At 53.7% G+C, this 57,671-nt stretch carries 47 protein-coding genes (1 of these 47 running past the window's edge); 25 read left to right on the forward strand and 22 right to left on the reverse strand.

The window, feature by feature from the left end; all coding sequences use genetic code 11:
• The 3 genes from FB556_RS10390 to FB556_RS10405 form a co-directional block, all read right to left on the reverse strand.
• Positions 1–378 carry the 5' portion of an MFS transporter gene (locus FB556_RS10390; RefSeq protein WP_246057384.1) on the reverse strand. The gene continues 1,095 nt to the left of window position 1, outside the view, so the window shows 378 of its 1,473 coding nt (coding positions 1–378); it begins with the start codon at positions 376–378; its stop codon lies off the left edge, out of view.
• 299 nt (positions 379–677) lie between these two features.
• Entirely contained in the window at positions 678–1,178 is a 501-nt protein-coding gene (locus tag FB556_RS10395; protein ID WP_141867380.1) for a helix-turn-helix transcriptional regulator, read from the reverse strand.
• A gap of 566 nt (positions 1,179–1,744) precedes the next feature.
• On the reverse strand, positions 1,745–3,277 hold the full coding sequence (locus tag FB556_RS10405) for a phytoene desaturase family protein (protein ID WP_246057386.1): 1,533 nt from the start codon (positions 3,275–3,277) through the stop codon (positions 1,745–1,747).
• A 148-nt stretch (positions 3,278–3,425) separates the two neighbouring features.
• Between FB556_RS10405 and FB556_RS10410 the strand changes: the two genes are divergently transcribed.
• The 3 genes from FB556_RS10410 to FB556_RS10420 all read left to right on the forward strand — a co-directional run bounded on the left by FB556_RS10410 (position 3,426) and on the right by FB556_RS10420 (position 6,977).
• Complete coding sequence (locus FB556_RS10410; protein WP_141867386.1) at positions 3,426–4,748, forward strand: amidase family protein; 1,323 nt, start codon at positions 3,426–3,428, stop codon at positions 4,746–4,748.
• Between the two features lie 34 nt (positions 4,749–4,782).
• Positions 4,783–5,034, forward strand: a complete 252-nt coding sequence (locus FB556_RS10415) for a DUF421 domain-containing protein (RefSeq protein WP_211344025.1) — start codon at positions 4,783–4,785, stop codon at positions 5,032–5,034.
• Positions 5,035–5,903: 869 nt separating this feature from the next.
• Positions 5,904–6,977 (forward strand): GIY-YIG nuclease family protein, encoded by a 1,074-nt coding sequence (locus FB556_RS10420; RefSeq protein WP_141867388.1) that lies wholly within the window; start codon positions 5,904–5,906, stop codon positions 6,975–6,977.
• Here the strand turns inward: FB556_RS10420 and FB556_RS10425 are convergent.
• From FB556_RS10425 to FB556_RS10440, 4 genes are all read right to left on the reverse strand, one after another.
• Positions 6,974–8,188 carry a hypothetical protein gene (locus tag FB556_RS10425; RefSeq protein WP_141867390.1) on the reverse strand — a complete coding sequence of 405 codons (1,215 nt, stop codon included), beginning with the start codon at positions 8,186–8,188 and terminating at the stop codon, positions 6,974–6,976. The genes FB556_RS10420 and FB556_RS10425 overlap by 4 nt on opposite strands.
• A gap of 443 nt (positions 8,189–8,631) precedes the next feature.
• The gene (locus tag FB556_RS10430; RefSeq protein ID WP_141867392.1) at positions 8,632–8,847 is read right to left on the reverse strand and encodes a DUF6458 family protein; all 216 of its coding nucleotides are present in this window, start codon (positions 8,845–8,847) and stop codon (positions 8,632–8,634) included.
• A gap of 117 nt (positions 8,848–8,964) precedes the next feature.
• Positions 8,965–9,453 carry a DUF3995 domain-containing protein gene (locus tag FB556_RS10435; RefSeq protein ID WP_211344026.1) on the reverse strand — a complete coding sequence of 163 codons (489 nt, stop codon included), beginning with the start codon at positions 9,451–9,453 and terminating at the stop codon, positions 8,965–8,967.
• Between the two features lie 156 nt (positions 9,454–9,609).
• Entirely contained in the window at positions 9,610–10,227 is a 618-nt protein-coding gene (locus tag FB556_RS10440; protein WP_141867394.1) for a TetR/AcrR family transcriptional regulator, read from the reverse strand.
• A gap of 303 nt (positions 10,228–10,530) precedes the next feature.
• On the opposite strand from FB556_RS10440, the gene FB556_RS10445 reads away from it, so the two are divergent.
• From FB556_RS10445 to FB556_RS13885, 12 genes are all read left to right on the forward strand, one after another.
• Positions 10,531–10,755, forward strand: coding sequence for a Flp family type IVb pilin (locus FB556_RS10445; RefSeq protein ID WP_141867396.1), 225 nt, complete (start codon positions 10,531–10,533; stop codon positions 10,753–10,755).
• Between the two features lie 102 nt (positions 10,756–10,857).
• The gene (locus FB556_RS10450; protein WP_141867398.1) at positions 10,858–11,262 is read left to right on the forward strand and encodes a TadE/TadG family type IV pilus assembly protein; all 405 of its coding nucleotides are present in this window, start codon (positions 10,858–10,860) and stop codon (positions 11,260–11,262) included.
• Complete coding sequence (locus tag FB556_RS10455; RefSeq protein ID WP_141867400.1) at positions 11,250–12,140, forward strand: pilus assembly protein TadG-related protein; 891 nt, start codon at positions 11,250–11,252, stop codon at positions 12,138–12,140. The genes FB556_RS10450 and FB556_RS10455 overlap by 13 nt, the downstream gene beginning before the upstream one ends.
• Before the next feature lie 11 nt (positions 12,141–12,151).
• A complete protein-coding gene (gene cpaB / locus FB556_RS10460; protein WP_141867402.1) occupies positions 12,152–12,850 on the forward strand; it encodes a Flp pilus assembly protein CpaB in 699 nt (232 codons plus the stop codon).
• Positions 12,847–14,037: a CpaE/TadZ family protein gene (locus FB556_RS10465; protein WP_141867404.1), complete on the forward strand. Its 1,191-nt coding sequence runs from the start codon at positions 12,847–12,849 to the stop codon at positions 14,035–14,037. The genes cpaB and FB556_RS10465 overlap by 4 nt, the downstream gene beginning before the upstream one ends.
• Positions 14,034–15,491, forward strand: coding sequence for a TadA family conjugal transfer-associated ATPase (locus FB556_RS10470; RefSeq protein WP_141867406.1), 1,458 nt, complete (start codon positions 14,034–14,036; stop codon positions 15,489–15,491). The genes FB556_RS10465 and FB556_RS10470 overlap by 4 nt, the downstream gene beginning before the upstream one ends.
• Positions 15,488–16,438, forward strand: a complete 951-nt coding sequence (locus tag FB556_RS10475) for a type II secretion system F family protein (RefSeq protein WP_141867408.1) — start codon at positions 15,488–15,490, stop codon at positions 16,436–16,438. Before FB556_RS10470 ends, FB556_RS10475 begins: the two co-directional genes overlap by 4 nt.
• The gene (locus tag FB556_RS10480; protein WP_246057387.1) at positions 16,438–17,331 is read left to right on the forward strand and encodes a type II secretion system F family protein; all 894 of its coding nucleotides are present in this window, start codon (positions 16,438–16,440) and stop codon (positions 17,329–17,331) included. Before FB556_RS10475 ends, FB556_RS10480 begins: the two co-directional genes overlap by 1 nt.
• Positions 17,328–17,951: a prepilin peptidase gene (locus FB556_RS10485; RefSeq protein WP_211344027.1), complete on the forward strand. Its 624-nt coding sequence runs from the start codon at positions 17,328–17,330 to the stop codon at positions 17,949–17,951. The genes FB556_RS10480 and FB556_RS10485 overlap by 4 nt, the downstream gene beginning before the upstream one ends.
• Before the next feature lie 115 nt (positions 17,952–18,066).
• Entirely contained in the window at positions 18,067–18,759 is a 693-nt protein-coding gene (locus tag FB556_RS10490; protein ID WP_246057389.1) for an ion transporter, read from the forward strand.
• Between the two features lie 117 nt (positions 18,760–18,876).
• Entirely contained in the window at positions 18,877–20,499 is a 1,623-nt protein-coding gene (locus FB556_RS10495) for a thiamine pyrophosphate-binding protein (protein ID WP_211344028.1), read from the forward strand.
• Complete coding sequence (locus tag FB556_RS13885) at positions 20,382–20,678, forward strand: thiamine pyrophosphate-dependent enzyme (RefSeq protein ID WP_211344029.1); 297 nt, start codon at positions 20,382–20,384, stop codon at positions 20,676–20,678. The genes FB556_RS10495 and FB556_RS13885 overlap by 118 nt, the downstream gene beginning before the upstream one ends.
• 218 nt (positions 20,679–20,896) lie before the next feature.
• On the opposite strand, the gene FB556_RS10500 is transcribed toward FB556_RS13885, so the two are convergent.
• Positions 20,897–22,285, reverse strand: coding sequence for an MFS transporter (locus FB556_RS10500; protein ID WP_141867412.1), 1,389 nt, complete (start codon positions 22,283–22,285; stop codon positions 20,897–20,899).
• A gap of 612 nt (positions 22,286–22,897) precedes the next feature.
• On the opposite strand from FB556_RS10500, the gene FB556_RS10505 reads away from it, so the two are divergent.
• Complete coding sequence (locus tag FB556_RS10505; protein WP_141867414.1) at positions 22,898–23,953, forward strand: acyltransferase family protein; 1,056 nt, start codon at positions 22,898–22,900, stop codon at positions 23,951–23,953.
• 48 nt (positions 23,954–24,001) lie between these two features.
• On the opposite strand, the gene FB556_RS10510 is transcribed toward FB556_RS10505, so the two are convergent.
• On the reverse strand, positions 24,002–24,625 hold the full coding sequence (locus tag FB556_RS10510; RefSeq protein ID WP_141867416.1) for a YdcF family protein: 624 nt from the start codon (positions 24,623–24,625) through the stop codon (positions 24,002–24,004).
• Between the two features lie 284 nt (positions 24,626–24,909).
• Here FB556_RS10510 and FB556_RS10515 point away from each other — a divergent pair, with 284 nt between their 5' ends.
• Positions 24,910–25,485: a hypothetical protein gene (locus FB556_RS10515; RefSeq protein ID WP_246057391.1), complete on the forward strand. Its 576-nt coding sequence runs from the start codon at positions 24,910–24,912 to the stop codon at positions 25,483–25,485.
• A gap of 32 nt (positions 25,486–25,517) precedes the next feature.
• On the opposite strand, the gene FB556_RS10520 is transcribed toward FB556_RS10515, so the two are convergent.
• The 5 genes from FB556_RS10520 to FB556_RS10540 all read right to left on the reverse strand — a co-directional run bounded on the left by FB556_RS10520 (position 25,518) and on the right by FB556_RS10540 (position 34,460).
• Positions 25,518–25,730: a beta-lactamase family protein gene (locus tag FB556_RS10520; RefSeq protein WP_141867421.1), complete on the reverse strand. Its 213-nt coding sequence runs from the start codon at positions 25,728–25,730 to the stop codon at positions 25,518–25,520.
• A gap of 369 nt (positions 25,731–26,099) precedes the next feature.
• Positions 26,100–28,310, reverse strand: a complete 2,211-nt coding sequence (locus tag FB556_RS10525; protein WP_170200442.1) for an AAA family ATPase — start codon at positions 28,308–28,310, stop codon at positions 26,100–26,102.
• A 395-nt stretch (positions 28,311–28,705) separates the two neighbouring features.
• Positions 28,706–31,351 (reverse strand): immunoglobulin-like domain-containing protein, encoded by a 2,646-nt coding sequence (locus tag FB556_RS10530; protein ID WP_141867425.1) that lies wholly within the window; start codon positions 31,349–31,351, stop codon positions 28,706–28,708.
• A gap of 87 nt (positions 31,352–31,438) precedes the next feature.
• Positions 31,439–32,155 carry a LamG-like jellyroll fold domain-containing protein gene (locus FB556_RS10535; RefSeq protein WP_141867427.1) on the reverse strand — a complete coding sequence of 239 codons (717 nt, stop codon included), beginning with the start codon at positions 32,153–32,155 and terminating at the stop codon, positions 31,439–31,441.
• A 550-nt stretch (positions 32,156–32,705) separates the two neighbouring features.
• Complete coding sequence (locus tag FB556_RS10540) at positions 32,706–34,460, reverse strand: ATP-dependent nuclease (protein WP_170200443.1); 1,755 nt, start codon at positions 34,458–34,460, stop codon at positions 32,706–32,708.
• Between the two features lie 426 nt (positions 34,461–34,886).
• Here FB556_RS10540 and FB556_RS10545 point away from each other — a divergent pair, with 426 nt between their 5' ends.
• The 4 genes from FB556_RS10545 to FB556_RS10560 all read left to right on the forward strand — a co-directional run bounded on the left by FB556_RS10545 (position 34,887) and on the right by FB556_RS10560 (position 38,014).
• The gene (locus FB556_RS10545; RefSeq protein WP_141867431.1) at positions 34,887–35,243 is read left to right on the forward strand and encodes a hypothetical protein; all 357 of its coding nucleotides are present in this window, start codon (positions 34,887–34,889) and stop codon (positions 35,241–35,243) included.
• A 667-nt stretch (positions 35,244–35,910) separates the two neighbouring features.
• On the forward strand, positions 35,911–36,921 hold the full coding sequence (locus FB556_RS10550) for an ABC transporter permease (protein WP_141867433.1): 1,011 nt from the start codon (positions 35,911–35,913) through the stop codon (positions 36,919–36,921).
• Entirely contained in the window at positions 36,908–37,726 is an 819-nt protein-coding gene (locus tag FB556_RS10555; RefSeq protein WP_246057393.1) for an ABC transporter ATP-binding protein, read from the forward strand. The genes FB556_RS10550 and FB556_RS10555 overlap by 14 nt, the downstream gene beginning before the upstream one ends.
• Before the next feature lie 108 nt (positions 37,727–37,834).
• Positions 37,835–38,014 (forward strand): transposase, encoded by a 180-nt coding sequence (locus tag FB556_RS10560; RefSeq protein WP_141867435.1) that lies wholly within the window; start codon positions 37,835–37,837, stop codon positions 38,012–38,014.
• A gap of 287 nt (positions 38,015–38,301) precedes the next feature.
• Here FB556_RS10560 and FB556_RS10565 read toward each other — a convergent pair whose 3' ends face one another.
• Positions 38,302–38,514 carry a hypothetical protein gene (locus FB556_RS10565; protein WP_141867437.1) on the reverse strand — a complete coding sequence of 71 codons (213 nt, stop codon included), beginning with the start codon at positions 38,512–38,514 and terminating at the stop codon, positions 38,302–38,304.
• Here FB556_RS10565 and FB556_RS10570 point away from each other — a divergent pair.
• The gene (locus FB556_RS10570; RefSeq protein ID WP_141867439.1) at positions 38,513–39,466 is read left to right on the forward strand and encodes an IS30 family transposase; all 954 of its coding nucleotides are present in this window, start codon (positions 38,513–38,515) and stop codon (positions 39,464–39,466) included. The genes FB556_RS10565 and FB556_RS10570 overlap by 2 nt on opposite strands.
• A gap of 122 nt (positions 39,467–39,588) precedes the next feature.
• On the opposite strand, the gene FB556_RS10575 is transcribed toward FB556_RS10570, so the two are convergent.
• Positions 39,589–41,013: a hypothetical protein gene (locus FB556_RS10575; protein WP_141867441.1), complete on the reverse strand. Its 1,425-nt coding sequence runs from the start codon at positions 41,011–41,013 to the stop codon at positions 39,589–39,591.
• Between the two features lie 578 nt (positions 41,014–41,591).
• Here FB556_RS10575 and FB556_RS10580 point away from each other — a divergent pair.
• Positions 41,592–41,921: an alpha/beta fold hydrolase gene (locus tag FB556_RS10580; protein ID WP_141867444.1), complete on the forward strand. Its 330-nt coding sequence runs from the start codon at positions 41,592–41,594 to the stop codon at positions 41,919–41,921.
• Positions 41,922–42,401: 480 nt separating this feature from the next.
• Here the strand turns inward: FB556_RS10580 and FB556_RS10585 are convergent, their stop codons facing one another.
• Positions 42,402–44,846: a glycosyltransferase gene (locus tag FB556_RS10585; RefSeq protein ID WP_170200444.1), complete on the reverse strand. Its 2,445-nt coding sequence runs from the start codon at positions 44,844–44,846 to the stop codon at positions 42,402–42,404.
• 381 nt (positions 44,847–45,227) lie between these two features.
• Between FB556_RS10585 and FB556_RS10590 the strand changes: the two genes are divergently transcribed.
• Entirely contained in the window at positions 45,228–46,649 is a 1,422-nt protein-coding gene (locus tag FB556_RS10590; protein WP_141867448.1) for an O-methyltransferase, read from the forward strand.
• 978 nt (positions 46,650–47,627) lie between these two features.
• Here the strand turns inward: FB556_RS10590 and FB556_RS10595 are convergent.
• From FB556_RS10595 to FB556_RS10615, 5 genes are all read right to left on the reverse strand, one after another.
• Positions 47,628–48,653 (reverse strand): hypothetical protein, encoded by a 1,026-nt coding sequence (locus tag FB556_RS10595; protein WP_141867450.1) that lies wholly within the window; start codon positions 48,651–48,653, stop codon positions 47,628–47,630.
• Positions 48,654–49,461: 808 nt separating this feature from the next.
• Positions 49,462–51,723: a glycosyltransferase gene (locus FB556_RS10600; RefSeq protein ID WP_170200445.1), complete on the reverse strand. Its 2,262-nt coding sequence runs from the start codon at positions 51,721–51,723 to the stop codon at positions 49,462–49,464.
• Between the two features lie 360 nt (positions 51,724–52,083).
• Positions 52,084–52,965: a hypothetical protein gene (locus tag FB556_RS10605; RefSeq protein WP_141867455.1), complete on the reverse strand. Its 882-nt coding sequence runs from the start codon at positions 52,963–52,965 to the stop codon at positions 52,084–52,086.
• Positions 52,966–53,027: 62 nt separating this feature from the next.
• The gene (locus FB556_RS10610; protein ID WP_141867458.1) at positions 53,028–54,284 is read right to left on the reverse strand and encodes a nucleotide sugar dehydrogenase; all 1,257 of its coding nucleotides are present in this window, start codon (positions 54,282–54,284) and stop codon (positions 53,028–53,030) included.
• Positions 54,285–54,372: 88 nt separating this feature from the next.
• A complete protein-coding gene (locus tag FB556_RS10615; RefSeq protein WP_141867460.1) occupies positions 54,373–56,268 on the reverse strand; it encodes a glycosyltransferase family protein in 1,896 nt (631 codons plus the stop codon).
• 287 nt (positions 56,269–56,555) lie between these two features.
• Here FB556_RS10615 and FB556_RS10620 point away from each other — a divergent pair, with 287 nt between their 5' ends.
• A complete protein-coding gene (locus FB556_RS10620) occupies positions 56,556–57,578 on the forward strand; it encodes an LCP family protein (RefSeq protein ID WP_141867462.1) in 1,023 nt (340 codons plus the stop codon).
• Positions 57,579–57,671 lie beyond the last annotated feature (93 nt).

Below are 57,671 nucleotides of genomic sequence, written 5' to 3' on the forward strand. Positions count from 1 at the left end.
GAGGATAAAGAACATCCATGCTTCAGTGGTCAAACCGGTCAATGCAGTAGCCGTCAAGTAGAGCACCAGGGTGATGATGAAAAGTCTCTTGCGGCCCCATCGATCCGTAAGGTGCCCAAAGAAGAGTGCTCCCAGGCAGGCGCCTAAAACGTAGAGCGCTGCAGCAGTGCCAGCGACCTGCACGTCCGTAATGCTGATGCCACTTCCGGGTTCTGATAACCGTGCGGTGATGTTTCCGACGATGGTGACTTCCAGACCGTCTAAAATCCAGACGGTACCGAGACCGATAAGCACTCGGATATGCCACTTTGACCAGGGTAGGCGATCCAAACGCGCAGGAATATCGGTTTCAATCGTCTTGTATTGTGTGCGAGTCACAGCCACTCCTCGATATACCTCGGGACGGTTCATGCCGCATGGAGTTAGATACGTTGAGCCTAAATCAGCGAAAATAGATAAAACATAGCCTGGGCGGCGGCCGGTGCCAATCGGCTACTCAAGCCAACACCTAACCCAATATTCGGCTACACACATCTCCGAGCGGTTCAAGCGCTACTTGTTGAACATCAGCCACATATCGACGACACCGAAATACGACCCGCTATGAATCGAAGCACATGAGTTGTGCAATTCTCCCCAGCGTCGGTCCGCCACTTCAACGAAACGGGGCGCGGCTTCTATGCCGTCTTAGTTTGTGTGACAAAAGGACCTGCGGACTGGCGTGACTCCAACCAACGCTCAACCGCATGAACGCTATATAATGGCCCTTGCGCTGTTCGGATTACAGCACGCGGAAAGTTTTTCTTCTCAGCAAGCTGGCGAACACGCTGGCGCGAGACTCCGGCCATTTTTGCGATTTCGGCATACCCAACAACCTGTGGGTAGACCGGTTCGTGAAGCTCATCTTGGAATGCTTGTTCACTCTGAATAGTTATCGTTGTAACGGATGCGTCTATTTCGTGCGATTGTAATGTACCCTCAACCGCTATGCGAGCTTCTTCGAGAGCCTCCGTCCAACTCTCTGCGTCGATGGTAAGCGCGACCGTCCCTGCATTGAGGTCTTGAGTAACGCTCAGGACGGCTGCAAGATGTTCAAGTTCTGCGCCGATATCGAAAACCGCATCTTCAGCGAAAGATGCACTGGCATTGAATCCGACGTTTACGTGCCACGTATTCATGATGAAAGCTCCTCTCCCCGACGAATCTCTGGTATTAGCTGCACCCCTTTACCTGCACCTAAGATTCACGTCATTTGAGATTGAATCCAGACCGCTTCAGCTGTGCAAGCATATTTTCCCATGATCGAGCGCCTCTTGCCGTGCCGTGTATCGCTACCATCGGCTTCGACTTATCTGGCGGAACGGCCATCCACCCTTTCTTGGATTCTTTAATAACCCACCCCTGGGCCTGTAGCTCCTGGAAAAGGACTTTTAGTTTCTTATCCATGGGCTTCGACACCCGGGCTTGTCATCGACAAGAGTAGCGCCCAAACCAAGGTCTTGTCAACGACAATCACCTCATGCCAGCCCCGCTTACTCATCGATCACCGCCTGATTTGCAATTTCGCCCGCTTGTGAAGAGCTTTTCTAGGGTCAATTGCACCAGAAATCAGCTGACTCGAGTGTGGATCAGCCAAGACTGTGGATAAGTCAACAAGAAAGCCTCATCGCAACCGCGTACTGGGTCAGCGGTCACACAATTAAACGCCACGAGAAATGACGGTTTTGAAGTCGTTCGAGCAGATTCAGTAACGCTGGTCTGCAATCACAGCATGCGCGGCCCATGCGCCAGGCATCCCGTGGACACCTGCGCCGGGCGGGGTGGCCGCCGAGCAAATATACAAACCATCCACGCCCATCCGATATGGCTCCAGCGTTAGACCCCCGCGCAGCAACGATTGCAGCCCAGTCATCGCGCCACCAGCAATATCGCCGCCGACCAGATTGGGGTTCCACTCTTCAAGCGCGGCAGGATCCCAGACTTTCTTGGCGCGTATTTTACTTCCAAAGCCCGGTGCGTACCGTTCAATCTGCGCTTGGATTACATCGGCCACGTAGTCTCGATCTTTGGTAGCCGGTTTATAGCCGTGCGGTACATGCGTGTAGGTCCACAAAATGTGACTGCCTTCTGGCGCCCTGGACGGGTCGGCAACCTGCGGTTGAACCACCATCACAAACGGACGATCCGGAATCCGCCCGGCATTCACCTGGGCCTCGGCTAGTCGGATCTCAGCAGCCCGTCCGCCCACATGCACGGTCGTGGCATGACTAACCCGGCTATCCGCCCACGGCACCGGGCCATCCAGCTGCCAGTCGACCTTGTATACGCCCGGGCCATAGCGCCATCGCTGAAAACGCTGCACCGTATGTTCCGGGAGCTCCCGCAATTGCTTGCCACGCATAACTAATGCCTGAGACGGAGTAATGTCCAGGACGGTGGCACGGGCCGGTGGCAGCGCATCGAGATCAGTGACCTCATGGTTGGTGAAAACCTCACCATCATACTCGCGGATCACTTCAGTCAGAGCGTTGACTAATGCTCCAGTACCACCCTTGATGACCGGCCACCCGCGAGTCATCCCAAGTGCAGAGAACAACACCCCAAAGGTCGAAGTAAACGGATGCCCTAGAGGAGTATTGGCATGCGCTGCAGAACCGGTAAATAACGCGCGAGCAGCCTCTTCACGAAATGCCGTCCGCACAAACCATGACGAGGGGGCTGAACCCAACATGCCAAACTGGGCCATTTTTACCGGCCGGTTCGGAAAGCGCAGCAATGGCCGCATGATCTGTTCGAGGTAATCGTCAATGGAGTTGACCACTCCCCTATGGATCAACCGCCATGCTGTGGAATCGATGCCCAGTGACCGGGCAGTCTTACGAATATCGCGTTGCAGGATCGCTGCTGGACCATCCTCAAACGGATGTGCCATCGGGTACTCGGAGTGCAACCATTCCAGCCCGCGCTCTTCTAGACCTAAATGACGGAATACTGGGGAAGCTACACCGAAGGGGTGGGCAGCGGCGCCCATGTCCACGATCGACCCGTCACCGAATACATCAGCTGAAGCAGCAGCCCCACCGACGGCGTCGTTGCGTTCATACACTCGCACATGCCACCCAGCGCGGGCCAGCATCGCAGCCGCGGTAAGTCCGTTCGGGCCCGAGCCCACAATATTGGCGTGTGGTCTCGCCGTGACTGACATGGTAATTCTCCGCTTGGTACCGGTGCCGATGAGCTGCGTTTTGCTGGTACTAATGTACCCTAACGCCAGCATATTACGCAGCCGAACCTAGTCGATAGGATCGCACGTCAGTACAATGAAGCCGAGTCGCTCACAGCGTGCCCCTGGCTACGGAATTGAGCGAGAACATGCTTCGTGACGCGAGCGTCCAGCTCGACGCAGCGCAGACCAAGGAGACATCATGCAACACGGTACGAGTGCCTTTGAGCGCGCAGTTCAACAAGCCAAAGATGACCCGCTCGATGCATTTACCGCGGTCGTGGACCCCACAAGCTCGCAAGCCCAGCATGCTTCTGGCCCGCTTGCCGGCATTCCGTACGCCGTCAAAGACAATATCGATACGGCGGACCTGCCGACCAGTGCCAACACTCCGGCACTCGTCGGATCACGCCGTGAACATGACCATGCGGTCGTGACCCGCCTGCACGATGCTGGAGCGCTACTGGTGGGCAAAACCAATCTGCACGAACTGGCATTCGGCATTACCACCGGTGCGGCGGCACACCCCGCAACCCGAAACCCTTTCGATCCGGCACGCAGTCCGGGAGGGTCCTCCGGCGGTTCCGGCGCAGCAGTGGGATCGGGGATGGTGCCCTTCGCGCTTGCCACTGATACCGGCGGCTCGGTCTCTATCCCGGCTGCCTGGTGTGGTGTCTATGGTTACCGTCCCTCGATCGGTCGCTGGCCGAGTGATGGCCGCGCAGCACCGCTGTCCAAGAGTCGGGACGCCATCGGAACTATCGCCGAATCATTAGACCTTGTGCAACGGGTAGATGCAGTCGTCCGCGACCACCACACGCAAACCACACCGCCCACCAGATTCCGTGTCGGCGTGCCGCGCAAAGATTCCACATATCTGAATCCACTCGCCGACGATGTGCAACAACGCTGGGATCATATGCTCCAGACACTGGAACAGACCGACACCATCGAACTCGTAGAAGTCGAAACCGACAAGCTTCATGAGCTCGACGCAGCATGTGGCATCAGCATCGTACTGTATGAAACCGCCAGGGACCTCAGCGCTTACCTCGCGGCTCTTCCAGACCCGCTAACCTTCGAACAAGTAAGAGACCAAGCCGGAGCAGATGATGTTCGCGAACTTCTGACCCTGGCGTGGAAACAACGCGAGCATCACGAGGCCTACCGTGAAGCTATGAACCTCCGAGAACAGTTACGCACCGAATGGGACCGGCTCTTCGCCGACTATGACATCACCGGGTTGCTGCGCCCCACAACACCTATTAGCCCAACGCCAATCGGAGACGAAGTCCTCACCACCGCGTTTGGCCAAGAAGTACCCACCTTCGGCACGGTCATTCGCAATACCGGTCCGGGCTCTCTCGCCGCTCAACCAGCCGTCACGATCCCCATTGGTGTGGGAACCGCCGGGCTACCAATCGGTGTCACCATTGACGGCGCTCGAGACCAAGACGACACACTATTTACTCTCGCCGCCGAGCTCGATAGCTATATCGGAGTGCGATCGCCGTTACTGCACTGACGCCGTCAATACGCTCGCGAGCCTAATACGAAGCATGAACGCAGTCAGTGCGACCAAAGAACAACTCATCGAGACTCTCGGAATTGAACTCTGGCGCATACCCACCGTGATCATTTCAGCGATCGCGATCTACCTGGTGTTTCTCCTGCTCGTTGGCATCTTCTGCGCACGGGTACTCTCTGGGCTCACAGGGTTCGACATCGTCGTGGGAGTCATACTCGGCGCCGTCGCCGGACGTGTCATTATTGGCCACCCACCGACGCTTGCCGTCGTGTCATCGGTTTAGTCACCCTGCTATGTTGTGAGGCAGCATTCGGGCTGGTCCGAAACAACATCCGCCTGCATCGAGCCATCGATTTCTCACAGCGCCGCCGGTAGGACACTTTCACCATCGATGCCCTGAAATCGCTCATACCAGCGGCTACGGAAAACAGCGAACTGGGAGCAGCACTACAAAACTTGGGGAACCATGAAACACTCCTTGAGCACCCTCGCTGCGGTCGCACTGATCACACTGACCGGATGTAGCAGCGATGACACCGAAGCCATATCAGCAACACCCCCGCCGGCTCCCATCGAAGCTGCCAATCAACCATCCAATGCGCTGCAGCCAAATCCAGACGGCTACGAAATGCGCGTGATGTACCAGTGGATACCGGAGTTACCCAGCATTAAGCCCGCTGAGGTTAGGCTGAAGATCCAGATACAGGACCAGGCCCATGGAACCCGAGAATTGTACATCACGCCAGCATCCTCTCACGAGCAAATGCCATCGATAGACTCGGGACAATATCTCATAAAAGACTTCCAGGTCCCAGCCGGTGGAACATTCACGGCTCAAGGATCGGTCAGCAACCCACCCAACGAAGGTCGGCTCACATGTCTCGTCGTTGAGCTGGAGCAACAGGTGGTGCTGGATTATCAGGAGACAAGCGCCGGTTCCAATGAATCTTTATCTTGCATAGGGTTCACCCATGATGAGCATGACTATAAGACTGGCCCAGCTAGGCCGCTATCAGTAAGTCCACCTCATACGAACTAGCTTTTTGTCGCTTCGCTACGGCAGACGATCTCATATAGCAAGACGGCACTACTACACATAGAGTAGATAACGCTAAGGATACCTCTATCGCTACCCTATAAAGGCACTACTCTATGTCCCCTGTTTTCTCTGAAAAATCTTTCGATAGCTACGACGTCCGCGCCCGTAGGAGCTTCGCGCCTTTTGTACAAGGACGGAGCTCCGGGATCTATATTTTCGAGTTCGATAATGGACAGCGCTACGTCGGACAGACAGTAAATTTCGTCGGAAGATTTAACTCTCATATCCGCGGGAGTGACCACCATGAAGCTTGGGAAGACATCAGCCGGTTAATGGTCATGGATGCCAAACCCGAAGAACTGAATGAACTCGAGTTCCAGATCATCGCGTGGCAAAAAGAACAAGGTTATTCACTACGTAACAAAGTCTTCAATTTTGGATTTGAAGGCCCCAGCCAACTGGACAGTGACATTCCGATCATCGACCAGTTGCACTGGGCTAACGGAGACTCAGACTATGACATCTCAGATATTCGTGACGCAGCGGACCGTCCTCTCGAAGGGCGAACCAAATTACATCGAAGCCCAGAGGGACGACAGCCGTGGATGAATGAACATGCGGATGACGATTCGTGGCCTACCGTCGCTAACGCCGTGTGCGCGGATCTCGGTGCTGTCATCTCCCGGGCTATCCCAGAAGCGGTCGAGCTCGAAAGCATTTATTGGACAGTATCGGATTATCCCAATACTGTAGGAGGCCGACTTGCGACCCTCAACGTAGGTAGGGTCGAAGTTTTATATATCCCGAGAGAACCTGTTGATCTCATCCGAGGTGGGAGTGAACCAGTAAAGATACACTGCAGTTTCCTCAACATGGCTGCGGGAACTGTGACCGATGACGGCGAGCTCCAATCACGCTGGCAGAATACTCCACTATTTATCTCTAGCATGACTCGTCAACCAACATACGGCATCGGAGCGGTTGATAATGTCACAATCCCTACGGGGCTCGTGGGGCAAGCGCTCGATCATCCAGATATTCTGCAAGGCGTTAGGGAATTCTGCCTTAATCTCATGCGGTCTGGGCAGTCAGGCATATTTCGCCGGTGGCACTCGCGCGAACTAGCCCGTAGAGCCTATGAGGAACACATTAGAGTGACTGAGCAGGACGGGAGCTATCAACTTTAGGATAGTTGTACTTGATCAGTGACAAACGAGTGCGTTCCAGCTTCGTCTTTCCAATAGACTAGGGTCGCCTCGTTCTGTGAAGTTGCTTGAGGAGCGTCGAGTTCTTTCCGGGTCTTTTCTGCAGACTCGATAAGCGAATGAAAACCTTTCATGATCTTAAGTTCGCTTTCCATCGTCACTGTGTACGCCGATTTTAGCTGTTCGAGGGCGGTGCCCGTCGAGGTGCTTCGGTTACTGATGAACTTCGTAAAGCGCTCGGCGACGTTCCTATCCTCGAGGTTAGCTTCCAACTCCTGGATACGTGTCTTCAACAACTGCGAGCGCTCCAACAGTTGCGTCCAAAAGGCTGTGCTGTCATCAATTTTTGCCTTCAGCATCTCGACCGTGGAGTTCACTGACTTCGGGTTCTCTTGCATATCAACACACACTCGCAGATAAGCGATGCGCAAATCCAGGAAAGAAGACAGCATCGCGCTGTGTGCATCGTAGTTTGCCTGCTCTACTTCAGCCGGTTCCTCTACGTTCATATCCCGGTGTGCTTCGACAAGGTGACGGAATCGCACAGCCAGAGCTCGGACATCGCGCTCTGCCAAGCTTATGCGGATGAGCATATCTTGCGAGAATTGCCCTTCCAGCTCGTACTGGCGGTAGACCTCGTCAACTACAGCCGAAGCGGCGAGCAGTTCTCCTGCGTGGGTGGCCTCTGCTCTAGCGATGACGGTGTCCAAGGTGTGTTTAATGGCGTCGAGCTTACGGTCAACTTGTTGGAACTGCTGCATCATCATGGCCGTGTTCAGGGTCTGCAGTGCGGCAAGGGGCAACACTGTGGGCAACGAACTTGCGACAGGGATGAAAGGAGCATGACGAATAATGCCATTACTGCCTATTACAGCTGTACCGACGCCATCCTTAATCTTCATAAGAGTCGACGGGTTAGCGGTAGCCATGAATAACGAGGACGAAAACTGAGCGGATAGACCGGTTCCCGCAACTGCCGAACCGGCAAAGGCGGCAGCCATCGCGCCTTGCGGTGCCACAGCTCGCGCACCTGAGGCGTAATTTCCTGTGGTCAAGTAAGCTTCATGCATACTCGAGACCATCAAGTCACGAAGCTGGCCTTGAAATTCAAAAACTGCAAGTTCTGAGCCTTTCTCACCAAGATTTCGAACATGAACTTCTTGAGGCAGGATCTCATTATCTGTCTTGACCATGATGGACAGCCTAGTTGACTGGCCGGGCCAGGCCCAGACCTGCCTTCAGCTGGTTCGAATATGTCATCGTCTGCCCAAAAAGTGCACGCCATCATGCCCTGTTACAAGAGCAGCCGTTCATCCTTAAAGACACCGATCTACCTGAGAAAATACTGTTACCCGATAAGTTCTCAGTGGTCATCGACATGCATATCCCTAAGGCAGCGAACCACACCGGTTCGACTCTTAAGGCTCCGACAACCTACACGGCCCAGCCCGTAAAATACTTCTGCCACTCAGTTCCGACACTGGGCAAATATAGACGGTGTCGCACCTGGCGTTTGAGCGGACTCTCCGGGTTGTGCACCTGATCGTAAAAGTGAGTGGCAGGGGTCTCGGTCAGTAATCGTTGTTCCACCTGCGTTGGGATGACCGGGTCGCCGGCGGATAATACTGCGGCAGGGCTACTCTTCGATAATCTCGCGGCGTTCTTCCACCGGGACAACGCGGCGACGTCGAGTGGTAGCGCCAACAATCAGGTTGATGACCAACCAGATAGCTCCGGCAGTCATGAGGATGAGCCCGATGAGACTGATATCGACTGCTTGCACTTCCACGTTGACCGCAAAGTAGAGGATGGCTCCGATAACCATCAGGGCGATTGCTCCGCCGTATCTCATGACCATTCTCCTTGTGTTAGAAACCTAGAACCTGTAATTGCTTCAAGACTAAACCGGGGAATTGGGTTCAAGAAAGGTTTCAGCACGTGTTGGGGCGTTCAGCAGCCTCTTACCTAATCATTGTTTCTTATAGGTTCTGCGACGCGTCAAGATCAGTGACATCACGAGGGACAGGCCCCAGAAGAAGAACAGCGGATCCCATAGCAGCGCGTGCCCAAGCATGACTGGCCCATCGTAGGCAGCGCCCGGAGCCACCACTCCAATGAGAACCAGCCAAGCAGTCGCAGCATAGATGCCACCGTAGAGGACAAGCTCGATGCCACCTACCCAGCTGACCAGGCGCCAAAACCGCCGGCCACCGAGCCTGCCGTATTCCACGGCGACGGGGATGACCGCTGCCGAAGTTTTCAGTAGGCCGATACCCAGCAGCACAAGAAAGGCTTGGAGGGGTTGTTGAAGTTGGCTCACCACAGCCCATTGGCCGACGGTATCTAACATCCACGTGCCACCAAATGCCCAGTAATAACTCCAAAAAGCGTGGACCAGTCCGAAGACCATGGCGGTCCAGAGGAATCGTCTCCCCACTCGCATCGATCGTGGCTGCATGGCCTCTTCGCTACTATCCTTCATTGCTTACGCAGTTGCCGCACCATCTTACGGGCAGCATGCTTTGGGATGAGCTGATCGAATGCGAATCACCGGCGGCTAAGGCTAGCTTCCGAGGGCGACAAAGTGATGGTTTCGCACGACGTTGCCCATGTTTTACTCATCGTCGCGATCGCGGCGATATCCGTTAATGGCAATGTTGAATGATTCATCGACAAGCTGCGGCAGGCAGTCTTGTGCGCAGCCACATTTCGACCACATCCTCATGGATGTGGTGATAGCCGATACTACCGCTGCTGCTGCAAGAGCGGGGTAGGGATCGCTGCCTGAGTCAATACCGTATCGGGCTGCGATCAGCTCGCTGAGGCTTGTACTGAGCTCTGATTCCTGAGCTACTCGGAAAGGCTTCAAAGTAGGGTTCTGCTGTTCAAGCTCAACGAGTTCAGCCACCATCCGCAGATGCTCAGGATGTTCTTGCGCGTACTTGGAGAAAATCTTTCGCAGCTCTTCAACCGGATGACCCGTTGCAGTGCTGTCGCGATATTCACACAGCATGGCGTCAAAACCAGTGCGGCCGGCGGTTAAGACGGCGTCTTCTTTTGCAGGGAAATAATTTGAGACTGTCCGGGGAGATACGAACGCTTCTTGGGCGATATCGTCAATGGTCACCCGGCTTAGTCCTTTTTCTTTTGTTAATTTCAGTGCGGCTGTAGCAATTGCTTCACGGGTTAGCTGCTTCTTGCGCTCCCGCAAACTCGGTCGTTCTGTAGTCATGCGATCAGTCTATCGCAAACATACGAAACTTTAGTTTTGCCGAATCTGCACTTTTATTACGACACGACCCTCAGGCTGTGCTCAACCTCACAACGCAATTACTGGTCGGTAATATAGCGCGGGACTTTCGCTGCAAATATCTTGAAAAGACGCAGAAGTGCCCCTAAAAAACGAAAAAGAGCCCCAGCAAGTTTGCAAGGTTGGCAAAGTTTTGGAAAACTAAAAGTGATCCCAAGTTGGACGTGACTAGGGATTACAGCAATAGGGTTTCGGCCCTTGGACTCACATAAGAAGGAAGTTTCCATGATCCGCATTTACACTCTCATCGCCACACTTCAGTCATTCGTCAACGACCGGTTCGAAGATCGCAAAGATCGAGGCGCCACCGCCGTCGAGTACGGACTACTCGTCGGTCTCATTGCCGTCGCTATTATTGCAGCCGTTCTCACCCTCGGCGGTGACCTCAAAGGACTATTTGAAAAAGTATCGAAGTCGCTTCAAAGCATTGGTGGTACCGGCACCAACTAAGACCGTCGATATCGCTTGTCGTTGCCGAAGGCGCTGTGGGAATAGTCCTCGGCAACGACAAGCAGGATTACACCATCTGAAGTAACGAGCGAAAGGAAGCCCATGGTAAATAACAACCGCGATCACGGCGCATCCGCCGTGGAGTTCGCACTGGTCGCTCCACTTCTGATCGCTCTACTCCTGGGCATCTTGGCTTTCGGCCACGCATTTCATGTGCAGTCGGTGCTGTCGAATGCGGCGCGAGATGCAGTACGGGTCGTGTCCTTGGCAAATGCCACACACGAGACAGATGCCCACAGCGCTGCACGACAAACCGCGATCACGTCGGCACAGCCGTCCGTCAGCCTGAAGAATGACCACATCAATATCACACCTGATGCTTGTGGGGCCGCAGACAACCTCACGTCTGAAACCGCAACCGTCACCATCACTTACCCGCTGGAACTACTCGGCGGCATTGGCAATATCACGCTAACCGGGAAAGGGACGATGCGGTGCAACGGCTAAAGAATAACGATCGCGGCCAATCAGGCACCATCGTGGCTATTCTGATGGTTCCTCTCATGGCGATGCTGGCATTGGCCATTGATGTCGGGGCCATGCATTTGGATAAACAACAACTCCAGACCGGAGCCGACGCGGCAGCTCTGGCTATCGCTCAAGATTGCGCTCACTCAGACTGTTCAACCGCCAACAGCACCGCTGATGCCATGGCCAACGCAAATTTTCACGGTGACGGCGCGTCCGGCACCGTCACGGCGCTCAATGTTTCAGAGCGTACGGTCACGGTTCAAACCGACACGATCCGGGAGCACTGGTTCGCTCCGGTCTTGGGCATCCATTCGACACCAATTCAGGCAACCGCTAGCGCCCGTTGGGAACACTCGGCCAGCATTGCCGGGACCCTTCCCTTAGCGTTTTCCTGGTGTGCCCTGGATGCTGTGGAAGACTCAGGAACAGCACAAGTTTTGTATTCCACGAACAACGGCTGCCAAGGTCTCAGGCACAACGCTATTCCAGGGGGTTTCGGTTGGCTCACGCCCGGTGACAGCACCTGTAAAACGCTGACGTGGGTGAAAGACGGCTGGGCAAAGTCTGACCCAGGAAATAACCCGTCCTGCAAAGATGTGCACCTCCGTTCATACATTGGCCAACCAGTGTTCGTGCCGATCTTCGACGCCGCAGAAGGCAGCGGCACCAATGCCAGCTACCGAATCATTGGTTATGCGTCTTTCAGGCTGTCAGGCTACTACTTCTCTGGTACAAGCTATCGCCCACCATGCGGTGGTAGCGACCGGTGTATGAGCGGCACCTTCGAACGCTTCGTCCCCCTGTCCGAATCTTCTGATCCCGCCGGCACAGCCGTCGTCACACTCACGGAATAAGGTCTTCTCCCATGTCACGCCGCCTACTGGCCATCATTAGTTCTGCCATTTTGGCAATCATTGCTGGAATCTTGGTGTTCAACTACGTCAATCAGGCCGACACTCGGGCCATCTCGGAACTCTCGCCGAAGGAAGTCCTGGTGGTCACCGAGCAGGTGCCAGCAGGTACCCCAGCCGAAGAGCTATCAGGCTACGTCTCACTTGAGCAACGTCCTGCTTCGACCATTACACCGGAAGCCATCCAAACGCTTGACGCAGTGGCAGGACTCATCACCGTGTCCGAGCTATATCCCGGAGAACAAGTCCTGAGCACACGCTTCGACTCCCCCAATGCGGACAGGTCACCTGACGTACCGGCCGACCACCACGAAATCACCATCGAACTCCCAGCAGCCCGGGTCATCGGAGGTCACCTCGCCGCAGGCGATACCGTCGGACTCTTTGTCAGTTCCGAGGAAGAGACTCGACTGCTCCTGCACAAAGTACTCGTCACCAACGTAGAGGGTGGTGCGGTGCTGGAAACAACCGATGATGGCGCAGATACCGCCCAACCCGCAGCCGAGTCAGTGTTCGTCACACTCGCCGTTCCGGCCCCCGATGCGCCACTGGTAGTCAACGCCGCAGAATTTCATGGCGTGTGGCTGTCACGGGAACCGGCAGATGCACCAGATAACTCCACCACCATCGATCGAGAGGACCTCTTCGGATGACACACATAACCCTAGCGACTTCCGGTGAAGATCTCGAAGCACGATTTACTCAAGCAACGGGAACGGCACACGCCATCGTGCCTCTGCCAACCCTGGAGGAGGTTAACGAATTCCACGACTGGTATGCCAGCACCCTGCCCGATGTCTTAGTGTTAGACGCTCGGCACGACCCGGTCCTGAGCCTCGAATTGGCAACAGATCTGACCGCTCAGCACGTCCATCGACAGGTCCTATTGATCGTTGACCAGCCCGAAGCCATCAGCCTGCCAGCGATGCGAGCCGGAGTGTCAGATCTCATCCCGGCTAACGCCGAGCCGGGAGAAATCCAACAGCGTCTCAGCCACGCTGTCCAGCGAGTGCAATCGGTAGCTACCGAAGAGCTTCCTATTATTGGTCAGCGACCGACAGGCCGGGTAATCAGCTCGGTGTCTGCCGCAGGTGGTGTTGGCAAAACTCTGCTTGCCACCAACCTGGCTGTTGCATTGGCCCAGGCGCAGCCACACTCTACGGTGCTGGTCGATTTGGATCTGCAATTCGGCGACGTGGCCACAACACTTGGCCTCGATCCGAAATATCGAGTGGACGATGTCTTACCCAACGTCGCCCACGGTGACACGATCGCATTGAAAAGTCGCTTGACCCTGCATGAATCAGGGCTACTGGTGCTGCCCGCTCCCGATAACCCCGCGACGGCCGACACGATCTCGACGACACACATCAGTCAACTGCTCAACACACTTCTTGCAGAGTTTGCCTTCGTAGTCATCGATACGGCCACCGGACTCTCTGATGCCACACTAGTTGCCCTGGACCACACTACCGACCCGTTATTGCTGACGACGTTGAGTGTGCCCTCGATTCACGGGATCCGCAAAGTCCTCGACACGTTGTCGCTGCTGCAAATGTTTAGCGACGCCACCCAGGTCGTAGTGAACTTGGCTGACACCAAAGATGGCGTTACCCCGCAGGACGTTGCCCAGACCCTGGGCACCGCCGATATCACGCGCCTTCCTACCTCTAGGCGCGCGTTGGGCTCGATTAACACGGGTATTCCGCTAGCCCACTCGCGACCGCGTGACCCGTTCGTTAAAGCACTGCGCCCGATCGTCGACTCGCTCATCGCAGACGAGATGGACATCGTTGAGACCGACACGCATCGCGCCCGTAAAAAGGATTTCCGCTCATGAGTTTGTCACGCCGCCTCAACCGTATTCAGCAACGGCCCGGTCCTTTTGTACAAGAGCCGCTCGAAGACCATAAGGACACCGCGTCACAACCGTCGCGACTCAGTGCTGCCGCACAACACCAGCCAACTATCCGCGAGCGCCGGGCCGGGACATCGACTGCGGATCCCGAAAATGCGTTTCGCGAGCTCAAGGGTGAAGCAGCTAAGAAACTCTATGCGCGCATCGGATCCCGGCTCAATGATCCAACGTTGACCGAAGATCAACTGCATAGCATCGTGCGTGCTGAACTCAACCGGGTCGTTGAAGAAGCCTCGATCCCTTTATCTGCCGAAGAGCGTCAGCGCCTCAATGAGTCGGTTCGGGATGATCTATTAGGCTACGGTCCGCTGCAACCGCTACTCGAAGACGATTCGATCACGGAAGTGATGGTCAACGGACCAGATGTTATCTACATAGAGCGCTACGGGCACCTGGAACCATCCGATGCCCGGTTTTCTTCCGAACAGCATCTACGGTTGATTATCGAACGCATCGTGTCCCGGATGGGACGGCGCATTGATGAGTCCACCCCGATGGTCGATGCCCGACTACCCGATGGTTCCCGCGTCAATGCCATCATCCCGCCCTTGGCATTTAATGGTTCATCGTTGACCATTCGCAAGTTCGGGAAAAACCCTCACACGGTCGAAGACTTGCTCCGCTTCGGTACACTGACGCCCGAGATGACCGCACTACTCGAAGCGTGTGTCAACGCGAATCTCAACATCATAGTTTCGGGTGGAACCGGCACCGGGAAGACCACCTTGTTGAATGTGTTGTCCTCGTTCATTCCCAATACCGAGCGCATCATCACGATTGAAGATTCCGTCGAGTTGCAGCTCCAACAGGAACACGTGGTACGCCTGGAGTCGCGTCCGCCCAATGTCGAGGGCAAAGGTGGCGTGGCGATCCGCGATCTGTTGCGCAACTCACTGCGCATGCGCCCGGACCGCATTGTCGTGGGTGAAGTTCGCGGTGGCGAAAGCTTGGACATGCTTCAAGCCATGAACACCGGCCACGATGGGTCTATGTCGACCGTGCACGCCAACTCGCCACGCGATGCGATCTCCCGGTTAGAAACCTTAGTGTTAATGGCGGGCATGGATCTGCCCTTGCGCCCGATTCGAGAACAAATCGCCTCGGCAGTGGATGTCATCATCCAGCTGACCCGGCTGCGCGACGGCACCCGACGCGTCACGGCCGTCACCGAAGTCCAAGGCATGGAAGCTGACACCGTCACGCTGCAAGACGTGTTCCTGTTTGATTACTCAGCCAGTGTCGATGCCAACGGCCGGTTCCTCGGGCAACCTGTCTCAACGGGTATTCGGCCACGCTTCACCGAACGCTTCGAGGACTTGGGGATCACCGTATCGCCCGGGATCTTCGCGGTCCCGGAAGGAGCCACGACCTTATGACTTCAACACTTAGTACCGTCATGGTGGTGGGTGCCGCGTTCACCGCCGCGCTGGCCGTTGCTGGCCTCGCCTATGTGCTGATCATGCCATGGCCCGTCCGGGTACCAATGCAGCGCCGCCGCCCCGGCGTTGCCCCAAAGCCTCACCCACTGCACCGTGCCTTTATTGCGGTCACAAATCTTGCCGAGCGACGGATTCGCGACCGCAGTACCCCAGCGGGCAGCCAGCTGCTGGAGCTTGCAGGCATCAAACTCAGGCCCGAACAGTTCATGCTGCGTATCTTGATCGCTGCGGGTGTCGCGGGCCTAGTCGGTGTGATATTCGGCAATATTTTCATTGGGTTGCTCCTGATGCTCACCGTGTTGCTCGTTCACCGCTTATTCATCGGGTTACGTGTGTCCAAACGCCAACATCATTTTGCCGACCAGCTCGAAGACTCCCTACTGCTCATCGCCTCGAGCCTACGTGCCGGTCACAGTTTGCCCCAGGCGCTAGCTTCCCTGGCGGAAGAAGCCGAGAGTCCCACCGCAGAAGAATTTACGCGCGTTGTCAATGAGACCCGCGTTGGCCGTGACCTTGGCGAAGCCCTGGAAACAACTGCGGAGCGGATGGACAGCGAAGACTTCACCTGGGTTACCCAGGCCATCGAAATTAATCGCGAGGTCGGCGGCAACCTCGCCGAAGTGCTCGACGGTGTGGCCGGCACAATCCGGCAGCGCAACGAAGTCCGCCGCCAAGTCGCCACGCTGAGTGCCGAGGGCCGATTGTCCGCTGTCATTTTGATGGTGCTGCCCTTCGGGGTGGGCGGGTTCCTGCTGTTGACCAACCCAAGTTACCTAGCACCCTTTGTCGAATCGCCAATCGGCTATATGTTACTGGTGATCAGTGCATTGTTGCTGGTGGTCGGCGGACTGTGGTTACGAAAAACCGTTGAGGTGAAATTCTGATGCTCGGAATGATTGCGGCTGCCCTGACTATCGCAGTCGCCGTGGGGGTCATGTTGTGGAACGTCTGGCAAGCATTTGACCCAACGCGACGCCTGACACAAGCCAATCTGGCACGCATCGGTACCACCGAGCTGATAGAAGATGCCAACGACGCTGTCGCGACCCGCGAACCATTAGAAGAACTCGCGTATAAACTCACACCTGATCTGGTGGTGCGGGTTTTGGATCGGCAGCTCACGCTGGCTGGTCGGCCCCTGGCGTGGCCAATAGCAAAACTGTTGCAACTCAAACTGCTGTGGGCCGCCATCGCGCTGGTGGGCACTACGATCGTATCGCTCACGGGCCCGCCGCCGCTTGTTGTCCTGCTCTTCGTAGTTGTGACGGTCGTTGGCTATTTTCTGCCCGAACTACTGGCACACAATGCCGCTCAGAAACGCAGTGAACGTATCGGCCTAGAGCTGGCTGATACGCTCGACCAAATGACCATCGCAGTAGAAGCCGGTCTCGGTTTCGACGGCGCTATGGCCCGTGCCGGCCAAAACGGCCGCGGACCGTTAGCCGAAGAGCTGGTGCGCACACAGCAAGATATTGCGATGGGTAGCTCGCGCAAGGACGCGTTCCGCGCGCTAACCGAACGCACCGATGTGACTGATCTGCGACGCTTTGTCCGGGCAGTCATCCAGGCTGATACGTACGGAATATCAGTGGCAGGAATCCTGCACACTCAAGCCGATGAAATGCGATTGAAGCGCCGCCAGCGTGCCGAAGAACAAGCCCAAAAAGTCCCGGTCAAAGTCCTCGCCCCGCTCATGTTATGCATTCTGCCAGTCCTATTCATCGTGGTCATGGGGCCAGCGGTGCTGAACATGATGGAAGTACTTGGTGGCATGTGAGCATCGCAATCGGCGTTCTGAGTGCCCTAGTCGCCGCCGGTGCCGCGTGGCTGCTCACCCGTGTGATGACAGCATATGTACCCGGTGACTCGCCCTGGGTGACATCTAGGCTCCATATTCTCCTGGCGGCAATCGGTGGTCTCGGGGCGGCACGACTCACCGATCACCCGGCGGTATTGGTCGCTCTAGTCGCGGCAACCGTGGGGTGCTCATTGTTAGTGGTGATTGATCTTGCGGTACACCGGTTACCCGATAAGCCGGTTGCCTTGACGTTCGGTGCCATGCTTGTGGCCCTGGGCATCGCTGCAGCAACCGGGATCGGCTGGATGCCATTGGGTCGGGCCCTGTTGGCTGCGCTGGTACTGGTTTCAGCCTATTTTGTGCTCGCGTTCATAGCGCCAGATGGGCTGGGTCTTGGAGACGTGAAATTTGCGGCCGTCATCGGGCTTGTGCTGGGATGGTTCGACTGGTCACAGGTAGCGATCGGAACACTGCTGGCATTTCTGCTCAACGGGCTCGTCGCACTGATCGTGGTGATTCGGCACGGCAAGATCAAAGGCTCCGAAGTGCCGTTCGGGCCGTCAATGGTGCTTGGAGCCGTGCTGGCGCTTATCATTTAGTGGCACGTAGCGTTAAAACACCCGCCCGAGTAGAGTCGGCGTATTTCGTGTCATGCTCGAAAGGTAATCATTGAGCGGGTTTCTCAGCTCAGCATTTCGACGAAGGGAGAGATTCGTGGCTGAAGACGAACAGCGGCTTGACGCAGCAGAATCTCTGGCACGGCGGCTTGATCGTCCGATGGGCCTCTTAGGCATCATCTTTTTGCTAGTCGTGCTCGCACAGTTGCTGGTCACGGACCCGACAGGTCAAGTCGTGCTCTCGATCATCAATTGGGTCTTCTGGGGCATATTCGTCGCCGAGTTCTTACTGCGTGCTTATATTGCGCGGTTCCAAGCCAGGTTCTGGCGCAAAAACTGGTGGCAGATTATTTTCCTGGCGCTGCCCTTCCTACGCTTCTTCCGAGCGCTACGGGCACTGCGGATCTTACGCGTCACAAGATTCGGCAGGGTGCTCTCGGCGGGAGTCCGCGGTACACGATCCGCAGAAAAACTCCTTTCGAACCGGGTCGCCTGGCTGCTCGCGGTGACCGCGATTGTCATTCTGGCGGCCAGCCAACTGCTCTACCTATTCGCTGATTACTCGAGTTATTTGGATGCCCTCTACGAGGCGGCCATAGCAACAATCACCGGCTCCGGCTTCAGTGCAGACACGATCTTTGTCCGCATGCTTCATGTCGTACTGGCCACTTTCTCAGTGGTCGTGTTCGCGACGCTCGCCGGCACGCTCGGTGCCTACTTTCTGCGTCGTGAGCCAGAGCCGGAAGAAACTTCCGTAGCTGACGAGGCCCCTGCCTCCAAACAACTCTGAACATTCTGTGGTTCTCGATAGCAGCGCCACTACGCTAGCTCTCACCGCTCTTGTCAGCACACCAGGAAAGTGGTCGGATTAACGTGTCACCCGATTCGAGGCGCAAAGGTGAGTGCCATGACAACTTCAGTCAGCGACTTTATTATTGATCGGATCATCCAGTGGGGTCTCCACCATTGGTATGGCTATCCGGGTGATGGCATTGGTGGCTTCGACGGCGCGATGGGGCGCGCGCAAGACCAGGGCAAAGACTTCACGTATGTGCGCCCCACGCATGAAGAAGAGGCGGCGTTTATGGCCACCGCGCACGCCAAATTTACCGGCGAAGTCGGGGTCTGTGTGGCCACCTCGGGTCCGGGCGCGTTGCATTTGATCAACGGGCTCTACGATGCCAAGGGTGATAATACCCCGGTGGTGGCGATAGTTGGTCAACAAGCACGCGTTGCCTTCGGTACCGAATTCCAACAGGAAATCAACCTGGAACGGGCCTTTAGTGACGTGGCGGTCTTTGTGCAAACGGTCACCACCGCCATGCACGCACAATTCGTGATTGATAAAGCCGTCCGGATGGCCAAAACTTATCGCGGTCCGGCCGTGGTCATTCTTCCCGCCGATGTCCAAACACTCGAGTTCGAAGAACCAACCGCCGAGCATTTCGTTTCCCGCACCGGAGTCGGTTACGTTGAAGAACGCGTCTGCCCTGATGACACCGCGCTGGCCCAAGCCGCCGCCGTGCTCAATGCCGGTGAAAAAGTGGCCATGATGGTCGGACAGGGCGCCATTGGCGCAACCGATGAGGTGCTGGCGGTTGCCGAACGTCTCGGTGCCGGAGTTTGCACCGCGCTGTTGGGTAAGCAAGTGGTCCCGGGTGACGTCGCCTATCACACCCAACAACTGGGCCTGCTGGGTTCCCGGCCGAGCTATGACATGATGCAAGACTGTGACACTTTGCTCATGGTCGGAACAAACTTCCCCTACGGCGAGTTCTTACCACCCACCGGCAACGCCCGCGCTGTGCAGATTGACCTGTCGCCCCGACACCTCGGGGCTCGCTACCCGACCGAAGTCAATCTTTGGGGTGATGCCAAGACAACCCTGGCCGCGCTGCTGCCTCGCCTCGAACAACACGACCTGGCCTGGCAAAACTCGATCGCCGAACAGATGCGCGACTGGGATGAAGAAAACGACCGGATCGCCATGGTGGACAGCAAACCGGTCAACGCGCGACGCGTGTTCACCTCACTAAATGAACGCCTCCCGGAAAATGCGATCATCACGTGTGACGCCGGCAGCACCGCCGATTGGTACGGCTTCCATATCAAACTGGGCCGCAACCAGATGGGCAACCTCTCCGGCCGCATGGCGTCCATGTTGGCGGCCATGCCATATGCAATAGCAGGCAAGTTCGCACACCCGCAGCGCCCGGTGGTCTGCACCATTGGCGACGGTGCCTTCCAGATGCTGGGCATGAATGGACTCATTACCGTCAAGCGCCACTGGCAACAGTGGGACAACCCGACGTTTGTTGTCATGGTGTTAGATAACGGCGACCTTAACCAAGTGTCCTGGGAAATGCGCATCACCGGAGACCCGCGCTGGGATACCGCCAACTCGTGGAACCGATGGATTATGCAGGCTACGCCGAACTCCTTGGCCTCAAGGGCATCCGAGTCGAGGATCCAGCAGATATTGATGCGGCCTGGGACCAAGCCTTCGCCGCAGACCGACCGGTGGTCTTGAGCGTAAAGACCGATCCGAATACCCCTCCCCTGCCGGCACACATCACGCTCGACCAAGCCAGTGGATTAGCCAAGTCGTTGCTAACGGGCGACCCCGCGACCGCACGGGTAATCAGCCAGAGCGCGCAAGCCGGTGCTGCCCGATTGTTCGAGCGGATGCGCTCAAAGTTCACAGACTAATCACGAGAACATCCACCAAGTTTTCGTCGATATGTACAAAAATCCGCATATTTTGTACATATCTGAAAAACGTGTACAACGCTTCTACATGTCCACTTCTGAGCTCTTCTCCCCGAGATGCTCGAGCTTATTCGGCGGGCAACCGCTCGACTGGCAAGACACAATTAATGTTCCCCTGAGTCAGGGCCACTGCCACCTGGAGAACAGCTCGAACCCGTTTACAACATCGCTGTTTTCTGGTGTTCAGCGTTGGACACGAGGTTCGGCTGCTCATTCTGAGCTGCCTCTTGCTCTGGAGTCAGCGGGGTGCCACGTGGTTCTTTGATGGTCAGCACGGCAATGCCAGAAACGACCGCCATGATGGCCAAATACACGCCAACCGAACCAATCCAGCCGGTCGAACCCACCAGAGATTGGGCGATGGTCGGGGCAAATGCTCCACCGAGGATCGCGCCGAGGGCATAGGAGATCGAGACGCCGGACAAGCGAGTGCGCGAGGGGAACATTTCCGAATACATTGCTGACTGGGGTCCGTAGGTGAGCCCGATCGGCAGCGTGAAGACTAATACGGCGAAGATGATGAGAAACATGTTGCCCGTGCCGATCATCAAGAACATTGGGATGGCCCAGACCAGTTGGAAACCAAAACCAATCAGGTAGGTTGGACGTCGTCCGATGCGGTCGGAAAGGACGCCACCAAACAGCGTGCTAACAATCCAACAGGCTGCAGCGACCGAGACCAGCGTCAACATGCTGGTTTGGGAAACACCGTGCGTGGTGGTGACATAGCCGAGCACGAAGCCACCGGTCACCATATATCCGGCTGCATTGTTTCCGGCGAAGGAGAGGGCTGCCTTGATGATAGTTTTCCAGTCGTCTTGGAACAGCTGGCGCAACGGGGTCTTGGATTGAGCAGCGTTGGCGCGCAACTCTTGGAAGACCGGGGTTTCAGCAACTTTGCGACGGATGTAGTAGCCCACGAAGATCAGCACGAACGAGACCAGAAACGGTACGCGCCAACCCCATGCTTGGAATTGCTCTGGTGTCAGGATCAACGAAAACAGGCCAAGGATGGCCGAGGCTAATAGCATGCCAAGCGGCACACCGATCTGCGGGTAGGCGCCGAACAGTCCACGGCGTGGCGTGGGAGCGTGTTCAACTGCCATTAGGGCTGCGCCACCCCATTCGCCACCTGCCGAAACACCCTGCAGGATGCGCAGCACAATGAGCATGACCGGAGCCCAGACGCCAATCGTCGCATACGTTGGTAGGAAACCGATCAGCGTGGTGGCGACACCCATCAGGCCCAGCGTGACCATGAGGACCATACGGCGTCCGTATTTATCGCCGATCCAACCGGCCAGTACGGCACCAAGCGGGCGGAAGAGGAATGAAATTCCCACCGAAGCATACGCCAACAGTTGGGCGAGCTGCGGGTTTTCTTCACCGACCGGTGCGAAGTATTGGCTCGCGAAAATGATGGCTGCGGCGTTGGCGTAGATAAAGAAGTCGTACCATTCAACGGTGGTACCAACCAGAGTTGCCCCGAGGACGCGCCTTTGGTCTCGAGTTAATGGTCGCTTTGCAGGATTACTCAGGGTTGTCATGTCATAGTCCTCAATGGTGGTCTAAAGGGTGACGGCGATACTCAAACTCGAGCCACTACATAGCCAGATATGTGTCGCCCTTCACAACCTCTACTGTGACGCAGGCAATAGATCAGCGCAACTGAGGGCAATGTTGTTATATGCGCAGACAAACTGCGTTAGCGAGGGCGCGAACACCTGGCATAGCACGAGCCTTCCCGGCGGACATGCTGCAATTCAGGAGATCAGCCCAAGTGACGGCACCTAGTCTCGCAGCGCCCGACAAGAATCAGACAAATCCGCTCTGTGTTCAGTCGCGTCGCAAGGACAAACTCGTTAATGTCCCTGCACGTCACAGCAGGTATTCAACGATGAGTGGACCCTTCAAGTAAACCCGACCGCTCAAGTCATTGCGTAACCCAGAATGAGCTACATAAACTAACTGGGAACGGTAAAGACCGCCCGGCCAGCCACCCCGCAAGGGGTCGACCAATGAGCGATCTCTATCCGCCCGGTCCCGGGCGAGTGTTTCGAGACGACGGCTGCTACACAGGCCGCTGGCTACCGCACTTCGACACGGTGACCCAAAACCGCCAAACTCCTACCACACCGTCAAAAGAGAAGTGATCACCCGTGTCGCAAAACCGTTTAGATTGGGTCGATACCGCAAAAGCTATATCGATCATCCTTGTCGTGGTGGTCCATATACGGGATCAATTCGAACAATTCTCACTGCAGTCCGCACAGCTAGATTTTTTCACGGAAGTGTCGGCCAACCTGCGCATGCCGATGTTCTTCGCGGTGGCTGGTCTGTTCGCCAGCAAGTGGCTGACCAAATCCTGGCGCGAACTTGCCCAAGGGAAACTGGCCTTACTGGTATGGGTATTTCTGATCTGGCAACCCGTGGTGCTTGCCTACCGGCTACTCAACCACTGGGTGCTGGAGGGTCCGAGCTGGCAATTCGTCGTCGAACAGGTTTTACGGCTGGGAGCATCCCCACTGCGCCCAAACGGCGAACTCTGGTTTTTATGGACCCTGGCCCTCTTCTTCGTTCTCGCCCGGTTGACCGCGAAGTTTCATGCGAAAGCTCAGGTTCTCGCCGCGGCCGCGATTTCCTTTATCTGGATGTCGCTGGTCGAACCAGCCCTACCGGAATTCGTGTTCGACGCTATCGGTAGCGGATGGCACGGTATCTTCCGCTATTACTTCTTATTTATCGGCTTTGCCCTGTTTTCCAAGCACATCAGAGCAGCAGTATCCCGTCTCAAGTGGCACACATCTGCGCTACTCTTTTGCGTGTGGTTGGGCGAAGCTCTGATTGCCGCATACTACGCAATCCCGCCAGGCGTTTCGTTATTTATTCTATCGCTGCTCGGAGTAGTCGGTGGCATCGGACTGGCCAACCTGTTGGGCAAGCTAGCACTCCTTCGCTATCTCGGCGGCCAGACCCTGCCCATCTACCTAGGGCACAGTGCCATCATTGCAATCTTCCTGTCTGAAATAACCGCCTTCGAGCTGACGCCTGCGCTGACTACCAATCTGTACCTCGCAGTGCTAGTTCTGACCTGCCTCGTCATAGCGTGCTCGCTGGGGCTTTCGAAACTCAAACCCTTGGCCTACATGTATCAGCGCCCAGCCTTCCCGTCAGAGCGTGCAGTACCAGCGCCGAAACAGAAGAGCGTTGCCTAAACGTAGGCATCCTTAGTAACAGGGAGAAAAACTACGCCATGGGGGTCGCTAACACCGAGTGCTGGTCTGCCATAACGCTTTGAAGAACGCTGCGTTCTCGTAGACGATATGCGAGACCCACTGACCGATGCTCAAATTGGCATCAGCGTGCACGAGGTTGACCTCAACATCGTCGCCAACGCATTGCTCAAAGATGTAATGCGCGCGGAAGGCATGTTCCCGAGTTGTCACCACGGTGAGGTTGTCCCATGACTCCTGGGTGGCCAGCTCCCGCACGGCGAATGCTTCCCCTATGGTCGCATCTTCAGACGGGGTAAAGCAGGTGACACCGTTATCCGCGTGTTCCTGGCAGTAGTCCGTCACCGAGATCTGCCGCGTCGATTCTCCGGTCTCGCGTTTAGCTATCTGGCCGGCGAAATGGGAAATGACCAGCGTATCGATGTGGCCGTTCTCCACGAGTTGTGTCGCGGTATACAGGCGATGCTCCTGCGGCGCCAGGCTCACGATGGCATCGCTTTGGCCCTCGGTTTCGCCCTGCGGTGGGAAGACCACTCCCCCTGAGAGGAACAGAAACCACACAGCGATCAAGGTGATAATCGCTAGACTGACATGCTTCAGCGCAACCTTTGTCGTGCCAATGCGTGTTGCCTGGTCACTGCGGGGAGTAGTCATCACTGCTCGTTTCGTTTCGCGGCGCGCAGGCACGTTTGAAGGAGGAATATCGCCGATTTCTTGGGAGTCGCGCGCCGAAGTTAGTGTATTTCACCAGTGACACCTAGGCCAAAACGCTGTACTACAAACAGACTCGACTAGGGGCATCCAACCGTGAGGCGGCGTCATGGCAAATACCGTAGTTTGGTGGTGACGACGAAGAGCGGCTCATCGATGCAGAATCCCTCGCACAACGCCTTGACCGCCCATTGGGCGTCTTAGGCATCATATTTCTGCTGGTCGTATTGGCACAGCTGCTTATCACAGACCCGACTGGCGAACTTGTACTATCGGTGAGCAGTTGGATCCTGTGGGCTGTGTTCGTTGCCGAGTTCCTGTTGCGAGCGTATGTTGCGCGCTTTCAAGGGCACTTTTGGCGCAAGAACTGGTGGCAGGTTATTTTTCTGCTGGTGCCATTTTTACGCTTCTTCCGCGCGTTACAGTCCCTACGGCTCTTGCGCGTCGCACGATTTGGCTCAGTGCTCTCTGCGGGAGTTCGTGGTTCACGATCCGCAGGGAAGTTGCTGTCGAATCGAGTTGCCTGGCTGCTCGCGGTGACCGCGATAGTCATTCTGGCATCAAGTCAGCTGCTGTATCTGTTCGCTGAGTACCCGAGCTATCTTGATGCCCTCTACGAGGCCGCGCTGGCAACGGTTACCGGATCCGGCTTCAGCGTAGACACCGTCTTCGCCCGCATTCTCCATGTCGTGCTAGCTATTTTCTCCGTGGTGGTATTTGCGACCCTCGCAGGAACACTCGGCGCTTTCTTTCTGCGTCGTGAACCAGTGGCGGAAGAAGAGTCTTCAGACCGTAGCTATTGAGTGCCTCAAGCGTGAACTGCTGCGAGGGATCCTCAATCAACGTGTGAACGAATGACGACGACGGACTTCGTCACGCTTCGCAGCGGCCAAACCATGTCGGGTTCAAGGAGCTCTTGAGATTCCAGATCGGTGACGCCCTTCTGTGTTGGCCAGGTCCAGTCGGGAGTAGTCGCCATCGCCGCGGCATTGAGGGCCTCATATCTCTCCATCCAAGAAACCAGGGCGTCTTCTAGTGATTCCTGCATCGTCTCGGGAAGCGGACTCGTAAGCTGCGCCGACGACTGGATGCTGATTTAAGACGGCGTTACGGTCGATTCGGAGACCGGGTAATTCCGCACAGCATCCAGAACCTCAGAATGCTTGATCCGGGAATACCGAAGTCGCGCTGCGCTGCCGGGAGCTCAATATATCCCAGCTAGCAACTCAAGCCTTTGACGCTGATGGCACCCACGTGACGCTGCTGATACAGCAATAATCGCCGTTTTGACGGTAACTGTGGTCTCGGCAGCCTTGCCACGAACGAAGCTAGTGCTGTTCTCTAAGATAAGACCCAGTTCGACAGAACTTGCTAACCGAGATCAGCTCCTCGAGCGCTAATCAATTGGCTAAGGAGCTCAGCTCGCACTCATCATAAAATTATAGTGCTGCTCCTGGTTGTTATATTTGAATAACTTTTCAAACACCTCATAGTAGGTAGCATTGTCGAATTGAGTCGGCGAAAAGTCGGGGTCCCATGGAATGTTATGAGATCCATCATGTAGCCATGAAACGAGGCTTAGGCACACTGAATACTCCGCCGGGCTAAGTTCAGGACGGAGGTGATCTATCTTTACGCCCCCATGCGAATGAAAATAGGTTTCGATAATACGACGCATCGAATTCTGGACCGAGGTGGTGACCTCATGACCGTTCGATATACCCGCCTTAACTTCATCCCACAATCGGGAATATTGAGATTGAATCGGGTTAGTCGCAGTTCGGGAAATTGATGTTGCTTCCTGCATTTTCTTCCTAAGAATGTAATAGGCAAGATCCCATTTTTTACCGGAATCAAGCCGATTGGTAACTTCCTTATGAAAGTAGGCATTGTGCGTGAGCAAAAAGATTTGTTGCAAGCGAGATGGAGCGAACCCCGGCCGTGGAGCTTGCCTATTCTTCCGATAATCACACCGACCAATGAGATTCTTCATTAGTATGGCGATAAGAAATAACGTGTCTGAGTCCAGGCTAGAAACAGGGTCATCAATGATCGCGACTAAAGACGTACCGTGGTCTACTGTGCCGGCTTTTTGTATCGTGCTTGCATAAAAATAGAGAAATGCTATGAAAGTCTTCTCACCTTCGCTTAGAGTTGCAGCAGCATCAGAACCATCTTCACGAACTAATCTATAAGTGTCATCTCCGTCCTGAGGGATAAGAGAAAAGCTAAAAAACCCGATCGATCTCAGCATATTGTTGATTTGTGCAACGGTCTCTTTGCTATCGCTCAGTTGCGAATATAATCGCGAGTATTCCTCAGATAACGCATTCAACTGATTCTTCGCTGACGGGATTTCTGAATTCAATCTAGCAATTTCTCCCAACGGGTGGGCCGTAGCCGAGACGTAGGCTGCGAAGAGATCTTCAGCTTCAATCGAAACGAAGTAGTTCCACAACCCATCGCGCAATCGCTCTTCAGTCTCTTTTCGATTCATGGCAAGTTCGATTCGCGAGCGTATCGTTGAGTTAATCCTGTCGACTTCTACTTGCACATCATTCTGAAGCTTTTGAGTATTGGCCACCTGTAGTAGCTTCTCCGGAGAGAGAAGCTTAGTTCCTAACGTCTCCACGTTAGTTTCCCAGGACTTACTCAGCGCTAGCAGTAGAGTAGTTAGCGTCTCCTCAATAAAAGGATGCGATGAAATACTGGCCCGATACGTGTCGAGAACGGACAGATTAGAGCGGCATTTATCACGACTGGCTTTTAGGGTCTGTTGTGCTTCAGTGTATGCCGCATCAACAAGATTTTTCAGATCGGTCAACTTCGGCTGCGGTATGCGTTCACGACAGAAGGGGCAGCCCGGATCTGACTGGTCCAAGTAATCAAGTCCTTGGAGAACCCACTCAGTATTTCCTAGTTGATCAAATACACTCTTCAATTCAGAGTCACTACTGGAAGTCAATTTCGAAGACAGAAGGCTAGCTTCTTTTTGCGTCAGTAGACTAAGCGTTGGCAAATCAGGTAACTCAGTAAATAGCTGATACTCTTGCTCTTCGAGACTATCGAAATCAGTTCGAATATCGTCAAGAGAACGACATTCCTGAGCTGTTGCACGAAGCTTTTGGCAGTCATCAAGGAACTTTTTCTTGGTCCCTGGTCGTGGAGTAAATGCGAAAGAGAAAAGGTCAGAGTCCTGAGATTCAGAACTGATCAATAGACGTTGTCTGTCCCACAGATTATCCCGTAGCTTCTCTATCTCAGAATCAACTACTTGCTGGTTATCTTCGAGTTCTTTTTGTAATCGCGTAACGCGAGTCTCAGCCTCTGGGATCAGCCCATCTTCAGTATTACTCAGCTCTTGGAGCCTAAGTTGGACGTCTTCTGTCCCGTCTCGAATTGTAAATACTCCTGGAAGGTCAGTTGTTTCCAAGATTCGAGATATATATTCTTCTGAGAAGTGCACAACTTCGCATGTACTTGTTGCTGTTTCTACGATGCGTCGTGCGATTGAGCTTTTACCCGAGCCATTAGGCCCATAAAAGATCCCCACTCTTGGAAGATCCGTTATCGATCTGTCTCCGCCCTCAAAACACGGGATATCAACCAGGGAAATCTCATCGATCAAATCAATACTCCACCGTATTACACAATCTACAAACCACTTTATCTATACGCGACGTTTTTTGTACTTTCAAGTTTCAGCCAGCTTATGACTCCGTATATGAACAGTTGAAGAACACCTGCTAAAGACGTGCGAACCGAGCGGCAAATAAATATATATTCACGCAAACCTCGGAATCGATCTCCTGGCCGAAAGCCCGCTATGCTGGGGCACGCATTAATTATGGGGGCCATATTCAGTCAGCTAGGACAATGGAACGTTGACCTGACCGCTGGCTTTCACCATGTCTCCGCCTACGATTCAGCTAATCCAAAACCTCGGAGGCGCCGCCGGCGTCCCTTTCGAGCTGACTCGATGGGACTACCGGCGGCCGTCTTCATGCTGTTACAAGGCACTAATTAGTCGATCGACTTACTGCGGAGGGAAACCCACCAGGCGGTCAGACCAGCACCAACGCTCAGCAGACCGCCAAGGGTCAGCAACAGTGCGCGCTGGGCACCGGTGTTCGCTAGAGTTCCGGTGTTCTCCACGTCATCGTTGACGCTCGAGCCGGTTCCATCGACCGCATCATCAGAGCCACCGGTTCCGGCGTCGTCCGAATCGTTTGAGGTTCCGGAGCCGCCTTGGGCGTCGTCGTTCTGGGCGTTGGCATCGTCGTCCTGGGTGCCACCGGTCTGCTGTCCGCCGGCAACTTCGGTCACGGTGATGGCGCGGGTGGCAGAAGCCTGGTTGCCGTTGGAATCTTCGACGACGTAGGTCAGCACGTAGGTGCCGGGGGTGTCGACGTCGATGGCGCCGATGACCTGCACGGCGTCGGTCAGGTCGCCGTCGGTGTTATCGGTTGCGCTGACACCGGCCATTGGGTCGAAGGCCTCACCGGTCGTGATGGTTGCGGCTTCTGGGATGGTCAGCTCGGGGGCGACGTCGTCGGTCCCGGCTGCGGTTGCGGTGAACACACCCATCTGGTGGACCTCACCGGGAGCTAGATCATCGCCGGATTCGGCGTCGCGGCTGACCACGTACCAGGCGTAGGTTTCGCCTTCGGTCAGCCCGGACCAGGTGACTTCGGCGGGCCAGCCGGAGTCAGCGGTGGCTTCACCGATGACCTCGTCGGTTGGGGTGGTGACCAGCACCTGCTCGGTGGTGAATGAGGTCTGCCGGCGGGTCTCGAGCTGGATGGGCAGTCGGGTGTCGTCTTCGGTGCCGTTGTAGCGTTCGCGGTCGTCGTACTCGGTCGCGCCGAAGTTGTCGAGCATTGGCGAGTAGGTGTCGATGGCCATTTCGGAGGCATCGACGTCGATTTGCAGCATGCGGAAGAAGCTGGCCCCGAAGCGCAGCATGTCATCGGGGTTGCGATCGTCGATGCCAGCCAGGCCCAGTTCTTCGGCGGAGACTTCGTAGAACTGGTAGTCGGCCAGCAGTTCGACGATGTTGTTGCCGTAGGTGCCAACATCCTTGCGGACCTCGATGTTCACGCCGTGTTCGTGACCGGATAGCACCAGGAACACGTTGTCGTGTTGCTGCAGCACGGACTGGTCGATCTCAGCGCCGTCGTGGGAGAAGGAGCCGCCGCGGCCATCGGCGTTGTTGCTCGGTGCGCGGTGGGCGTGGGTCATGACCATCGCGTTGCGGTCCGAGTATTGGTCGAGCACATCGGAGGCCCAGTCGAGTTCTTCTTGGGTTACGTCGTAGCCTAAGTGGACGGCGATGAAGTCCAGGCCACCGGCGGTGAACAGGTCGTAGTGGTTTTCGTTGTCGCCCTCGCGCCACGGGGTGCAGGAGGCTTGGGCGTCTTGCCAGCCGGCGGTTTGTTCCAGTGCTTCGTAGCGTTCGGGACCGAAGTAGTCGTTGTAGAGGCTCTCAGCGCCGACGTCGTTACCGGAGCGGTTGTCGTGGTTGCCCGGCAGCACGCCGTTGACGATCTCGGCATCATCCAGGGTCTGCTGCGCGGAGGAGGCGAATTCGAATTCCTCGACCGCGATCTCACGGTAGCCCGCTTCGTCATCGACGGGGCCACCGGTGTGCCAGTTTTCGATGATGTCACCGGTATGGGCCACGTAGTCAATCTTGCGCTCATCAGCGTTTTCGACAATCCAGTCGATCGTGTCGGTGTAGGACTGCGCCCAGATGGCCTGTTGTTCTTCCGAATACGCATCCTCTGCGGCACCCTCGGCCAGGTACTGGGTGTCGGTCAGGTGCGCAATCGCAAAGTCATAGTCCTCAGTGTCCTCAAAGGAATCGGCCACCTCATTGGCCAGGTCATCTGAGAACGGATCCTCAGCCACCACCAGCACCGAGACAGCACCATCGGCATTCAGATGCTCGGCAACCAGTTCACCCGATAACACCAGTTCACCCTCGGTCAGCCCGCGACCTGCGGCCACGGCATCCCAGGACTCGGCCGCGGTGTTCCACACCATCAGGGTCACTTCACGACTCGGATCCACCGAGCCAGCCCAGCGGACGGTCTGCCCCTCGACGGCGTCGCCGACGGCCACATCAAAGCGCTGGAACGCGACCTGATCCTGCGCAGCCGACAAGCTCTCACCGGAACCGTCAATCTCAGCACCATCGTCGTAGTCGAACTCCAGGGTCGTCGGGACTTCATGCGTCAGGCCCTGGAAGCCTTCTTGAGCGATGTCAGTCTCACCGGCGTAGAAAGTCGAGGTGACGTCTCCCCCATCAGGGTTGGTCGCCCGCGCCGACAGCGTCACGGTCCCCTGACCCTGTGCCGTATCGGTACCCCCGGTTTCTGGAATCGATCCGGAGGTAAACGTAATCTCCTCAGCAATCGGCTGCCCGAAGACCGTCTTGCCTTCGACGCCGATCACATGCTCACCGCTGGTCAGGCCAACACCAAATTCATCACCAATTGCAATCAGCTCTCCATCCAGCGTGTAGGACGTATCCTGAGCAACCAGAGCCGGTTCTTCCCACTGGACATCAAATACGGTGTTGCCGGTAATGTGCTCACCGGCAGCAGGTGTCGATGACGCAATCTCGGTCGTTTGATCCTGCAGACCAGCAAAGGTTTCATCATTCATCGCCGCCACCTGGTCGGCGGTTAGCGCGTCACTAAACACCCGAGCCGAAGCCAGAGTTGAAGTCGAATAGAACTGTGCACCGTTCGTTTAAGAGTCTGCGCCAAGTGTCATATTGTGCGCGCCAGTATTTGCGGGCCAGGTCATCTCGCTGCCAACGGTCTCCACCTCAGCGGCGAGTTCACCATTCACATACAGTCTGGCCGTTTGGTCTGCACCATCGAAGGTCGCCACCGCGTGGTACCACTGGTTCGGTTCGATCTGAACACCGATGTTCTGATAGCTCCCGGTGTGCAACTCAAAGGTCAGGCGGTCGGCAAACATCGCCACGGCAAAACCACCGGCCTCTTTATTGGCACACAGGTTGGTCTGGCCCGACGACGGCAGATCACCGTTATACCGGAACACACATTCCACCGAAAACGAGTCGGTCATCTGTTCGTACTGGTCACCGAATGGGTACTGCAGCGCAGATTCACCATCGAAAGTTACGGCGTTGCGGTCCAGTGCCGGATCCAGCTCTATCTGCGGATTCCCGTGTTCAGTGATCGGCAGATTCTGTGCGGTATCGGCAGCGGTGCCCTCGGCGAAGTCCACGTCGAGAATATCGGCCGCAGGAACTTCTGCTGGTGCCGGTTGTTGGACGGCAGCCGGAACGACAGCTGTGGTTTGATCGGCCATTGCCGAAACCGGCATGACGGCGCTAGTAAAGGCCATGCCGACGGTCAGTGGCACAGACACTGCAAGCGGAAGCTTCTTGGGCGACTTGGAGGGTTGAGCAGAGCCAGACTGATGTGTGGCGTTCATGTTCTCTCTTTCAATGCACGAAAACTCGACGCTGTGATGGCGACGTGGTAAAGCGGACACGTCATCATAGACACTCGTTTGTCACGGGTGAGGCAAGGAGAAAAGAACGCTCCGACAAGAGAAGATGAATATTAAACTAATTGGCGAGCGCGTCATGACATCGAGCATTGGCCACTCTCGATAATGCCAATGACGACGGCGCTAGTGCACCGATTTACTGCAACCCCGCTCATACAATTCCGCATGAGCACTTGACCTCAGCATAGGATGTCTGCATTTCGCAATTACTGAAGTCCACTTCCTTAAATGAACTTGGGATGCTTCGTTACTTCGAGCAGACTGTCTCTGGGCTCAAAACTCTCGAAGAAACCTCACGGCAAGCGGGTATTTTATTACGACAACTTCTCTCAACTTTTAATGGCTCTGCGACAGCACATATGTTCCCGCCCATTTATAATTATCGATGAAGATCTGCCCAACAAGATTCGACTGATCGAGCTATAGCCAGGGGCCATCCCGCGGAGAGGAATCTTCCCACCTTAGACGCCATCTACTGACGCGCAGAAATTAGCCTAGCTGATTCCAAGATGCGCAATGCATGTGCTCGCGCTTCGAACCCCTGATGCGAGCCATTTTGAAGTGCTGCAGAAAGCCAGCCAGGTCCTTTAGAAACCCCAATCCCTGGTGCTAATCGTTCAAGTTCACCCTCGCGGACACAACAGATGCCTAAAGAATCGAGATTCTCCATGAGCCTTTCGGCATGTTGTTCAGCTTGTCCTGTGAAAGTGCGCATGCCATATCGTTTTAACTTCTGAAAACCTGATTCGCTTGTACGAGTAATGGGCTTGAGTAAACTCCTCACGTTCGTGTCCCAGGGTTGACTAGCAACAGGCTCAAGTACCTGTTTGATCGAGTTGAGAACGTGTCCATTGGTCCATTGCACGTCAGTGGGCCTCAGCTGGTGGACGGCCATCGTGTAATCATTTTCAAATTCCGCCCAATTGCCTCCGAACGCAGCGACGAGCGCTCGGAGCTTTGTTGCACTATCTAGAATATCTAGATCGACACACGCGACAACGGGAACATTAGCAGCGCGGAGGGCGGTAACAACCTTTGAAATCCCATCCTTACCACCAGCAGGAATGAATAAAATTTCACTTGGCGAGATGGCAAGAGAATCTGTCTCATCGACTGCATCGATCGCAGCCTCATAGAACTTACAATCCTGATCTGCTTCTGCCACAACAACCACGCGATGAAATAGGCCTTCGAGGACATTAGAATAGCGCATGACAGGATCAGTCCACAGAGATTCAACCTCTGGCGCAGATAATTGGTCTGCGGTAGTTACATCTTCATTGCGGTCTAATCTGACGACAGACATCGTAGTTTCGGAAGACAACAATCCTGCCATCAGATTGCGGTCATGGGTCGCCAATATAATTTGAACCTCGCGTTTTAAAGCTATGTCCCCGAGGACTTTGCCAAGTTCGAAAGCCTGCGGTGGATGCAGAAATGCCTCTGGTTCATCGATCAAAATAATCGGATAACTGGCTGTTATTACAGGAAGCAACAGACCGATCAAACTTTTCATCCCATCACCTTGAGTCGCAAGGCCTGGCAAGTTGCTCAGTGCTTTCCTATATTCGCTAGTCACAGCATCAACCGGTGGCGCTTCCATCTGAGTCGCGCCTACCCGCAGCTGGGTATGACCGGATAGTCGATCAAGGGTCAAGTCTTTCCGAAATACCCTTCTGGACACCTGTCGGATTTCGCGTAGAACATCTTCGCGGTCCTCAAGAATATGCACTGGGTGCTTTGGCGGATCGCTTATATCCGGGCGCTGCGAAATAGGTTTCACCAGCTCAAAACGATCCGTCGCAGTGGAGTGATGGACAAAGAAAGAAGCGAGCTGCCCTAGCGTCTCCCGTTCCCATAAGCTCTCTAATTCATTCAGAGGCAAGGGACGAGTAGTTTTTTGACTCACAAAACCCGAGCTTGGTGCCTCAACGAAGCTTGCATGACTTTCCAGCCAGGTGGATAACGATCCTCGATCACCTTGTCGTTCGAGGTCTACGTCAGTTACAACTAGGCCGTCGCTCGTAGCATCACGTGCATAAGGACTGCGAGCTATCCATGAATTGATCTCATTGAGCAGAGTAGATTTTCCCACATTGTTTCCACCGACTATGGCAACGACGCCCGCGTGAGGAAACTGTATGGTCTTTTGATTAATAGTAACGGAGTCGATTTTGATGGTCAGGGGGTCATCTTGGAAATCGTCCTTGTTCGCAGTGATTGTCATGCCACACATTATGACATCGATATTCAACGCTTATTTAAGATCTCTCTAACTGCTCGCTCAAGAAAATAGCCGCCCGAATCGAAGCGATAATCCCAAAAATTCATCAGGCCACCTGGTACCGGACCCGAAGTGTTAACCTCAACGACCGATGCATTGGAGCCTTCGGAACTAAGGACGCGTGCCCGCTCCCCGAGCGGCGGTCATTTGGGCGTTCCAAAGTCAACATCGGGTCCTTAGCGCGGTTCAGAAAAGTGAAGCGGTCTCTTCGTAATCGTCTGCAAGCTTTGTGGATGTGCCATAAATTCAAACAGGCCTTCTGAATCTCTCTAACTCCAGTTCCTTCTTTCAAGACGACGTGTAGGCTTACCAAATATTTCAGGAATCACTGTCGGATTAACATTCACAGCCTGCGGCAGTCCTGAACCAATGAATAATTCTGATGTTTCTGTCTCACACATCAGCGAGGCTGGTTCACATCAAACGCTCGACGAATTAGTAGGTACTTGGGAACGCATCACCGAACGTTCTTGCGAAGCATCTTTAACCAGTGCAGATTATTATCAGGCCCAGAGAGTAAGCTGCACGACTGACTCAGTTCTCTCTACATATGACTCAGCTGCAGCTATTAAACAGAATCTTGATTTACTGGATGAACTTGAGCGTGAGCTTGAAAGTAAGAGCCGCTGGCTTGTAGGCCAAAACTGGACTGTGAACGTACCTGAAGAACTCCTTGAGGAATTTCAAAGGGACCTCGATGGAATAGTGGTAACTTTAGGCTCCTAAACTTGCGCGTCCCGCGAGAACGAGTCCAATCGAGGAATCGTTCTCGCGGGACTCATATTGCACCACGTGATCCAACTGAGGTTAGCTACGCCGCCGAACACACTAGATAAGGTATATCGCTAGGTGGCTAATATCGATAGGGCCGCTCGTGGCTCCAGCCGATGAATCTCGCCGAGCCACCGACATCCGCGATATAGCTACGTTGTGAAGCGAATCAGCAGGTAGTTCATTGAGTTACGAGGATGTGAGATCTGCCAGTGGTAAGTCCTGTAGCAACATTGAGCAAATCCACCCACCACTAACAGCACTGGGCCGTCAGCGGCTTCAGTGACGGTCTCACACGGGTCGCGATGGCCTGGTTGCCGGTCGCTAGCGACAGATTCTCTGTGCTCGGCAGCGTTTTCGACCATCCCGTTGATCATCTCAGCGTAGGACTGCGACCAGATAGCCAGTTGCTCTTCTAAATACGCTTCGTCTGCGGCACCCTCGAAGTGAGACTGAGCGTCTGCAGCTGTGTGATCGCAAAGTCGTAACCGTCGGGTCTTCAAACGAATCGGTAACCTCGTTCTCAAGGGCAGGGCAAGCAGGGGTTCCTGAGGCAACTATCGATTTCTTAGGCTAAGCCCCACAAGCTGCCCATCGACCGATTCCTGCTAGCCTATTGAGGATGAGTCAGAAAGAAAGCGCTTCGTGGACAAGGTTAATGAATATCGTGTCCAAATCAGGTTCTCCGAACCCGAAAAGAGTTCGCCGGGTCCTGTCGGAGGACGACGAGCGCTTTCTTCGCGACATCGAGAAAACTCACCTGGCTAAGGACCCAAGTGTTGAGGACCTCTTCGGCGAAACACAAGGCCTGGAGCCCATCGGCGAGAAAGCCTCTTTGCCAGAATATTTCAAAGAGCTCTGGCAACGTCGTCACTTCATTTGGCGCGAGTCAAAAAACAAGGTACTCAACCAAACGTCAAATACCTTTCTTGGACCGTTTTGGTTAGTCATTAACCCGCTGCTACTTGCTGCGTTCTACTGGGTAGTTTTCGGCATCGTGCTGGGTATCAGCCGTGGGATGGACAACTTCGTTGCTTTCATCATTATCGGTATCCTGATGTTCCGTTTCAGTAGCGGCATCATGTCCCAAGCCACCAAAGCGATTGAAAGCTCGCGCAGTATGATCCGCGCGTTCTCGTATCCCCGAGCTGCCATACCCATCTCACTGGTGGTGCGCGAAACGCTAGGCCAATTTATCGTCATGGCTGTCATGATCGTGATGATTCTAGCAATACCCCCGCACGTCTCCATCGACGCCACTTGGTTACTGTTCCCCGTTGTCTTCCTTCTACACATTCTCATCAACGCGGGCTTTGCCTTCTTCTTCAGCCGGCTGGGCTATAAGATGCCGGACTTCGCCCAGGCCATGAGCTTTATAGTCCGCATCCTCATGTATGGCTCTGGAGTCATCTTTCCGGTCGAACGATTCATTGAAAATGAATTGGCATTGACCATCGTAAAAGCCAATCCAATCTATATGCTGCTCGACTCATACCGTTCCATCCTGATGGAAAATACCGTCCCCGCAGCCTCGACCTGGTTGGGTCTGGCCGCTTGGGCTATTGGCTTGGCAGTCCTTGGTTTTTGGTACTTCTGGAAAGGTGAGGAGGAATACGCGCGTGAACGCCGCTAAACCTCCTATTACCCTTGCCGCCGACGACATCCATATGACCTACCAGGTGCGATACACCGGCAAAGGGCGCAACCCGCTCAACCATCTACGACGAGTTCCTAAACCCGTACTCAAAGGCATCTCATTCTATGTGCGTGAAAAAGAGTTCGTCGGAGTTATCGGACGTAACGGATCCGGCAAGAGTACCTTGCTACGAATCCTTGCCGGCCTGGAAACCCCAACCTCGGGCCGGGTCTTCAGTTCGGCCAAGCCTCAGCTACTAGGCGTCGGCGCAGCGCTGATGCCAGCGCTCTCCGGCCACGAGAACGTCATGCTCGGATTGCTCGCGATGGGATTCACACCAGAAGAAGCAGAAGAGATTCGTCCTTCCGTCATTGATCTAGCCCAAATCGGACGGGCTATCCATACCCCAATGAATACCTATTCCTCGGGGATGGGCGCCCGTCTGCGGTTTGCCATCTCAGTTGCCGCACGCCCAAAGATCCTAATGGTCGACGAAGCGCTCGCCACAGGTGATGCCTCGTTCCAGGAACGTTCAAAAGCAGCTATGGACGCCATGATTGAACGTGCTGGAACTGTCTTCCTCGTTAACCACTCCAGGGAAGCAATTGAGGGCATGTGCAACCGGGTGATCTGGCTCGAGGATGGCGAGGTAGTCGCCGACGGACAGCCTGAACAAAAGATGGAGCAATATATGGTGTACGTTTCTGCCCTGGCCCGTGAAGAATACGAATATGCCGCAGAGTTCCTTGGAAAAGTTAAAGAAGCTTATGGGGTTCAGCGTCCAGCTTTCAATAGGGGGTAACCTACGACAGGCCGTTCTGTCCTTGAGTTGTTGGAAGACCTAGCCTGAGCAGGCGAGGCGTATCAAGGTTGTTGGACAGGTTGATGATTATCACACAGGATCAAGAACATGGCAATATCTCCACGTCGAAAGTTCAGTGCGCAGTTCAAGGCTGAGGCTGTACAGATGGTTATGCAAAACGATCGTCCTATCGCGCAAGTGGCCAAAGAACTGGAGATTAATGACGGCACGCGGGGCAACCGGGTGATACTGTACCGGGAGAAAAACCCTGAGCTGCACCGGCGTTGAAGCCCCTAGATCGGGTGCGGTTAGCGGAGTACGAAGCTGAGGTTCGTGAGCTGCGGATGGAGAATGAGTTCACAAAAAGCCGCAGCCTTCCTCGCCAAGGAACAGACTAAACGCCAAGTCAGCCATGATTTTAGCGGAGAAGGACAACTACCCAATCGCCTGGATGTGCCGTCGACTCGGTGTTACCCGCTCTTCGCTTTATGCCCGGTGTGACCGCGCTTACACCATCGCTGCCACCCAAGTCCGCCGGGAGGCCCTCAAACCTGAATTCCAACCTCTTCAGGTTTTTACACGGTGCTGTTGGTTACCGCCGAGTAGCTGCCAAACTCGATGAAGAAGGCATCGTCCGCTCGGTTGGAATGGGCGCCGCTCTGATGCGCGAGACGGGAATTGCCGCGATCCAACCGCGTGCGTATAAACGCGCCACAGTCCCAGTTGATCAGGCTCAGGTGTTGCGCAGTGGAAAGCACAGCAAGCGCGAAACGCCCGAAGGTGGCCATGCTGGTGACGATTCATCAACTTCGTGACTACCTTCAGGATCGTCTGGCAAGACAGTTAGGGAATGAGGATGACACTGTAGTTTCAGGGCCAATGCCACCGGCTTGGAAGTGCCTCAATAAACCGCACCGAGGAGATCGTAAGTGGTCCACGGCGCGGAGCCCGGAGCAAATTTCTAGTCAGTTGCCCCTGGATTTTCCCGATGATGAAAGTATGCGTATTAGCCACGAAGCGATTTATCAGTCCCTGTATATCGAAGCCCGCGGGGCCCTGAAACGTGAACTGGTCGCCGCGTTGTGCACCGGCCGGGCGCTTCGCAAGCCCCGAGCCCTCTCCCGGTCCAATCCTCATGGGCATGTGACAGAAGATATCGTGATCTCTCAACGCCCTGCAGAGGCTGCGGATCGGATCGTCCCAGGCTATTGGGAAGGCTATCTGATCATCGGTACAGGGCGTTCAGCAATCGGCAGCGTGATTGAACGCAGCAGCCGCAGGATCTTGCTGGCGCATTTTGCTCAGACCCCAAGGCTGGGGCGGCACGCCACGAGTGAAAAACGGCCCAGTACTCGGTGGTTACGGGGCGGCCCCATGAAAGCCGCGTTACAAGCTACGATGATGCGTTTGCCCTCACAACTACGCCGGACACTGACCTGGGACCGTGGAACAGGACGGGCTACCCATGCGGATTTCATGCCTGCTACGGGGACGAGGATGTTCTTTACGAACCCGCCTTCACCGTGGCAGCACCCAACCAATGAAAACACCAATGGTTTGCTACGTCAATATTTTCTCAAAGGTACTGATCTGTCCCAATGGGAGGCAGCCGACCTAGAAACCGTCGCTTTGACGCTCAATAACCGAACACGTAAAGTCCTGGGTTTCAAGACCCAGGCAGAAGTCTTCGCCGACCAGCTACAATCAAGTCATAACAGCAGTGTTGCTACCACCGATTGAACTCACCCTGAACCAAACTAACGCCATGGAAAACAGTCACCCATCCGGGGAGTGACACAACCGCACCTTCTGCCAGTAGCCCTGGTAGACGTGCCTGTTGCCCTTCCCCTGCGGATCGCCTACTAGGGCTGCACTGGGAGGGGCCACTCTTTAGGATTCACTGGCATACCCAGTAGTCCGGGCTCAACCATTTCAATCATCCGATGAAAAACTGTCGAGTCGTCCCTGCGCTCCACTGGCACGCTTAGCATGGCCTCGAAAATAGACCGCGAGTTGAACGGGATAAACGCAACCCCATAAAAATCACGCTCTAACATCGACACCCCATGCCACGCAGACATCCGATGCTCCCAATAGAACTGATCGAATGGATCGAGGAAGTCTGCTGCGGCAAAGAACTCAGAGTCCTCAATATAGGACTGAAACCCTAAAAGCGAGACATCATCAAATCGCGCCTTACCGTGCGCTTCAATAGCGTCTCGAACCTTCGGCCCCATGGCTTGAGTATGCAGATTGCGCATGGCCCCAGCAGTAACCGGACCTTTGACCCCTTTTCTCCTTTGGGCCTGGTAGAAACTCCTGCCGATTTCCAACAAATTCCCAGAAACCGCAACAGCATCGGAACTCCCAAACCAGCTACTCAGAGCGCCCACATGGGCTTTATGATGGGTCGCAAAATTGGCTTCATCCAAGCGCAATGCCAATTCCTTAGATGTTCTGACATGGGGCACTACACTATGGGACACCCCGTAACATGCTGCTAGGTCAGCTGCAAACAGTCGATCCCTTTTCGTATCATTCCCCAAACCGTAGGTGTAAGTGGAGAACTCAAACCCTGAGTTCAGCCCGACTGCGAAAATCACCCGAGAGTCCAGGCCGGCCGTTAGTGCCATATTCATCACACGGCCCCTAGCCATGTTCCGGAAGGCGTTAGTAGCTGCTTCAAGGCACTCCGCTGCCACCTCATCAACGGATCGCTGGTTAAGCTGACGAGTCGGCCAGAAACGACGGGTGCTATTATTTGCAACGTCATAGTAAGTGTTGGGAATAAGAAGCTTCGTGCGCAGATATGGTGTGCGATTGCCAGGGTATCCGTATTTGAAAGGCAGCTCATCTTTTCGGGAAATACCGCCTAGTGCATGCTCGACCAGGAGGGCATGTGAGGCCACGACACCGCCTTCACCGGCATAGAACACGGCCCTCATCCCCGTGGCATCACTGACAATCTTCGATTCGCTCTGACTGCCAAATATGACCGCATGTCGGCCAGCGTACTTGCTCAGGACTGCAAAAAACTTGTCCTCACTAACACGCAGGGCTTCGAGCAACACATGGGCTGGTGACGCATCTTGAATTGATGTCGTTGAGACACAGTGTCCAATGATCACCACAAACAAATTCCCGTTCCCGGAAGTATCAACTTCCGTCCTGGGGTGCACAAAGAAATGCTCTAATAACGGTCCCGGAACGTAAGTAGGCGGCGCTTCAACCGGACGGCTAGCGAATAAAAACCCACACGGAAACCGCGGAACTTCAAGATGTGACATATGAAGCAGCCTACCCAGAAAGGCTCTACACCACTGCATATGACTATCTAGATGGCCACCCTTGGATCCACACAGCCGAAAATCATTGCCACACTGATCGGCGCCGCTTATAACGTCAGTGCCTTATACAACAGCATGAGTGAGATTCCAGCCGTCGGAACCATTCGCTGCAAACGTTAGATTCTAGTCTACCTCTATCCTCTGGCTCGATGCAGCGCGGTACTGCATTCTTCGATCAGATCCCGGAATGCGACAGCGCTTGACCATTTACCCGTAGTAAGATCCACAATATGATTGTTTCCTTGGCAGACGTGACCACACACCACGACGTACCCACACAAGAACTCCCAGACCACACCGAGTTCGCGCCTTTAAGCGCACTAGGAGTCACCAAATATCGGGCACGTCTACCAAAGAGCACTCACCTCGAAGCACTGCTGATCAACAAGCAATCCGATGTCCTAGTAGTTGCGTTTCATGGGGCAACGCTACGACGCAAAAGACCGATACCACGATTCGAATGGATGCGCACAATACGCGATACAGAGTACAGCAGTTTGTACTTTTCAGACCCATGCTTGCAACTGAGTGAGAAACTAGAGCTCGCCTGGTACACAGGATGGGAGAATCTTGACCTCTACCCCATCATCGCGGACTGGATCACTCAGGCGGCTGCGGCAGTAGGAGCATCACAAATCTTTCTTGTCGGAGCATCCGGCGGAGGGCTAGCTGCCCTACAAATCGCTACCTACTTACCTAACAGCACGGCGGTACCGTTCAATAGCCAGACCAGCATTTCAGGCTACCTAGTAAAAGGCACCCGTTACAGCGCACAACGCGCTTATCTGAATACCGTGATGCCACAACTCAAGCCATCGACACCACTCGAGGATCTCCCGCAGCGATAGACTGGGCAGCGCCATTAGGTGAACGACTCTCCGCCCTTGCACGGTACAAGACCAAACAACCAAACTATGTTTACTATGTACAAAACAATCACGATTACACGCACGTTGAGCAGCACTATAAACCGTTCCGCTTCGTGATTGAGGACAGTCCGAATAGCAACCGGTTCCAATTCGCTCATTACGAGGGGCCTGAAGCGCACGAACCACCAGCAAAGCGAGTATTCCTAGAGCACCTGCACAAAGCCGTGGAATGGCACGCAACACTCTAACAGTCTCAAATACGAAGAAATGCCCTACCAATTGGTGGGGCATTTCTTCTGAATCCTCACTTCTCCGGCAAACGCTCTGCTAAGTAAGTGTACAATCTTCGAACTGCAAAGACGATAATCGTACGTGGTGCTAGGTCTGATGGGGCCTGAAGAGACCTTGTCGGGCTGACTGCAAATCATAAACCGACCTCGCCCACGTATTGTCATACCTCTATACTTCCTCGAGCGCAACCGACTCTACTGGCTCTGCTAAGATCGGGGCAATCAGCTCTCGGTAGGACTTATGACTAAACCTTTGCTCCACAGCTTGCAAGGCACGTTTAGATTGCTCTTCATAAGCTATCGGATGCTCGTGAAAGTATCGAATAGTTTTTAGTACATCCTTTGGAGCTTTATAAACCGCAGCTTCCCCGAACACCTGTCTAAACCGCTCCGGCAAAATAACGACTAGACCGGTAGCTAAAGCCTCAAGTATGGCTCTACCAAAGGCTTCGATCGCCTGTTCATGTTGATAGAAGACATAATAATCTAGACTTTGCAGAAAACTGAGCGGCGACATTTCATTTGCAGAATATACCGTCCACCCGGGCGGCTCGATGGTGGTATCCAACACCTGCAAGGCGACCTTAGCGCCTCCTAGAATTCGAACATCAAATATTCCTTCACCGGGATAGACTCTTGCCAGGGTCTCTGCGGAGTTCGGCCACTTCATGGGATTATCACGAGAGTGCCTACCCACGACTGGAATCAAACTGCGTCGAGAACCTCTATCGGTTCTCCACTCACCAGGATTTACTATCCCAGGCATATCAAACTCAGCGAGAGAGGCTTCATTTAGGTAACTCCTAATAGCATCCCTGACCTGTGGCCCTTGAGGAACCCATAAAGGCCACCGTTTAAACATTAGGTTCGCATTCTTGTGGCAGTCAGATACTAGATATCGGATGTCCGATCCATCGAGCTCTGCTGGCGCTTGATTGGCGAGAACTATTAGTCGTTTGACATTCAAAGCGGAGGGGCTAGCGGGGGGAAACTGTAAGATAGGAGGATACCTGAGAATCAAAAGCTCTACCTCGACTGGATCGTCGTAGAGCACCTCCTGCACCTTTCCAGCATTCACGAGCTTTTGAATGGGTTCGCAAAGTGGCTGAGTTTCAGTAGCCATAAACCTGGCAGCTTCCAGATGAAGAATGCCCACGCTATATCCCGACTCAGTCAGTGCCGTGATCTCTTCCAACATAGATTTTTGTGGGCCCCCGAAATGGCGCCAATCCCCGGCGAAAACGACTTCGACTCTCGTCGGGAAGCTATTTGGGTCTGCGCGCAAAGCTCGCGGGATAGATATTGGAGGAAACTCATTGGGGTCGAGTTGTAAGTCGGCCTTGGGAGCATGGCGGTGCCAGAAGTTATACGCGGAACGAAATTGACGACGCGCAGGATGCTGCCACCCCGGTCGAAAATGTGAACGCGAGAGAGAATCTTTTAGAATTCGGATAATAGCAAGTGGCTTCTTAATATCGATGATTGCCTGGCCAGTTATCGCCTCAATACGTTGAGCTAATTCATTATCAGCGGCTTTTCGTATTGGTAAGAATCCGCCAGCTGCATTCATCACATTTCGACGAACCATTAAAGACGAAGCGTTAGCTCCTTCAGGCTTATAGCCTCGTCGAACCCTAGAAAGATTTTCCGTACAAGAGATCGCCCTCGTACGACACCCTGGCGCTGCTTTGTTTAACTCAAGGGCCTCTACTTGAAGTTCAAGCCTTTGGGGGTGTGACCAGTCATCGTCATCCTGCCCTGTAACTAATTCCCCCCGCGCCTGCGAGAAACCTATATTTCGCGCTCTGTAAGTACCGCCATTTTGCTCGCACGTAATCAGCCGTATCCGTGGATCTAAATTCACTACTTCGTTGATGACGTCCTGATACTCCTCACCAGAAGCATCGTCCACTATCAACAGCTCTAGGTTCGTCCACGTCTGCGCGAGAATGGAACCAACAGAGGTCATGAGTCCCTCCCGCGTTGGTTTGTATGTGGTCAATACCACGGTCACGTCGGGTATCTCACCCTCCGAGACGGGCACTCGAGTCCGGAGATCATGGGGAGTTTCTGCCTGCAACCTGTCGAACGGCGTCCCGGCCCGCTTGGACAACTTAATAGGTAATAGGTCATTCTGAGTAAATGACTGATTAAAGTTTTCGAGCCACTCCTCCGCTCTTTTGTGCCCTAGACCTTCCCTGAAAGGGTTGTAAGTCTCCGCTCGCAGATATCCGAAATATTCCCGATCCACGTCCGGATAGCGGTTGAGAAGCTCTCTCGCATATTCGTAGTCACCGGCCTCGATCAGGTCTTCGACCAAGAGTCGACGTAGTCGAGTAGAACCTTTTTTGGCTGGAGTGAGATTATTCGAAAGCTCTAGACAGCGGCGCCCCAACCTCTGATCTTCTGCGGAATCTGCCTGTAACAACAAGACTCTGCCGAGAGATCCCAACCGGACAGGATCTGTGATCTCCTGTTCGACTAAGTCAGCACGATTATATAGAAGGAGCTCTTTGATTTGTGAGAACGTCAGGCCACCAGACGTAGCTTGATGCGCCAAGAGAAAGCGAAAGTCCCTTGACTCTGTCCGAAGCGCCGTTGCTTCGATTGCCATTCTCAACTTCATGAATTTCTCTGCATAATCGGAAATCAACTCAGCGGAAGTGAGTCTGTCAAGATTTCTAACCACGAATACGAACCAGCCTTCTTAAGCACTATATCTCTAATTAGTAGTATGCCGTCCTTCTCCTACCACGTAGCCCAGTTGACGGGCCTAGCTCGGCATAGACTCACGTGATCTAAGAGCAAGAAAACGTTCCTTGGAAAGATAACACTAGTTATATTCTGAGACCCACTACAGCATGAGGCAGTTCTTTACCGCTAAACAGTCGACTCAAGGAATTAGGGATATAGAGGGCATGGTAGGTTGTCTATGAAATTCTCTACTCATCTTCGTATGTTATTTACTATAAGAGGGACAAGGCTGGTCTAACCGATGACGGCAAGGAAGTTTCTGCACGCAATAGTCGGCGGCATTCTCGTACTGAGTATCCTGCTTACGCTCATATTATTCAACTTCGCGCCGACATCTCCACTGTTCATCCCATTAGTAAGCATCAGCGTTATCTGTCTAATGGGCGTCGCTGCACTTACCTTAGATTCATTTCGTCGGTTCTTCAATGAGCGCAGGGAGGCATCTCAACGCTTGCTTGATGAGGTACGCACCCATCGCGCGGAAACAAAGCTGGCAGCTCGAGAGCTTAGAGAACAACTCGCCAGTGCAACGTACGAGTCAGCGGAACTTCAGCGTTCGTTAACTCAGCAGAGCTACCGCCCAGCTATTTCGAGAATTGAACGGATGCATGACAGTTTATCGCGAGAGAACTCGAAAGCGGCAAGAGAAATTGATCGAAGTTCCTCAACGAACCGAAGCTTGGACTCGTCCCCAGCACAGTTGGACAGTGACCATCTCAGCTCCGGCGTTAACTCTGACATTGGCCCCGAGATCGACAAGCTAGCTAGAAAAGTTGATAAATTGACTGACCTTCTGACGAAGGTCCACCAAACGGGCAATACCAACGCAAGCGCTCTAAATCGCACGACCAGTACAAAAGCAAAGCAGATTATTTCAGTTTTAGAAACCCAACGCCACGAGTTTCTACGCGTACGTCGCGATTTGCAAAAAACTAGGCGACAAGTCATCTCCACAGTTCAACTAGCTGCAGGCGAAATAACAGCCCAGGCTGAAAAGACGATTTGGAACGAGACTAACGAGCACGAGGCTCTAGCTCAGCTCTACCCTCGTCATGACCTACGGGATCTCATGCCGCCATCGGGCCGGTGGGCTATGGACGCTCGCGCCTTACTTCATCTTGTGCAGATCGTTTCCTCAAGGAGACCTAAACAAATTTTGGAAATAGGCTCTGGAACGTCAACAATATGGCTTGCTTATGAGGCTGAGAAAATCGGCGCCAAAGTGGTGTCCGTTGATCATAAAGAAGAATTCGCCTCTCTCACAAGAACGTACCTTGGCCACCACAGCTTAGATGCCGCAGCAGAGGTAATTACCTTGCCATTAACACAAGTTCGTCACGACAAAACCGACTATCAGTGGTATGACATTCAGACTGCTGACATGCCGGAAGAGATTGATTTATTGATTGTGGATGGCCCCCCTGGGTCGCTCGGTCAGTGCGCCCGGTACCCCGCAGTACCTCAATTGTTAGAGCGTTTGCGAAGCGATGCTGTTATCATTTTAGATGATTCGACACGAGAAGATGAGATTCGCATACTCGATCAGTGGCTGCGGCTCCTCCCTGGGTACTGCCAAGTAGATAAGGGTTTGAGCAGATTAGGTATCCTTGCGCCTGAGGATTCGCGCTGGGTGCGCTCACGAAGCTCTCAGCCTCTAGCCTGATAATCGTCTCAGCTCTGTGGCTCTTAGGCCCTGATACTTCTCCTCGCACCTGTCCCAACACTTCAGACTTATGTCGATCGTATGACCACCTGCTTATTAGTGGAGATAACATGTTGGTTTGCCACCGGGAGATAAACTCGGTTAACGGCAGGGGTCCAACTAGGCTCACGTTAGTAACAGAGCTACTACGGCGAATATTACTCGAGTCGCCAGTGTCGAAGTAACCCGGAAGGCCACGAGTGAACAGCCTCTAGGCTTGGTCAGCGCGCTTGAGCATTCAGTCTGCCGACGGCAGACTGACTAAAGCCCCTTGAACTCATCTTGCGGGAAACCAATCCGCACAAGAGGGCGAAACTTGCGACATTAGGTCTGGTTCGGCACTTCAATGTCGCAGGCTACTTCCACTCACATGCCACGTACTTCAACATTGTTGAGATGGCAGGGTCTGCCCAACGTTATCCTAATAAACGGATCCTGGGTACGTCGAAAGCATATAGAACTCAGGAAATAGGTAAGAACCTAGTGTGCAGTTAGAAAATTAGCGTACTACTCATCTACCAATTTCTATGACCTTTCATAGGCCTCAGGGTATTTCGCTTCCTGGCTGCCGCATCTAGCCGGTTTACTCATCACAAAAACCAAAGCAGGCCGATTCACACGTAGTGAGCGGCGTTCTCTACTAAGGGCTCTTCTACGACATCGAGAACTTATCGCTCAGATGTTAGAAACAAATAGTTCGGGAGTTGTCCGCAATAAAAAGCAATTAAGGGATCGAGAGCCCCGGAAGGGCCGTGGCCAATTATTAGGGCCGGCCATCGAAAGTGGACCGAAACCCCTCATATATTGTCATCTGCGGAAGCTAGCTACCCTGCTGATCTTGTGCTGCTTCGAGAGCCTCACGCAATTGCTGATTCTCATGAGCGAGTTCACTAACCTGCGCATATAGATCAGAGATCAACGCTAGAATTGGGCCTGGATTCATATTGAAGTTATCCTAAATTCTCCGTTACGAAGCGTAATTCTGTGGAGGGTTTTGGTCTCTTGATCTTGCATGATGATACCCCGGTCAGCATCTTCGATCTGAAGATCGCCACCTGCTAATCGCAGGTTCCGATGCCGACTTCCTGAAAACCCCGCTGACAAGCTTATTGCTCCTTCATGACGGCTAGATTCCCAGAGCATATGCCCATCAGATTTAATCGAATAGCTCTTCGTGGCGCTTTGAACTTTGAAGGTGTGTTGATTGCCTTTAAGATGCAAAATACTATCCGGCTCGAAGCTGCCCCCTAACGCAATGAACCCTGTTGACCGGTCGAACCTAGCGACTGGAACTTCTCCCCCGGAGCCATCATGCCTAGCCAGGGTCAGGTTATATCGTTTTCCCTGAGAGCGCCGCACCGACCATCGCTGGATCTCTTCTTCGCCTCTCGTGTTAGTAGTAAATTCGAGTGTACTTGAAGCAAGGCGAAAAGCTCCCCACCCAACACCGAAATCTGCCGAAGACGTTCTAATATTCGTATGGTCTTTATCGTAATCGATAATGAACCGTGACTGCATTTGCCCTTGACTATCCGAAACTTCCACAGACCAATGTCGGTGGGGCGTTCCAGCCGGATTGTTTGGCAGATCGTGAGCGCCCATCCAAGCTTTCATTTTGGGGTCGTCCGGATCAGTGGAATCCCACCAACCAATAAACGGTTTCGCATAGGGGGTTCGCCAATGAAGTTCCAACACGTCCCCAGCGCGTTTGTTTGGCTTGTTCGATCTCTCCCAGGCCTCTAATATGATCCTATTAGACCTGGTATTTGGCGGTGTTTCGAATTTGATATCCCCATGTACAGTGCCGCCCTTAAGCGGTAAGAATCCCCCAGCTGACGACGCTTGTCGTGCTATCGCGGACCCCTGGACCGAACCTTCTTTGGCCGCTGTAAGTCCATCTTCTTCACTTGATATAGAGTTCAATGTATTATCCGAGGGTTTGTCTTTTTCCTGTTTATTTGTCATATCAATTACGCTACCGCGAAAACCCGTAGCTTGCCGGGATTGGCCATACTTTCAATAATCTACTGTCGAACGAACGCTTGAGAATACACTCTCGGGCCTCGTTTCACCCCTTGACTCGTTCGCTCAATGCGCTTTAGAGCTTTACAAAGCAATGGGGGGAACTTAGATAGCTGCTGAAACTCTTCGAGAAGGGCGGTGCCGTAACATGCTCCTTCATCGGTTGATCGGCGTACGGATAGTCATATGCAGATTTAAACTGTTTCACACATAATTGTCTAATTGTCAATGCGAAGGACTATACGACATTTACCGCTTGGCCTCCTTCGAGTCAATAGGATTAGGGTCCGATAGTTCGTCATAGATGCGATTCCGTTCATCAAGAGCGAGTAACCCGTCCGCTAACCTACCTAATATTCTGCGTTCTGCTCTTTGAAGCCTTTCATTCAATTCTTCTAACGCAGCTGCATCGATAAGCAGACGTCTGTTCCTTAGCGGTTCTACAGAACTGCCTGAATTTGGAGAGACAGCTTGCATATGGTCACCCAACTGATCAACTCTCCCAGCTAACTGTGCGTACCGCCGTTCTTGCAAGTATTTTATTTCCTTCAAAGTTTCATTGGTCACTCGCGTTCGAAGAATAAGTCTTTGATATAAACGTAGTAAGACGGAGAATAGTACGAGAAACGATAGCGACAAGAGCCAAAGCGCTAGCGCCCAATTCAAGGGTTGCTCGTTGAACAGACCGACCGTAGCCAAGGCCGTAGCTCCGAAAAGGCACGCAGTGAAAATGATGAATGAAAAGATGAGTTTACGCATGACGCTCCGGGGTTCGAGTCTCTGCAGTGTTTGTTAGCTCTTCCAAATAACGGACATGGCTCGTATATAACTGATTATCGAAGCTATATGAAAGATGACGATTTTTTAGAACAAGTTTGGAGAAGGCGGACCGATCAGAAGAATAGTACTCAATTAAAGAGGGTATTTCTTCTGGCTCAGCATAAAGCGCCATATCTCCATGGGCTTCTTCGAATGACTTAGGGAGTATAACGACTGCTCCACAAACTGCCGCTTCCACAGCCTCTCTGCTAAATCCCTGGGGGTAACTTTTATCCGGAAAATACACGAAAAAATCTAGGCCGCGCAGGAATGCCTCGGGCCTGATTTCTTTATCGCGGAAGACCACCCAGTCTAAGGGAAATTTGGTCTTACCGTACTTGCGAAGGTACGAGCGGGCATCGCCCAGAATGCGAACCTCACCTGAACCGTCCGAGGGCCAAATCTTCGCCGCAGTGGTAAATCTTTCTGGCCACATAGCTTCAAAATTGGCTGAATGGCGTCCAACGATAGGAGGCACATGAGGAAGACTTCTCCACACATGAGACCAGTGTCGTGGGTTAAAAGCCACGGGGCACTTATGAGGATCCACTAAAACATCAGGTTCATAGCTAGATAGGAGTCTCGACACTTCGGGGTCGCTTGACGTCCAGATCACTCTGCTATCAAAGATTTTTGAAGCAAGCTGATCACATTTTTCAGGCAAGTATATAGTATCCCCAGCCCCCTTTGACGGAGGCGGCATATCGGGCATAATGATTAACGTACCCGCTGTCAAGTTTATACTTGTATGCGCAGTGAAGTGAAGAATTGTAGGGTCATGAAGTATCGCCACCCGCGTCGATGCGTCCTCGTCAGGAATCACGAGGCCCACCTCGCCTGCGTTTATCATTGCTTGTACTTCAGAACTGAGCCGGGACGTTTCTTTCGAAGGGCTCATCACCGATTCGAGATGCAAAATACCGATTTTTTCGCCGGTACGATGCAGAGCAGTAATCTCATCAATCATAGCCCGTTGGGTACCGGTGTACGCGCGCCAATCCCCCACAAAGACAACATCATACTCTGGGGCTGTCCGCGGTGGCACTACCTTGAAACGAGCAGGGATGGGGATTGGTGCTGCACTCTTAGGCGTCAATCGAAGCTGTGCGGGCAATGTATTCTCATGCCAGTGTCGAGTGCTATTCCAAAACGCCCGACGCACGGGATGTGACCATCCCGGCATAAAATCAGCTCTAGAGAGCGAATCATGGCCGATTCGGATTATATATAAAGGCTTCGCTAGGATCTCGACTTCTCTGCCTGTGTACTTTTCAACTCTACGTCGGAACTCTCCGTCTGCACCTTTGCGTGCTTCCAAATAGCCGCCAACCTCTCGAGCGAGCTCGGCGCGCAGCATAAAACTTACTTCACACGGACCATGCGGTATGCGTCCGGGGAAAGTACGCACGAGCGCATTGTCGGTTCGTATCGCTTCCACAACTACGCCGGGGGTAGAGGGGCTTGCAAGTAAGTACTCGACCTGGGTGGCGAGCCGCTCAGGATGAGACCAATCGTCGGAGTCCTGTCCCGTTATGAATGCCCCCGTCGCAGCCGTGATCCCTGTGTTACGGGCTCGATACGTCCCTCCATTTTCTTCTTGCCGGATGACTCTTACACGAGGATCCGAGTTCTCTGCCTCCTCGAGCACTGGCTCAAACTCGATCGGGCTAGCATCATCCACGATGATTAACTCGAGGTTCTGCCATGACTGCCTGAGTATGGAATTTACAGCGGTGAGAAATTCCTCGCGATCGGGCATATAACATGTCATGAGGACAGATACCTTTGGTCCACCTGTACACGCCGGTGCATTCTCCGTGTTCAGGTCGTTAAAGCCTGGCTGACGTATAGGTGATGGCTTAAGTGGTAAAAGGCCGTTCTCGATGAAAGGTCTATTAAAGCCTGTCATCCAGGATTTGTAGGTCTCCGGATCTCTTGAGATAGTAGGATTGTCTAAGTCGCTTAGGAGATATCCGTAGAACAAGTTCTTCAGGAACTCGTTAGCCTCCAGCAGCATCCGAGCCTCTTCGATTCGCGCTCGTTCTTTTAATATTTCGATTTCAAGCCGATGGAACTGTTGGTGTTCTTGGATTCGAGGTAGGTAATTATTTGCATGTTTTAGACACGTCATGCCAAATTCGAGGTCACTCGCTCCCATCTCGGTATCCGTTTCTTCGAGGGCCTGAATAATCACTACTCGCCCCAAGGTAGCTAACCATAAGTTACGAAACTGTACTTTGTAGAAAGTGCCGTCGGCGGCTAGATCTCTCAATTGAGCCACAGTGTACTTATCATCGGTTGCTACGTAAGCGAGGACATCATGCAACGCCTTTGAGCGCGTCCGCAGGATTGTCGCTCCAAACTCAACATGGCCGACTGACCGGATGTGAGCGGCATGCCAAGATAAGAGTCTCGAGTAACTATTCCTCATATACTGGCTACCTCTCACTCAGTTTGAAACGCATGCTGTAGAACTTCAGTTCACAGCGTCTAAGCACCGTGACGGCACTCAATCTGCGACCCGATCGCTGATCAACGTTACTTGGCCCATTGTCTAGGGGATACTTTCCCAATGGTCTCTGAAACCAAAGGCGTTTAGGCTTACTCTCCAATCAGTCGCTGAGACGGCAACGTTGAGAATCTCAGATAACAGTTCCTTTGGAGGAGGAGTGTGACCATCTCGCCAATGGTCGGTTAGTAAGAACACTTCTGTGTCAGCATCCACAGCGTTCCAGAACGGCGTAAGGTGTTTTTCCACGTGTACTTTGTCTGCCATGTTCTGCATATAGGCCACAGAGTTCGGTCTGGACTTCATATAGTGAGTACATAAATCCGTAACGACGCCCACGGGCAATTTGTCTAGTGGCCTGGGCTCGTCTTGGTTGATATCAAAAGCTCGCAACGCGTAATCCCGAACTGCACCTCTCGAGTACTGAGCTATATCCGTTTGCGGATTGAAAACTAGTGCGAGAGATTCTGCAAAATAGCTTGCAAAGTATAATGCAGCAAACCCGCCACCGGACCCGCCGAAGAATATCGTTCTCTCACTGTCTAGGGACGTGACGATCTTTTCCATGATCGTAAGAAGATCCTGTTGTAAGTCTGGCTGGTGCTCATTGCCGGCGTACCAGGAAAGCATCAACTTTTCATCGAGAACTAAGGAGGGGTCAGAGATGAATACCCGATTCGCAGCCAGTCCGCCAGAGATACCTAGCCCGCTTAGAACGGGAAGGGTAAAGTGCGGTTGAATCGCGCCGTGAAAGAAAAATATCGTCGTCTTCGCAGAACCGGGGCTTATCAAAATATCTATAGGGATACCCCCCACATAGATCGTTGATATTCCGGCAGGCACCACCTCATGATTGACAAAATCTTCAAGAGACGAGAACTCGGTGACTTGGTGTAGGTCCCGGTTAATGACACGGTCGCGCTGCACTTGGCCTACTTCAACGATCTAACTCGGAATACAGCGTCACCACGGATTGAGGCACAGGGGCACTAGAGCACATAGGCTTCGGTTCCTTCGGTTGCACCACGGGTATCAAAGAGCAATTCTGCTTTCGCGCTGATGTCTTTGAGATCGTATTCGCGGTGTGCCTGTAACAAAATCACAATATCCGCATCCTGGACTGCTTGGTCAAGATCCGATACAGACTCATGGGCGGTGCCGTTGAGCTGCCAGGTGGGGACATTAGCATCGTGGTAGCGGATATTAGCGCCCTTAGCTGTGAGGCCGTGAGCGATAGGGATAGCAGGTGAATGACGTTGGTCAGCGATGTTCGCCTTGTAACTAACTCCCAGGAGCAACACGTTGGAACCGTTCAGCGATTTTGAATGAGTATTCAAAAGGTCTTGGATCCGTTGCACAACGTAGTTTGGCATGGAGTTATTGATGTCTTCCGCGAGGTCGACAAACCGGAAAGGATGTCCCAACGCTTTTCGTACTGAGTAGTTCAGATAACTCGGGTCGATCGGTATGCAGTGCCCGCCGACTCCAGGTCCGGGATAGAACGCTTGGAAGCCAAATGGTTTAGTTGCTGCTGCCTTAATGACCTCCCAGATATCAATCCCAAGTTCATGACTGAATTTAGCCATCTCATTAACCAGACCAATATTGATGTGCCTATAGGTGTTCTCAAGAAGCTTGGCCGTCTCGGCTTCCTTAGCGCCTTTAACTTTCACCACTTCTTCGATGAACTTACTATAGAACTCCACAGCCTCATCACCCGAAGCCGCAGTAACCCCACCAACGACCTTGGGAGTGTTTTCTAGGCGCCACGTCTTATTCCCCGGATCAATGCGCTCCGGTGAGAACGCTAAATAAAAGTCTTCATCGATGCGACGTCCACCAGCTTCCAACGCGGGTTGCAAAACTTCCTCAGTAGTCCCTGGATAGGTCGTAGATTCGAGGACCACCAACGTCTTCTTTTCTAGGTTTTCCGCTACTGCAGCTGCGGCAGACTCGACCGCGAACAGATCCGGACGGCCGGCATCCCCGAGCGGTGTTGGTACACAAATCACTACGACATCGGCATCCCGGATGACCGCATTATCAGCCGTGGCACGGTAGCCGTTCTCTAACATCGCTTGCAGTGCGAGATCCGGAATATCTTCCACGTGGGATGATCCAGCATTCAGGTTTTCGACTACCTTGGGGTTAACTTCAAGACCCGTAACCTTATAGCCAGCGTGGCTCGCAGCCTGAGATAACGGTAAACCAACATAGCCCTGGCCGATTACTACTAAATTCTTCACGTACTCGCGCTCCTAATAAACTTTTCTTTCCAGTACATCCCGACGGCAACAGGTATGTCTACAAGTACCGCCAAACTGCTACGTCGGCCTAGATCTCTACATGTTTTGTATTGCGACCGTAGGTTTCAATCACAGAGTTTGCATACAGTTCGAGGTGGTCGATATTCCAGGTGTGGCTATGCTGCCCGCGGATCTGCATGAAGTTAAAACGGTCCCCTGCAAAGATAGCTGCCCCAGACTGCTCCACCGACGCCAAGAAACGCGAATCTTCTCCCCCAGTCATCGGGAGGAACGGGTTTTGCGTGAAAACGTCCCGCCGTCCAACAAATGTTGCACCGGTAATAAAATCGGTGTACATATTTTCCTTGCCCGGATTACGGAGCGTCACAATGTCGTCGTCAGCAGAGTACATGTAGGTAGCGAATTTACCCACGAGATCGGCGTTGGAGAACTTCATGGCATTGAGACTGTCGTGAAGGTAATAAGTTCCGTAGAAGTCATCATCGTCAAAATTTGCTATCACGTCTCCGGAAGCAGTGGCGACCAACTTATTCAGGCATAATCCCAGAGGATCGCTCTGGGGACTGCTCAAGAGCGTGAAATGTTCTAACCCCAGATCAGCGGCATAAGCGCTGAGTTCTTTTTCTCGTTCTTCGAAGCCATGAGTCAGTAGTACGAGTTCTGTGTCGACGTCTTTTTGACAGGCAACAGATTCGATAGCGTGTTTGACGAAGTCGGGGCGATTCGTGGACACAATGGCGCTTACTGAAAACGGTATCAGGAACGGAGATTTCACGTGTAGGCCTGCAGCGTCGAAAATCTTCTCGGCCCTGTGCGCGTAGGTGTGATGATTCCAGATCTCGCGCTGTGCTGTGTGCACCATACGATCCCGGGCTTGGGGCGAGTTCAAGACGGTCCGTAGAACATGGGCGGCAGTCTGCTCGTCAGAAACGATCGGCACCTGACTTGAGTCAAAGAATTCCGGTATCGCTTTACTTTCGCCAGAAACCACCGGTGTTCCGGAGGCAACTATTTCGAAGACGCGTCGTGCACACATCGATGGACTATCAGTGACAGAGTTGACGTTCAGAAAGACTTTGTAGTTTCGATAGGCTGCCAGCATCTTCTCATAGGGCAGCGCCCCGACCACATACTCGTTGTAGGGTGAGGGGAATTGATAGTTCTCATTGCCGCCATGGTGCCGGGAGAAGATGTCGAATTTATAGCGACCACGATTCACCACGGAAATAGCTGCATCAAACAGCAGCTTCATCTGGGCTTTGCGTTCGGGGAACTTGTGGTCAAAATACATCCCGGCGAAAGCGATATCTTCCGATTGCTCCAAGCCGCGAATTCGAATGGGATTGTGGATTGAGGGCTGCGCAGCAAAACTCAGTGAGTCTACTCTGTCGTGGCCTAAGACTTCTCGATATGTGGGAAGCAGGGTCACATCGGTGGTGAATACGACGTCAAAGAGTTTCGCTGCATCAATGAAGTCGTCGAAGTGCGCGGGGTCTTCTTTATTCCAGAAAACTGTCGGCACTGACTGCTGCTTGCAGAACTCAACGAGCTCGACCAACTCTTTCCGCGGAGCCTGCGACCCGGTTAGTTGATATTGCCATGCGCCGTGATTACCTGCCCACGCCGATTCGACTAACAACAGGTCGATTGGTTCGGCTCGTAGTTCTTCTTTCCAACCCTTTGGGGTAAGCAGCACTGTTTCGAACTCCGGCGTCCAAGCACGAAGCGAAAACTCATCCAAAATGACACCGACCCTGAGCCCAGGGAAGGATTTCGGACGGTCCACGGCCGGCACGGCTGGATAATTTGACGGATTAACCGTGTCGTCACCATTCTTCAACCCGAGGGGTGTCGTAATGTTGTAGCCGTATCGGCTTCTGCGACGCCACTTTATAAATTGCTGGAAACCGCCCTTGCGCAAATGCCAGAGACCTTTGCGCAGGCTATCGAGCTTCGATGGCATAGGGTGGTTAACCTTTCGGTGGTGTGAGCGTTTAGAGAGGTTTCTAGCGGCCAATGCTTGTCTCGGTCGCTTGCAGCCGGGACATTACAAATAACCGAGTGTACATCAATGTCTTGATCGTCCAGTGACACATACGCCATCAATAATAACGGTTGAAACCTCGAGCACTACAGCTCGTGAAAGAGGTTACATTCGGCAGCGCGCACCCCACGTGCAGGAATATGCTCCTATTGCTTGCTAGGAGCGAAGTTCTGGTTGGTAGTGTCTAGTCATATATAGTCCTATTTATGACTGATAACACCTTAGATCTTCCTGAAACGGAAGACCGGTCACCGAGGAAAAAGAATAAGAAGGTTCTTTTTTGGGTGCTGGGCTCTTTTCTCGTCGTTCTGCTGATTGCTGGCGGCATCGTTTGGGCTGCCATGTCCAAGCTCCAAGATTTTGAAACCATCGAGCAAGCCTTCCCTGAAGAGACGTTGCGTCCTGAGGTGACTAAGCCGGTTGAGGGGCAAGATGATCCAGCGGTAAATATTCTGCTGTTGGGCTCCGATTCGCGTGCCAACACTTCAACTCCGGTGCTTGACGATATCGGCAACCGGGCCGACACCATCATGGTCGCCCATATCCCCTCGGATCGTAGTGGTGTGCAGATCATGTCGATTATGCGTGACTCATGGCTGGAGATTCCAGGGCACGGGGAAGCCAAGATTAATGCGGCGATGGCATACGGCGGCGTGCCACTCATGGTGCAGACGGTGGAAGGCCTGATCGACCAGCGCATTGACCATGTAGCAGTGATAGATTTCAACGGCTTCCAAAATATGACCGATTCTTTAGGCGGAGTCGAGGTCAATAACCCGAGAGCGTTTAGCTATGACGGAGTCCAGTTCGCCCAGGGACCAATCACCTTGAATGGCGAAGAAGCTCTGACGTTCGTCCGCAGTCGAAACTTCTCAGACGGGGATTACACTCGCGTCGAGAATCAGCAGCTGTTCATGGAGAGCATGGCTGCCGAGATCTTATCGCGCGATACTCTAACCAGCCCTAGTAAGCTCAACGACTTGGTCGAGTCGACCACACCATACGTTGCCCTTGATGGTGACTTCGGGGTGGGATCGATGGTCGGTCTTGGCACCTCTATGTCGTCTGTCCGAGCCGGTGACATTACCAGCTTCACCCTGCCTACTAGGGGAACCGGTCGTGAAGGTGGCGGACAATCTGTGGTCTACGTAGATTGGGATGCTTTAGACGAAGTACGCGAGCGGTTTAAGAATGATGAATTGGCAGATTACCAACCTGCTGCAAAGTAAAAGCTCCTCGCGGTAACCCTGTTATCGACTGCGCATCGTTCGTTTTGAACGGTGCGCAGTTTTATATCCTGACCCTATTCCCCCTGCATGTGT

Origin of the sequence: Enteractinococcus coprophilus (assembly GCF_006716305.1) — a bacterium.
GTDB lineage: Bacteria > Actinomycetota > Actinomycetes > Actinomycetales > Micrococcaceae > Yaniella > Yaniella coprophila.

Coding starts and splice junctions, on each gene's coding strand:
- FB556_RS10395 (WP_141867380.1), bottom strand. CDS start 1,178: ATGAATACGTGGCACGTAAACGTCGGATTCAATGCCAGTGCATCTTTC.
- FB556_RS10405 (WP_246057386.1), bottom strand. CDS start 3,277: ATGCTGGCGTTAGGGTACATTAGTACCAGCAAAACGCAGCTCATCGGC.
- FB556_RS10410 (WP_141867386.1), top strand. CDS start 3,426: ATGCAACACGGTACGAGTGCCTTTGAGCGCGCAGTTCAACAAGCCAAA.
- FB556_RS10415 (WP_211344025.1), top strand. CDS start 4,783: ATGAACGCAGTCAGTGCGACCAAAGAACAACTCATCGAGACTCTCGGA.
- FB556_RS10420 (WP_141867388.1), top strand. CDS start 5,904: ATGTCCCCTGTTTTCTCTGAAAAATCTTTCGATAGCTACGACGTCCGC.
- FB556_RS10425 (WP_141867390.1), bottom strand. CDS start 8,188: ATGGTCAAGACAGATAATGAGATCCTGCCTCAAGAAGTTCATGTTCGA.
- FB556_RS10430 (WP_141867392.1), bottom strand. CDS start 8,847: ATGAGATACGGCGGAGCAATCGCCCTGATGGTTATCGGAGCCATCCTC.
- FB556_RS10435 (WP_211344026.1), bottom strand. CDS start 9,453: ATGCAGCCACGATCGATGCGAGTGGGGAGACGATTCCTCTGGACCGCC.
- FB556_RS10440 (WP_141867394.1), bottom strand. CDS start 10,227: ATGACTACAGAACGACCGAGTTTGCGGGAGCGCAAGAAGCAGCTAACC.
- FB556_RS10445 (WP_141867396.1), top strand. CDS start 10,531: ATGATCCGCATTTACACTCTCATCGCCACACTTCAGTCATTCGTCAAC.
- FB556_RS10450 (WP_141867398.1), top strand. CDS start 10,858: ATGGTAAATAACAACCGCGATCACGGCGCATCCGCCGTGGAGTTCGCA.
- cpaB (WP_141867402.1), top strand. CDS start 12,152: ATGTCACGCCGCCTACTGGCCATCATTAGTTCTGCCATTTTGGCAATC.
- FB556_RS10465 (WP_141867404.1), top strand. CDS start 12,847: ATGACACACATAACCCTAGCGACTTCCGGTGAAGATCTCGAAGCACGA.
- FB556_RS10470 (WP_141867406.1), top strand. CDS start 14,034: ATGAGTTTGTCACGCCGCCTCAACCGTATTCAGCAACGGCCCGGTCCT.
- FB556_RS10475 (WP_141867408.1), top strand. CDS start 15,488: ATGACTTCAACACTTAGTACCGTCATGGTGGTGGGTGCCGCGTTCACC.
- FB556_RS10480 (WP_246057387.1), top strand. CDS start 16,438: ATGCTCGGAATGATTGCGGCTGCCCTGACTATCGCAGTCGCCGTGGGG.
- FB556_RS10495 (WP_211344028.1), top strand. CDS start 18,877: ATGACAACTTCAGTCAGCGACTTTATTATTGATCGGATCATCCAGTGG.
- FB556_RS13885 (WP_211344029.1), top strand. CDS start 20,382: ATGGATTATGCAGGCTACGCCGAACTCCTTGGCCTCAAGGGCATCCGA.
- FB556_RS10500 (WP_141867412.1), bottom strand. CDS start 22,285: ATGACAACCCTGAGTAATCCTGCAAAGCGACCATTAACTCGAGACCAA.
- FB556_RS10510 (WP_141867416.1), bottom strand. CDS start 24,625: ATGACTACTCCCCGCAGTGACCAGGCAACACGCATTGGCACGACAAAG.
- FB556_RS10520 (WP_141867421.1), bottom strand. CDS start 25,730: ATGCAGGAATCACTAGAAGACGCCCTGGTTTCTTGGATGGAGAGATAT.
- FB556_RS10530 (WP_141867425.1), bottom strand. CDS start 31,351: ATGAATGATGAAACCTTTGCTGGTCTGCAGGATCAAACGACCGAGATT.
- FB556_RS10535 (WP_141867427.1), bottom strand. CDS start 32,155: ATGAACGCCACACATCAGTCTGGCTCTGCTCAACCCTCCAAGTCGCCC.
- FB556_RS10540 (WP_170200443.1), bottom strand. CDS start 34,460: ATGACAATCACTGCGAACAAGGACGATTTCCAAGATGACCCCCTGACC.
- FB556_RS10545 (WP_141867431.1), top strand. CDS start 34,887: ATGAATAATTCTGATGTTTCTGTCTCACACATCAGCGAGGCTGGTTCA.
- FB556_RS10550 (WP_141867433.1), top strand. CDS start 35,911: ATGAGTCAGAAAGAAAGCGCTTCGTGGACAAGGTTAATGAATATCGTG.
- FB556_RS10560 (WP_141867435.1), top strand. CDS start 37,835: ATGGCAATATCTCCACGTCGAAAGTTCAGTGCGCAGTTCAAGGCTGAG.
- FB556_RS10570 (WP_141867439.1), top strand. CDS start 38,513: ATGCTGGTGACGATTCATCAACTTCGTGACTACCTTCAGGATCGTCTG.
- FB556_RS10565 (WP_141867437.1), bottom strand. CDS start 38,514: ATGGCCACCTTCGGGCGTTTCGCGCTTGCTGTGCTTTCCACTGCGCAA.
- FB556_RS10575 (WP_141867441.1), bottom strand. CDS start 41,013: ATGTCACATCTTGAAGTTCCGCGGTTTCCGTGTGGGTTTTTATTCGCT.
- FB556_RS10585 (WP_170200444.1), bottom strand. CDS start 44,846: ATGGCAATCGAAGCAACGGCGCTTCGGACAGAGTCAAGGGACTTTCGC.
- FB556_RS10590 (WP_141867448.1), top strand. CDS start 45,228: ATGACGGCAAGGAAGTTTCTGCACGCAATAGTCGGCGGCATTCTCGTA.
- FB556_RS10595 (WP_141867450.1), bottom strand. CDS start 48,653: ATGACAAATAAACAGGAAAAAGACAAACCCTCGGATAATACATTGAAC.
- FB556_RS10615 (WP_141867460.1), bottom strand. CDS start 56,268: ATGCCATCGAAGCTCGATAGCCTGCGCAAAGGTCTCTGGCATTTGCGC.
- FB556_RS10620 (WP_141867462.1), top strand. CDS start 56,556: ATGACTGATAACACCTTAGATCTTCCTGAAACGGAAGACCGGTCACCG.